We start from the raw sequence: 56,201 nt of genomic DNA, 5'->3' as shown, positions 1-56,201 counted from the left end.
CCACAACCATCGCGGCGACGGCAAATCCCCCAGCCCGCAAAACTCCGCCGAACACCGTCCGGGCCGCCATAAAGGGCGGCCCTGTCATTGATGCCTGTCACGGTTACCCAGCAGGCCCGGCTGTATTGAGACAATGGCGCCATAAACAAAGCGGCGATGTACCTTGCAGTATCTCGCCGCTTTTGTATTTGACTGGTGAGTTAGGCCGGTTGCTGAAAAGCTCTTGTTACTTGTCGTGGCCCTTGCCTGCGGCTTCAAGTTTATCGATGAGGCCCTCGAGATCATGCACAAGCTCGGCAAGGCGCGTAACAGCAGTGCCCGCCTGGGCCATGCCGTTAACAGTCTCGGTGGCGATGCGGCTTACATCGTCAACCGCGCGGTTGATTTCTTCGCTGGTGGCAGACTGCTGTTCGGCGGCGGTGGCAATAGAGCGAACCTGATCTGAATTGTCTTCAGTAAGAACCACAATCTGCTTGAGAGCCTCGCCGGACTGGTGCGCAAGCGATGTGGCCTGTTCAACAGCCTGGGCTGCCTTTTCCATACCCTGCAGGCTGGCTTGCGTACCCTGCTGAATGGACTGGATGGCCGAGCCTACTTCGTTAGTGGCCTGCATGGTTTTTTCTGCCAGTTTGCGCACTTCGTCGGCAACAACGGCAAAGCCCCGACCGGCATCGCCAGCTCGGGCCGCTTCAATGGCGGCATTGAGCGCAAGCAGGTTGGTCTGGTCTGCAATGTCGGAAATAACGTTCATGATGCGGCTGATTCCCTCGGCCTGGCTGCCAAGGTTTGAGATGGCACCCTGCAGTTCGCTGGTCTGGGTGTGTACAGCGCGAATGGCGTTTACGGCTTCAATAACCACCTGTTCACCCCGGGCGGCCATGGTGCGGGCCTGGTCAACGCTGGCAGCCGAACTGGCAGAGCTGCGCGCAACTTCAAGGACCGTTGCGTTCATTTCTTCCATGGCTGTGGCAGTTTCAGAAGACCGGGTTTGCTGCTGCCGCGCGCCAGAGGTGACCTGCCCAACCTGTGTGGCAAGGGCCTCTGCCGACTGCGAAACCTGTTGCGCGATCGTTATGGCCTGACGGGCCACAGTCTGCATATGGGTCAGAAGGGTTGAAACGCGTTCTCCCTGCTGGTTGGCCACTACAAGAGCATTTTCTGCGCGCACAGCCTGTTCCGCTGCTTCCTTGCCACGGGCGTCGGCCTCGTCCATCTTGACCTTGAGGTTGCCCACCATGGTCTCAATGGCATCTTTCACATCGGCAAGCTCTGCGTGGAATTCTCCGTCAGGACGGGCGTTGAGGTTGCCCTGGGCAACAGCGCCAGCAAATTTTCTGATACGATCAAGCGGATTGATTATGCCGCTGCGCAGCAACATCCATGCAATAGCTGCCAGCAGAGCAAGTGTGCCAGCCGTCCACGCTGTAACGCTGATTTTGGCCATGGCAGTTTGCTTGTTGGCCTTTTCCAGCGAGCTGATAACTTCAAATGCTCCGTGAATTTCGCCTTCTTTCCAGCCTTCCTTGGTGCCGCCAATGGCGTCTTTTTCTCCCGCGGGGTTGCCGTGGCAGAAAAGGCATTCCTTGGTGAGCCGGATGGGACGGAAAAAGCGGATCTTGTCTGGTTCGCGAATAACTAATTCCGACAGCCCCTTATCTTCAAGCTGCTTCAACACCTTGAGTTCAAGCTCTGTGGGAGTGTTTACAGGGTTGCGGGGCTGCACCTTGGGAACCCTGAATTCGTAGCCAGCTTCCTTTGAATTCTGGGCAGCCATGCGCATGGCCGTGACCACAGGAACAGCATCAAGAACCTTGTCGGCTGGCAGCTGGTCAAAAGGCTTCATTATGCCCAGCTCGAGCTTGCGGGCCATCTCGTTGCGAGTGGCCTCAGCCATCAGCACGATGGTACGGCTTTTTTCCAGAATGGCGTCTTCAGCGCCACTGTGGATGTCATCCAGCCTTTCCCAGGCCATGATAACAGCAATAACCAGCGGGCCGAGCAGGGCCACGCCAAGGACTTTCCACTTGATGCTGCACTCTTTGAACATATTTTGTTCTCCATGCCGGAATGGATGCGTTGTTATTATTCTCTTATCGGCAATCTGAGACAACGCTTTATTGCGTAAGTGAAATTACCTGAATAATTTTTATGTAATTGCAGACGAATCGTACATGGGTGCCTGGAACAGGGATAACGCTTTGCGAACATCATTGCCAGAGCCTCCGTGCGGGGGATTTATCACCGCTTTTTGTCAGGGCAAAAAGCCTTTTTTTCAAACAGTGGCGATGCCTTTGATAAAGATGTTTATAAAGATATTGCTGAAATAGCTGGAAAATCGGTGGGCAAGTGGTTGCTGTAAAAAATAACGGACTGGGTAAAAATAAATTATGTGAAGATAAAAATAGCCACACGGTGCAAGCGCACTGTGTGGCTATGAAAAAACCGAGGTTGTCTCAGGCCTGCTTTTAGTGGGGGAAGTACTCCATCATTCCAAAATTCTCGGCAAATTTTTTTGATGTAACTAAAGCGTTTTTTTGATGGATGTCACAGTCACTACAAGAACGCGGCTGGTAAAGGGGCACTTTGCTTTCATCTGGTCATATGCCGATCCAGACTGCAAAAATTCTGCAGTGCCTTCGATAAGAAAACCCCTGCCCATTTTTTTGCCATGGGCTTCCCTGCTGCCAACAGTCAGCTTTACCTTGTTATTCACCTCGGTGTTGGCCTGCGTTTTGCGCATGCCGGCAGCGGGAATAAGAATGGTCTTGTCATCGGGAATAATCAGGTAGGAGTTCCATGTGTTGACCACATGCGGCTCATCGGTGCCCCAGCTTACAATGGCTACAATACCTTCTTCTGAAATAACATCATGAAATTCTTTACTAAGCATTTTTGCTCTCCGTTTGGTTTTGTGTATATTGTGGATAATTATTATCTGTAATAGACCTAAATCAAACAGCCCTGCCCGTCAAGGGTTTTACATTTGTCAGGTAAAACAATTTTTAAAAAAATAACTGGCTAAATTAATTGATTAATCAGACTGGGACTTGACTTGCCGTGGTCTATGAACCATTATTTATATTAAATATCTTTAATAGCGAGGATAGGCGATTGCAGTTCAGCGTTGGCGTAGAGTACGCCCTTCATTCTCTTTTTTATTTGCATGGGCTCCCGCAGGGCAAGGTTATCGGCATAAGGGAGCTTTCTGCTCTTCATGGTATCTCAGAAACGTACCTGTCGAAAGTGTTCACCCGCCTGCGCAAGGGGGGTATTGTGCGTTCTGTGCCCGGAGTTAAGGGCGGCTATGAGCTGGCGCGCCCCGCGAGCGATATTTCGTTTTGGGATATTGTGGAGGCAGTGGAGGGAGCGGCCTATATTTTTCAGTGCGCGGAAATCCGGCAAAAAAACGCCCTGTTCAACAACGAATATTCCCTTACCCCGCCCAAATGCCCCTGCCTGATCAAGGTGGTCATGTCTGAAGCTGAAGATAAGATGCGCAACTATCTGCGCGGTAAATCTCTTCACTGGCTCATGGATCAGGTGACAAAAGATTTTTCTGGGCAAAAAATGCAGCGCATTTCAGACTGGCAGAACCAGTCGTCCAGCTAGCGTTCAACAGGGTTCATGCGCAGGAGGAGGACGTTGGGCTTCCCCCTTGCGAAACTCCCGCAGCGGCATGGACCCTGCTGGCTGTGACAACAATGGTAAAGCGCAATGACCTTCAGCGCCAGGCTTTCCGGCTTTATCCAGCCTGACGCAAACTTGCTGACATGATGTTTGTGGGGTATATGCCCCAACTGATGGGACGACCCATCAGCATAGCCATCTCACGAGGACGACCTCATAAACGGGGAGTACTCATGAGCTGGCTTATTTTATTTTTTGCAGGGCTGCTGGAAACCGTGTGGGCTGTTGGGTTAAAGTATACCGAGGGGTTTTCGCGCTTTTGGCCAAGTCTTATGACCCTTGCCGCCATGGCCGCAAGCTTGTGGCTTTTGTCCATAGCCATGAAAACACTTCCGTTGGGCACTGCCTATGCGATCTGGACAGGCATTGGTGCGGTGGGCACGGTTGTTGTGGGCATTGTGCTGTTTGGAGAGTCGGCGGCGGTCATGCGTTTGCTCAGTGTCGCCCTGATTGTGACAGGCATGGCCGGGCTAAAGCTGTTTTCATGATATTGGAGCTGGGATTCTCTTTTTCAATCACATCCATAGGGGTGTTTTGCATGTTCAGGGAAATGCGACGCAAAAAACAGATGTTGTCTCATGAGGAAAACATTGAAATTCTCAATAACGGAACATCCGGCGTTCTGGCCGTGTCTGGCGACGGGGGGTATCCCTATGCTGTGCCGCTCAGTTATGCATACAGTGATTCAAAAATATACTTTCACTGCGCACAATCTGGTCACAAAATGGACGCCATTGCACAAAACCAGAAGGCTTCATTTTGTGTTATCAGTCAGGATAATGTAATTCCGCAAGATTTCACCACGCACTTTCGAAGCGTCATCGCCTTTGGCAAAATACGTATTCTGGAAAACGAGGTGGAAAAAAGAACAGCCCTCGAAATTTTGGCGGCTAAGTATTCGCCCGACCATGAGCAGGGCAGACTGAAGGAAATAGACAAATTTTTCAGTAAGGTATGTGTCGTAGAGCTTGCCATCGAGCACATGACGGGCAAGGCGGCCATAGAACTGGTCAGAAAGGAACACGACTCCACTGGTACGCCCGATTGACTTGCATGGGGCTTGTTCTTTCATCGTTAAGATGCGTAACATGCTGTAATTATAGCGTATAGTGCGGTGTTTGATCAGGCCGCATCAAGCTTCTGGTAAAAAATGGGCCTCTGGCGACAGCTGGGGCCCATTTTTTTGCGTTCAGGGTAGACGTAATTTACGGCATGTGGAGCGTACTTTGGCTTGCTTGCAACTGGGGGCGATGCTGTCCCATTTATCAGCGAATTTTTATATAACAATATGCTATTATTATATTTTTATCTACTCGATACTGCTGTTTCTGCGCCAGCCTCACCAGTTTTAAAAAATTCAAAATATCCTAGCCGATTACATGCACAAAAGTCAGAGCGAGGCAACCCCCGTTCTGCCTCGTTTTGGTGACAATTAAAAATACCTAGTAAGTAGGTATTAAATAATATTTATCTAGTTTTATTGACATAAATAGTGCAGCTGGAAACATCCTGTGCTAAGAACAAAAACAATACTGTCTTACTATGTAATGTGTTCGCAACGGTATTGGTTGCACGTAGTAGGGAAACCTGGTCTTGTTTTTAGCATTGGGGCTAACTGAATGAAAAAATTGCTTATTCTTGGTGCTGGCGCTGGCGGAACCATGATCGCCACAAAAATGAGAAAGCTCTTGAGTGAAAGAGAATGGGAAATAACGCTTATTGATCGTGACCCGGTCCACCATTACCAGCCCGGCTGGCTTCTGGTTCCGTTTGGGGTTGACACCCCGCAGGGTTGCGTTCGTCCCAAAAAGGATTTTATCAGCCGCGGTGTCAATTTTGTGCTAGATACGATCACCGCTGTTGATCCCGTACAGCGTAAGGTTGAATGCAAAAACAGCACGCATACCTATGACTGGATTGTTGTTGCCTCTGGCGCGCGCATCGCTCCTGACGAAGTACCCGGTCTGATGGACGACTGGGGCGGCAAGATTCACAACTTCTACACCCATGACGGTGCAGCGGCACTTTACGAAAAGATGAAGCATTTCAAGAAGGGCAGACTTGTTCTGCACATTTGCGAAACGCCCATCAAGTGCCCGGTTGCGCCGCTGGAATTTGTGTATATGGCCGACTGGTATCTGCAAAAAATGGGTGTGCGCGACAATGTTGAGATCGAGCTTGTCACGCCCCTTACCGGCGCGTTTACCAAGCCTGTGGCAAACAACATTCTTGGCGCGCTTTGCGAAAAAAAGGGCATCAAGGTTACAACAAACTGGAGCGTGGACAGCGTTGAAGCCGACCGCGCAGTGATCAGCTCGGTAACGGGCGACGAAATTCCCTATGATCTGCTGGTGACGATTCCCCCGAACCTCGGGCAGCAGTTCCTCATCGATTCTGAAGTTTCCGACGTAACCGGCTTTATTGACACGGACAAGGAACTGCTGAAGTCGAAAAAATACGAAAACATGTACATCATCGGCGACGCAACAAACGTTCCGGCATCAAAAGCCGGTTCTGTCGCCCATTTTGAAGCGGATGTCATCGCCCAGAACCTGATGTCGGACATTGAAGGCACCGACAACTACTACAGGTTTGACGGCCATACCAACTGCTTCATTGTTACGGGCTTTGAAAAGGCCTCCCTGATTGACTTCAGCTATGCTGTGGAACCCCTGCCGGGCATGTTCCCCCTCCCCGGGGTGGGCCCCTTTGAACTGCTGGGCGAAAGCCACATCAATTACTGGGGAAAACTCATGTTCAAATGGGTGTACTACAACCTTATGCTGAAGGGTCATGAGCTTCCGTTTGAGCCCAATATGTATCTTGCCGGCAAAGATACCTCCTTGCTGAGAAGCAAATAGGCGGGGGGAGCATATGACACCTGAAGATAAAATTCTTGAGCGGCTGGAAGCTATTGAAGAGAGGCTCGGCGATCTTCAAGCCAGCAAGGAAAACAGCCGGATGCTGCTGGAGCAGCTGACGCCCATCGGGAACCATGCTTTCCGCCTCATGCTTGAAGAGATGGAAACCCTCAACGGCAGGGTTACGCTCGACGACATACTGGATCTGTGCAGAAAGGGTCTGCTGACTGTTCCCAGAATTACGTGGCTGCTGGATCAGCTGGAGAACGCCACAGACCTTTGGCAGATACTTCATCCCGCGCTTGCCCCCACGTTTCCGCACATCATTGAAAAGATGGGCGAGTGGGAAAGCAACGGCGTGTTTGCAAAAATGTCTGCGGCCAAAAGCGCGGGCGGTAATCTGCTGAATTCCATGAGCCCTGATGACATTGCCAAAATGGGCGAAGGTCTCGTTTTCCTGACCAGCCTGCTGCAGCGTCTTGCCGATCCCGGCCTGCAGGCCAAAATCACGACGCTGATTGGGGTATTGGGCGAAATCGATACGGCAAATGTAAAGCCTACCGGCATGTTGGGCATGGTTTCGGCCTTGCGCAGCGCTGAAGGCAGGCAGACTCTGGGCCTGCTTGTAGAAGTGATAAATAAAGCCGGTAAATGCGCGGAGCAGAAGGCTTCCCGATAACCGGTTTTACGTCTGAAAAGGGCTGAAAACGGCATTTGTGGTAATGCCCGTTTTCAGCCCTTTTTTTATAGGCGCGCGGCTCGCAAAACTGTCACCGGGAGTACCCGGCACTGGTTCCCGGCCTTGTTTCTACGCACTTCTTCAGGCGCAGATGTATTCAGGCTGGCAGGCCAGACCGTGCGCTTTGCCCACCCGCGATTCAGGCAAGATTTTTTTCAATCATTGCCACTATGCGTTCCGCAGCGTTGCCGTCTCCGTAGGGATTGGGGCCCAGCTGGGCAGAAGTAGCGGACAATGCAAAAAGTTCTTCGGCCGCAGCAACGATTTTCTCTTTTGAGGTGCCCACCAGACGGCAAAATCCAGCAGCTACACCCTCGGGGCGTTCTGTGCGGTCGCGCATTACCAGTACCCGTTTGCCGAAAGAGGGCGATTCTTCCTGAATACCGCCAGAATCGCTCAAGACGAACAGACAGTTATCCAGCAGGCGTAAAAACGAGCGGTATCCGCGAGGCGCTGTGAGCACCACATTGGGCAGGCTAGCCAGGCGTTGCTCCACAACGCTTTTTACCTGCGGATTGAGATGGACGGGGTATACGAAGAAGCACTTGGGGTGCAAGCGGGCCAGAGTTGCGATGGCAGAGCATATGTCTTCCATGCCCTGTCCAAAGTTTTCTCTGCGGTGACCGGTAACAAGCACGTATTGCCCGTTGTTGCGAATGATGTTTTCAATGGCCTCGGGCAAAGGCGGCGGTGTTTGCTTTATTGCATCGCGCATGCACATCAATGCATCTACAACGGTGTTGCCGGAGACCAGAATTTTATCGGCGGCAACGCCTTCCTGCAGCAAATTGTCTGCTGCTCCCTGCGTGGGGGCAAAATGCCATGTGGCTGCCAGACTTATACCCTTGCGATTGAATTCTTCCGGGTAGGGGGCATACATGTCGCCCGACCTAAGCCCCGCCTCCACATGACCGACGGGGATTCTTGCATAAAAACCACATACAGCGCCTGCATAGGCAGTTGTTGTATCGCCCTGTACAAGAATGCACGCAGGGTCAATCTCGCCAAGCGTTTTTTCCAGCCCCAGAAACAACCTGCCGGCAAGCCCCATGAGGGTTTGCCCTGGCTGCATCACAGCCAGTTCTATATCTGGGCTTATGTTGAAGTCGGCCAGTGTCTGGCTCAGCATCTCTTTATGCTGGCCGGTAGAGCAGATGACAGGTCGCAGCACGGTGGATTGCTGGAGACGCAATATGATGGGGGACATTTTTATGGCTTCGGGGCGAGTGCCCACAAGGATGAGAACTGGTTTTGAGCTCATGACTCCGTGCTCTTTGCTGTAGCCGTGCAAAATGCGCTATACGCAGCACGGCAATATGTTGTTGATGGTTACATGCTCCGGCATGCTGTGGCTATCGGCGAAAGGACGCCTTGTACTGTGCGTACAGGTCGGCTGCGCCCTTTATTCCATAGGGCGAGCAGTATTCGGGCAGGCTGAACGCCACAATGCCCGTGTGGGGCTGCGCCGCTGCAATGGCCATCTGCCGTTGCAGAGCCGAAAGACTTGCGGGCACAGCACGAAAGGGTTTGTCGTTGATCGGGGGGCCGTCAACCTGACGGAAGGTTTCGACCACCGGGGTCAGGATTCCGTCAGCTTTTTGCGCGGCGCGCGATACTGCTGCCATGAACAGGCCTGTTTCCTGTATGCGCAGCTTGTGCACGCCCACTCCATCCTGAAACAGAATTCGCTCAATGCCGGATTTTTTCAGAACAGTCAGCCAAAATTGCTCCAGAATGGCCGGTTCGGCAAAAGCGTTGGAAAAGCCCGATATGGCTACCGGCAAGCCGGGGGCCACTGTCTGCAGGCCTGCCCTCAGGCTGGCCAGACAGTCTACAAGAGCTTCCTGACGCTCTGGCTCAAGCCAGCTTTTATCGTCAATTTCCTGCGGAATATAAAAACCGCTGACCACATTCTTACTGCCGGGCAGTAAAAGGGCGGCGCGGGCGGTATTCAGGCTGGTATTGCGCAGCTGACGCAGGTAGTAGCGCACGATATCCGGTTCGGCCTTGATTTTATCCCAGTAAGCCGGGTCATGCACAAGGCCCAGCACTATCTGCATGTGCTGCGCTTCGGCTGCCTGCAGCAACAGGGGCAGGGCCGGATGCAGCTGTACCGGGGCGGACGCGGTGCGGCCGGTTTCCATGCCTTGTGTTTGCGCCGGGTTGGTCTGGGGCGCACTGGTTTGGGCGCCGCTGGCCTGGGTAGCTGTCCATTGGACAATAACTTCTGTAACACCAATGGCTCGCAGCGAGGCAAACAGACCGTTCCAGCGGGTGCTGTCCCATGTGGCGTGGGTATCCCACAGCTGTACAAAGGTGCCCGTAAAGCGTGGCGCGCTGTCCTTTGCGCTGGCCGAACTTGACGAAAAAAGTGCGAACGCCAGTATGAAAGTCAGCAGGAAGCGTATTTTGTTCATGCCGTTTTCCATTAAAAAGTAATAATTGTCGTAAGGAACACAGAGCTGATATTGTTATTCTTGTCGTTGCTCAGCGCGTGAAAGAGTGTTCCATACTTGTATTGCAGTAAAAATTCTACCGAAGACCGCGGTGCTTCATAGGCAAATGCGGGCAACATGTAGCGCAGCGAAACGCCTGCGCCAAATTCGGCCAGCGAATCCTGATCCCGGTCTGGTTCGACCAGCCTGAAATCGCCGACCACATGGGGAGAAACCAGCCATTTGTCGTGCAGGTTAAAGGTAATGCCTTGTCTTGCCTCGCCGTAAACGGTGCTGCGGGCATTGTAATCGGCAAAGTAGTCGTACTCGCCATATACGAACGAGTAGTTCCAGTAGGGCTTGCCGGGCTTCAGGTCGAGGCCGTCGGCCCAGGAATACATGGCCCTGAAAAGCCAGTTGTCTTCGGCATTTCTGCCAATGTGGAACAGCCGCTCAACCCCTACGCTGAGGTTCTGGCTTTGAAAAGGTTTGTAGCGCAGGCCCACTGCGCCCTGCCATGACTTTTCGTCGAATGAAAACGAATTGTTCTGATCAAGGCTTGCACTTACGCGACCTATGACCTGCAATATGCGGTCGTCGCGCAGACCGAAGAAGGGCGGAATCCAGGCCATTTCGACACCGCCGCCAGACCGCACCGTGCGTGATGAATCGCCGCCAGACCAGCTGGAGCTGCCCGTGGCACCAGGCACATAGGAGAGATAGGCAGTTGTGGTAAAATGCGTCTGCAGTTTGGTGACTTCCTTGCGCAGCCTGTATGTTTTTTCGGCGGCAGCCTCGCTGTCTTCGGCAGTGGCATCGGCCTGGGCCAGGGCATTGTCTATGGCGCGTTTGAAGGCCTCGGCCGCACGGCTGTTTTGTGAATCGTGCATGTAGGCGTAGCCGAGTTCTTCCCAAAGCGGGGTGAGCCCGTCGTTTTTCTGTATTGCTGCCTCAAAGGCTTCGGCCGCCGCGCCAAACTGTTTATTGTCGCTCAGCGCAAAGCCAAGAGCTGCCCAGGTAGAACCGGAATCATTCTGCTCCACTGATTTGCGGTAGAGGCGGATGGCGTCGGGCGGCTCATTTTTTTTACGTTTTACACTGGCCAGACGGAAATTGAGGTCGCCAGTATCCTTCAGAGTCAGAGCTTCCTGCAGCAGGGCATCTTCATCGTCATGGCGCTGCTGGGCACTGGCAATGGCCGCCAGTTCAGAAAGCTGCAGCAGGCGCATGTCCGTATCGAGTACGTGGGCGTTTACGGATTCCAGCGTTTGCCGGGCAGCATCGAGCTGGTTTGACAGACGTAGCGCACGGCCCAGATTGATGGCTGTTGCCTCGTCACGGCGCAGTGACAGTGCTTTGCTGTAGGCCTCGGCGGCGGCATCGTACCGTGATTCTGCCGAATACAGGTAGCCCATGCCCTTGTAATATTCATACTGCTGCGCCACAGGCAGGGTGTGTATATGGGCTGCGACACTCTGAAAGTTGATGATCGCCAGCCCCAGTTTACCCAGCCGTTCATAGGTGTGCCCCAGGGCTAGTCTGGTGCCTGGTGACGAGCGCAGTTGTTCCGCTTTTTCAAAATGCTCCAGAGCGTCGTTCAGGTGCCCTGTGGCAAAGTCTGCCTGGGCCAGCGCCAGCATAAGTTCCCAGTGGGGATTGCCAGCGGCCACAGCGCGGGCAAAGGCCTTGCGTGCGTTTGCATGGTCGCCGAGGGCAGTCAGAATGTAACCGAGGTTTTCATCGCACCGTGCTGCTTCCTGAGCTGTCGCGCCGGGGCTTGCCGCTGCGGCCCGCCAGGCTGCGGCAGCCTCCTGCAGGTTGCCCAGCGAAGTGTGGGCCTGTGCAAGTGATTGCAGCGCAAGTTTTATGTTTTGCGGGTTTTCCTGCAAAGGTAGAGCGGTCTGAAGCGGCTTTACGGCCAGCGAAGGCGAGGCTGTGGCCAGCGCCGTCAGACCCAGCGCCATATACAGCTGGGATTTTTCTGCTGGCGAAAATTCTTCTGACAGTGATTGGGCCGCATCGTAAGTTTCATAAGCTTTCTGGGCATCGCCAGCCGCGGCGTAAGCATTGCCCAGTGCCAGCAGGGCGGCAGCCTTTTGATGCGGCTTGGTGGCCATACCCAGATACTGGCTGTATGCGCGCGCCGCCTGAGCGCCTTCGCCCATAGAGGTGTATACGTTGCCCAATGCCAGCAGGCCCTCGCTACTTTGCCGGGGGGCGATATCCTGAATGTATTTTTCAAGATACTGCGCAGCGCGGGCATCCTCATGCGCGGCCGCAAAGCTCAGACCCGCGTTGAGCAGCATCTGGCTGTTGTTGTCGGTCAGCTGCGCATATTCCTCTGCTGCCAGGGCAAACTGCCCTGTGGCAAAGAGGCTGTTGGCAAGGATGGTGCGGTTTTGTGGCGAGGGATCAATGCTCGTCAGTTCTATGGCCAACCGTGCGGCCTCAGCCTTGTTGCCCATCATGCTGGCGATGGTGGCCTGTTTCTGCAGTAGCAGCGTATTGCGCGGAGCGATGGCCCGTGCCTGGACAATGTACTGGCTGGCCTGATCCAGCGAACCGTTTTCCTGGCTCAAGAAGGCCAGTGATTGAAGAACCGTGAGTTTTTCAGCGTCGTTGCCCGCCAGGTTCAGTGCCTTGCGGTACGCCTTGAAGGCATCTTCCGTGCGCCTCTGCTTGATATAGATGGATGCCTTGAGCTGCTGCAGGGCATAATTTGAATCCGCATCGGGCAGGCCCTCGATCTGGGCCAGTGCTTCTGCGTGCTTTTCCATGCGGAAAAGAAGATTCATGTAGTCGTATCGAGCCTTGGCATCGTCTGGACGCAGGTCAAGGTACTGCTGGAATTCCTTTGCCGCCTCTTCAAGCTTTCCCTGAGTCAGCCTGCGGTATGCCATGTCCAGATGCGGGTAGCTTTTGAGATGATTCAGCCGGTCTTGCAGAAAACCCTGTGATTTTTTCTCTGGTGCATTTTGCTGCGGTGCATCGGCTGCCACCGCAGGTGATACCGCAGCCACAGACCACAGTATCAGCAGGGCTGCAATGCTCCAACGCCAAAGCCGCCGATTGGGGTTTTGTCGCATTTCAGTGGGTTGCGCTCTGATGTCAGACATGGCCATTCTCGCTGGCGACAGGCTTATCTGCAAGGGCATCAAGGTCTTTTTGCGATACGTAGCCAAGCTGAAGCAGAATATCCTGCAAGCTCGCACACGAGGACTTCTGCAGCGAAAGGGCCTGCACAAGCTGATCCTGGGTGATGTACCCATTTATGACCAGAAACACGCCAAACCTTTCATTGGAGTTGCGAGTGGTAAAATAGCGCGCCTCGGCTTCCTTCAGGTCTTTGTATTGCAGCATGTTTTCCTGAATCAGCACGTCACCCAGCCGGGCGTATGTTTTGCGCTGTTGACGGTAGGCGTTATCTATCTGCTCGTTTGTCAGCAGGTTGGTATCCTTGATTTTTTGCACCAGCTGGAGCGTCTCGGACTCGCGGGCGGCGGTGATGCGGTCAAATCCGAATCGCAGGGCGTATGCCAGATCGCTCTTTGTAACCAGGTAAAGCACTATTGCACGGCCAGCAGCCTGCTCCATCTCTGTAATAGCCTGCTGCGATGGCGGATTTTCGACCGCCACGGCGAGCTCGCCAGTCGGCTTTATTTCAAGGGGAAAGGCGCTGTTGGCCAAAGCCATCTGGCGGGGAATGGCCGTCAGCGCATCCATGGGCGTCATGAAAGGATCAATGTCCCTTGTCTCAAGATGAAACTGCTGGCCCAGAATCTGAACCAGATTGTCCTCGGTGGTCATGCCCATGTCGAGCAAAACCTGCCCCAAAGGACGGCCAGATTCTTTTTGCCTTGCCAGTGCTGCGTCAAGTTGCGAGGTGGTGATAAAACGTCTGTCCAGCATGAGGTCGCCCAGCTTGCGCCGGTAAGCCATCAGGTCTGCCTCAGAGGGATAGATGTGATCTGTTTTGTCCCAGGCAATGACCTTGCCGGTCAGCAGATAGCGGGCATAGAGCTTGAAGGCCCTCATTGTGGCCGCAAAGTTGATGACATTGCCCCAGATGAGCCGGGGGAAGGATAAGACCGCCTCCCCGATGCCGTACACCACGTATACGTACATCATGCGGCAGAACGAACGCCAAAAGAAAAAGAACAGGTTTACCTGCATCAGGTGCCAGAGCCACGTGTCGCGTTCGACAATGGGCGGGTAATTGTAGACATCTGGCATGAGCTGAAAATACAGCCAGATAAGAAGAAACACGGGCACAAGGGCATTTGCCGTCATGCTGACGATATTTGTGATCAACCCCTTTCTGTCCCGAAACAGCATGTAGCGCGTCCAGAAATCTCCCTGCCAGCCAATGCTCGCCCAGCCCTGAAGCGCAATACCCATGATCCAGCGCGACTTTTGCCGTACTGCCATGGTGAATGTTCGGGGAAAAAATTCCCTGATAACAATATATTCCCGCTTGGTGACCGCATGGCGTTTTCCGGTAAGCCAGCTGGTGCGTACTGACTGACGCTGCAAGACCTGCCGCACAAAAATCTGTCGCAGGCCAAATTTGCGCATCCGCATGCCGAAATCATAATCTTCGGTAAGAGAATCAATGTTGAAAAGCTGGTTGTTGGAATCTGCAGCAAGCAGCTCAAGGGCGCGGCGGCTGTACCCGCTGCCGACACCAGCTGACGGCACGGATTTGCTCAAAATTTCGCGCACAAGCATGTCGCGCGCGTGGTTTTCGGCAAATTCGTCTGCATAATGCCCGGCGGTAAAGTTCCACCAGCGCAATACCATGGGAAAAACAGGAAGCTGCACCATGTCGCAGCGTGGAATGAGGTAGTTGAAAAGCTTGAGATATAATGGATGCGCAATGTCTTCTGAATCATTCATCACGTAGATGGCAAATTCTACGCCATGCTCTTTTTCATAGTGACGAATGCCCGCGTAAATCCAGTTCAGGCAGTCGGCCTTGTTGGTGGGGCCATCCTTGGGGCATACGATTCTGTTTACGTTGCCATAAACTTCGCTTGCCAGTGCCACCTCGCGTTGGGTCTGGGGATCATTGGGGTATGTGCCGACAAAAATCTGATAGTTGGAGTAGGTGACAGTTCTTATTGTATTATCAAGCATGCGCCGGATAACGTCAGATTCATCCCAGCAAGGAATCATTATGGCAATGGGCTTTTCTGGTATGGAGAGAAGCTGTGATTCCGTAAGCGGAGAATATTTGCGGCTGATAAAAATCTTTCTGTAGGCTTTATATATTAGATATACACAGTCAATAAACAGCTCATCAATACCGCTTATTAAAAAAACGATGCCCAGTCCAGACAGTATGATCTGGAGAAAAAGCAATACATAGGGCATGACGATGTCGATAAAATTCATCCGATTCAATATCCGGCTTATGGTTGAGTGGGCTGGGCAGTGCGCCACTGTAGTGCAGGTACATTTGTGCAGTTGTGTTTGCCTGGTCGGTTGCTAGGCTTGTTCCTGCATGGGACGGCAGTGATCTTTTGCCATTTGTATCGCCCGACACGTATAATTTTTCAGACTTCTGGTGTTTGTTGCAAAATGAAAGCTCTCAGATGTGACCAGCTACACAGAATGACCGCCTGGCCGGATATCCGGTTTCAAAAAATGATTTCATCATATTGCATCAATAAATGATAAGAACAATAGAGTCCAGTGACTTCAACTAAGCCTTTTTATGGATCCCCGTGCATGTATGAACAGTGGTGTTCCACCTGCGGGCAAGATGTCTTATTTCAATGCGATAATGGCTGGGCAGTATTTATTGAATTGAGCATGCAGGATTATAGGGCGTGATATTTATTTCCTTGAATAATTGGCGAGGGAGTGGAACAGGAAATGCCATTCCAAGGTACAAGGCAATGATAAAGGGATTACAGAAGATTTCTGTAATCCCTTTATCATTAGTAGCTCAAATGTCGTGGCGCTATACTATTTGATATGCCGAATTTCAGCAGGCTGAAATTGTTGCAATGTACTTTTTGCTCAACTGTTACAGCGCATCTTCACCGGCTGCTAGCCAAACAGTTTGGGGTCAGTGACCATGCGGTTGTCCAGCGACAAGGGGCGGAATTTGTGCCGACGGGCCAAGCGTTCTGTCCACCAGCCCTTGTAGTCGGCAATGGCCTGAACTTCCACTTCTTCGTGGTTCAGATCAATGCCTACTTCCAGATAGGTTTCAAGCTGGGCAAGGTCGGGACGGGGCGTTTTGCCCTGTTTGCTGGCAGTCCACATCTGCTCGTAGAGAGATTCAAGGCTTTTGACCAGCAGGGGCATGTCAAAAAGTGCGCAGGTTTTGCGGGCTTTGGCCAGTTTTTCCCGTACCTTCTTGAGCTTTTCCCTGGTGTTGCCCAGTTCCACCGCTTTTTGCACATAGTCATCAAGGTTTTCACAGACAAGCTCTGGAGTTCCGGCAGAGCGCACCAGGCTGCCGCAAACACGTGATGCAAACGAGCGCCCACTGCACGTCAGCACCGGAACACCCATCCACAGGGCATCCGAAGCGGTGGTGTGCGCCCCGTAGGGTGTGGTGTCCAAAAAGAGGTCTGCCAGCGGGTAGCGCACAAGGTGATTTGCATTGGCAACCTTGGGCGCAAAAATAATGCGGTCTTCGGTTATGCCAAGTTTTGCCGCATGCTCGCGCAGGCGTTTATTGGTCGTTTCAGACCCGTCAAGGAGCCACAGTACACTGTTTGGCACCTGCGCAAGAATGCGCATCCACCGTTCAAATGTGGCGCGGTGGATTTTGTGCGAACCGTTAAAGCAGCAGAAAACTGTGGCATTTTCGGGCAGGCCGGCTTCTGAACGGCTGGGTTGAACAGGTGAAAGTGCCCGATTGCGGTTATTGGGCTGGTAGCAGGGCAGGCGCAGCACTTTTTCCGAATAATACATTTCGTGCGATTCAGGAATAATCCATTCATCGGCCACGATGTAGTTGTGGTAAGGGCTGGCCATGGTACCGGGGTAGCCCAGCCAGTTGACGATGACCGGCGCAGGCCGTCGGGCCACCACCTTGAGGCGCGCCTCTCTGGTATAGCCGTTGACGTCCACAAGAATCTGGATGCCGTCATCTGCAATGCGCCGGGCAGCGGCATCGTCGTCCATTTCACTGAGAGAAACCCAGTGGTCGGATGTGGACTGAAAGTGCTGGTGCAGCTGGTCTTGCGATGCCGGGCCGCAGTAATATGCGAATACTTCAACCTTGCTGCGGTCGTGCAGGCCCAGAACTTCTGTCATCAGGTAGCCCACGGCGTGCTCGCGCAGGTCGGACGAGAGATAGCCGATACGCAACGGTCCGTTATGTTCCGTCGTCTTGGGCCAGGTATCAAAAAATTGTGCGGGCGTACCCACATCGTTGGTGTTGTAGTGGCTTGAAAGAGCCAGCTGCAGCATGGGATCGTCTGTGTAGGCGGCTGCCGAAAGGGGCGACATTCCTTCCATGAGGCAGCGGCGGCTTACGCGATCGGTGGGCAGCACCACGGGCCATTCATACTGCCGCTGGCGCAGGGCAATGAGGTGCTGGGCAACTTCGCTCTGATGCGGGTCAAGTTCGAGGCTTTCGCGCAGCATGATTTCGGCGGATTCGTCTTGAGAGATTGCTTCCAGGGCTCTGGCGCTCTGGTTAAGCGCTGTGGTCTTGTGCGTGATGCCCATGCCCGTGAGTGCAGACATTTTGGTCAGACCAGCAGACCACTGGATAATGGCAAGGCCTATTTTGCCCTGGCGTTCGTATATGCGCCCAAGGTTGATGTAGGGCGGCATGAAGTCGGGATTGATGGCGATTGCTTTTTCAAGAAGCTGCTGGGCTTCATCCAGTTTGCCTGCGTCAGCCAGACACACAGAATAGTTGAAAAGCACGGCATACAGCAGCGGATGCCCCTGATTCTGCGCTATCCACGCGGCATAGCCAGCCTCAATGGAGGCATCTTGCCCGCTTTGCTTGAAGGTTTCCATGGTGCGGATCAGGTCTGGAACGCTCAGGCTGCCCACCATGGAGGCAACGAGGGCTGGTGAAAGAATATCGTTCGGCATGCCTTTTCCTGTTAACTACTGTGTTGTGTCTGTGGGCAGTGTCATCAAAATTGCAGCCAGCGCCTATGAAAAACTGCGCAAGTGCAAGCCGCCGGTGCGTTACGCCAGAGCACTGGAAAGCGCGGCAAGCTGCTCCGGGGTCATGGTGGAGAGCTGGGTAGTGGTAAATGCCCGTATCTGTGTTGCGTTCAGCGCGTCAAACTCAAAGCTCTTTTCAGTAAGCGCATCCATGACGGATTGTGACCAGGTAGCAATGGTTGTCGGTGTAATGCCACTTATCTGGGTTGCCGTCAGCATTGCAATCTGAGCAGAAGTCATAGCACTGATCTGTTCGCCGTTCAAGCCGCCAAACTGTGCAGGAGTAATCTGTTGCAATTGTGTTGCAGACAGGCTGGTCAGTTCTGTTGCTGTAAGATTGCCCAGCTGGGATGGGGTGAGCGCAGCAAACTGCGATGTTGTCAGGGCTCCCAGCTGTTCTGTGCTCAGTGAGCGAATCTGGGCGCGGTTCAGGGCCTGTATCTGCTGCGTGCTCAGTGCCGCAATCTGCGATGTGGAGAGGCTGTCTATTTCAGTTGTGGTCAGGGAATTCATCTGGGTTGCCGTTATGCCGGCAAGCTGGGTCTGGGTCATGCCCTGTATCATGCTGGCGGTAAGCCCCATGATACCGGTTGTGGACAATGCGGCAATCTGGCTCGAGCTGAGCGCCTGGAACTGTGCCAGTGCCCCAACCTGTGCGGAGGTAAGGCCGTAAAGCTCGTCTGCGGTCAGCAGTGATACCTGCGCGGCCGTGAGGCCTGCTATTTGCGTTGCAGAAAAACCCTTGATGCCCGTAGCCGAAAGGCTGGTAAACTGGGTTGTTGTGAGGGCCGCGATCTGGGTGCTTGTAAGGCCCGACACCGCCGCAGAAGAAAGCCCCTGAACGCTGGTTGCGGTGAGCCCCTCCAGCTGGGAGGGAGTCAACGTGCTGATCTGCGTTGCCGTAAGGCCAGAAAGGCCCGTGGCAGACAGGGAGTTCAGCTGGGTGGTGGTCAGGCTTGCAATCTGGGTGCTTGTGAGCGCACCGGCCTGCGAAGACGTAAGACTGGCAATCTCCTGGGCCGAAAGGGCCTCAAGCTGGCTGCCGGTGAGTGACGAAACCACCGTGGTGGAAAGAGCGGCAATGGTGGTGGCTGTGAGGTTGCTCAGCTGGGTGGTGGTAAGCGCGCTAATGTTGGTGCTTGTGAGGTTCGCCACCGTTCTGGTGGAGAGGCTGGCAAGCTGGGTTACGCTGAGGCTCGCAAGACGTGTGCTGTCGATGCCGCCAATCTGCGCGGCGGTAAGGCCGGAAATGCCCGTGCCGGATATGCTTGCCACCTGTGAGGTGCTGAGAGCGTTAAGCTGCGCAGTGCTCATGGCGCCCACCTGGTCTGCCGTCAGCGCCCTGATCTGCGTGGTGGTCAGCGACGAGAGCAGGGTGGGGGTAAGTGACGTAATCTGGGTGGCCGTCATGGCCTGAATCTGCGTGCCTGCCAGCGCTGCCATCTGCTGCGCGGAAAGTGCCGCAAACTCGGTTGTTGTAAAGCTGCGCACTGCCGTGGTGGACAGGGCCGCTATCTGCGCGGTGCTCAGAGCATTGAGCTGGGCTGTAGACAGGGCCTGCGCCTGGGTATCGGTGAGGCCGCTTATCTGCGCGGTGTTCATGGCGGCCAGCTGGGTGGTGGACAGGGCCGCTATCTGGCTGCTGGTGAGCTTTGACACCTGTGTGGAGGTAAGTCCGGCGAATTGACTTGTGCTCAGCGCGCCAAGCTGGGTGGCGCTGAGAGCCCGAATCTGGCTTGTGTTCAGTGCGCCGAGTTCCGCCGGGGTGAGGGCGTTGAACTGTTCATTGCTCAGTGCGGCAATCTGCGATTCGGTCAGCCCTGTGATTGCACTGGTGGATATGGCTGCGATCTGGGTCGCAGAGAGCGCCGCAAGCTGTGTAGCGCTGAACGCGGCGATCTGCGAGCTGGAGAGGGCGTTGATCTCACTGGCGTTCAGAAGGCCGATTTCAGTGCCTGTAAGCGCTGCGATCTGGGTGGTGGTAAGAGCCGCCACCTGGGCCGTGGTGAGCGCGTCAAACTGCCGGGTTGTCAGAGACAGCAATCTTGTGGTGGAAAGTCCCGCCAGCGCGGAAGTGCTGAGCGCGGCAATCTGGTCGCTGGTCAATGCCGCCAGCTGCGTATCGCTGAGCGCCGCCAGTTGGGTGCTGGTGATGGCGGCCATTTTGGTGGCTGTGAGGGTTGCCATCTGGGTCTGTGTCAGTGCGCCCACCTGTGTTGCGTTCAGGGCTGCAATCTGCGCAGACGTAAGTCCGGATATCTGGGTGGTTGCCAGCTGCCCGATCTGGGTAGGCGTGATTGCGCCTATCTGGCTTGTTGTCAGCGCTGCCATCTGCGTGGCGCTGAACATGCCAAGCAGGGTCTGGTCCATGGCCTGCAACTGGGTGGCAGTGAGGCCGGTAATGGCCGTGGTGCTCAGGGACTGCAACTGGGTAGTGCTGAATGTCTGCAGCTGGGTGGTGCTCAGGTTTGCCAGCTGGTTGCCGGTAAGGGCGGATATCTCCGCGCCAGTGAGAGCATTGATCTGGGTCGCTGCAAGCGATCCAAGCTGTGTGGGCGTGAGCGCTGCCATCTGGCTTGCCGTAAGCGCAGAAATCTGCCTGGTGCTCAGGCTGGCAAGCTCTGTGATGGTAAGCGCCGCCATGGCTGTGGTGCTGATGGCCGCCATCTGCTGGGTAGAGAGCGCCGCAAGCTGGTTTGTGGAAAGGGCCGCCACCTGGGTGCTGGTGAGGGCCGCCATTTCTGTTGCGGTAAAGGCGGCCAGAAGCGTTTCGGGCAAAGCGGCCAGCATGGTTGTTGTGAGTGCGGGAATCTTGCTGCTGGCAAGGCCCTGGATCTGGGTTGTGGCAAGCGAGGCCAGCTGCGTGGCAGAGAGAGAATTGAGCTGGGTTGCCGTTAACGAACCCACCTGTGAAGCACTGAGCATTTCAAGCTGGTCTGCCGTAAGGCTGGCTATCTGCGTCTGCGTGAGCCCGGCCAGAGCGGTGGCCGTCAGTGCCTGCATCTGGAATGCGTTGAGGGCTCCAAACTGGGTGGAACTGAGGGCCGCAATCTGGGTATCGGAAAGCCCGCCCAGCTCTGTGGTTGTCAAAGAACCGATCTGCGCTGTGCTCAGGCCGGCAATCTGCGTTGTGGTAAGAGCCGCAAACTGCGTTGCCGCGAGCGATCCCAGCTGACGCGTCGTCAGGGCCGCGATGGCGGTGAGAGAGAGACTGGAAACGGCCGTTGTGGACAGCGAGGCAATCTGCGAATTGGAAAGCGCAGCCAGCTGGTCCCTGCTCAGGGCCTGCACCTGAGCGCCGGTGAGTGCCGCAGTCTGCGTTGTGGTGAGCGAGGCAATTTGTGTTGCCGTCAGCGAGGCAATCTGTGAAGGCGTGAGTGCTGCGAGGTCAGTGGTTTCAAGCCCGCCAATCTGGGTAGGTGCCAGCGCGTTTATCTGGTCGGTGGTAAGCGACGCGATCTGCCGCGTTTCAAGGCTGGCAAGCTGCGTGGGGCTGAGGGCCTGAAGCTGGGTTGACGAGAGCGATGCCAGCTGAGTGGCGGTGATGCCGTCGAGCCCGCTGGTGGTCAGGGCGCTGATCTGGCTGGCAGAAAAAGCCGCCAGTTGCGTTGTTGTCAGCGAGGCAACCTGCGTGGAAGAAAGGCCGGAAATAAGTGTTGCGTTGAAGGCCGCCAGTTGCGTGGCCGACAGCGAATGCACCTGGGTTTCGGTAAAGGCCGCAACCTGGGTGGAGCTCAACCCCGCATACTGTGTATCGGTCAATGCTGCCAGGGCCGAGGTGCTCAAGCCTGTGATGCCGGTGGCAGATATGGCCCCCATCTGCGTGACAGAAAGGGCCGCCAGTTGCGTGGTTGTCAGGGCTGCTACCTGCGTGGCCGCCAGCGCGCCAATGGCCGTGGCGCTGATTGCCGCAATCTGCGTGTCCCGCAATGAGGCAATGCTGGTCGTTGTCAGCGCTGTCAGTCCTGTGGTTGTGAACGCGCCAATCTGTTCCTGACTCAGTGATGAAAGCTGTGTTGCCGTAAGGCCGGAAATCTGCTTTGCGGTCATGCCGGCAATAAGCGTGGTGCCCAGCGAACCCCACTGCGTTGTGGTCAGTGCCGCGAGCTGGGTTCTGGAGAATGTGGCAAACTGCGAAGTGGAAAAAGCCGCAAGCTGGGTTGTCGAAAGCGCGGCCATTTCCGTTGGCGTCAGCCCGCTGATGGCTGACGCGGTAAGGGCCTGCAGCTGGGAAGGCGCAAGGCTTGCAAGCTGGGTCAGGGTAAGTGATGCCACCTGGGTGGCAGTAAGGCTTGCGGACCGCGTGGCGCTGAGAGCCGCAAGTTGCGTGCTGGAAAGAGCCGCAATCTGAGTGGCGCTGAGGTCGCCAATCTGGGTGGTGGTAAGGGTAGAAATCTGCGAGGGCAACAGCGCCGCAACCTGCGAGGCCGACATGGTTGCGATCTGACGATCGCTCAGGGAGGCCAGCTGCACGGAATTGAGCGAGGCGATCTGGGTGCTGTTGAGCGCGGCAATTTGCTGCGTGGTAAGGCCCGCGATGGCCGACGAGCTCAAGGCTGAAAACTGCGTCGCGTTCAGCCAGCCGATTTGCGTCGTGGTCAGTGCGCCTGCCTGCACGGCGGTAATGCCCGCAACTGCTGTAGCGCGCAAGGCTCCGAGCTGAGATTCTGTCAGGGAGGCCATCTGCTGGGTTGTCAGCGCACTGCACTGCTGGGGCGTAAGGGCTGCGAACTGGGTGGGCAACAGCTGGGTAAGCTGTGTTGTCGTCAGCCCCCTCATGGTGGTGGTTGACAGTGCCGCAACCTGTGAAGACGTCATGGCCTCAAGCTGGGTGGCGGTCAGGGCTCCAAAACCGGTCAGGGTAAGCCCGCTGACGCCAGCGGTGGTAAGGGCCTTGATCTGCGTCGAACTCAAGGCAGTAATCTGGTCGGTGGAAAGCGCGGACAGCTGCGTTGACGTCAGGCCGGAAATCTGCGTGGTCGTGAGCGCTGCAATCTGCGTTTGGGTCAACCCCTGAAGCGCAGAGGCGGGCAGGGCAGAAATTTCTGTCTTGGTCAGCGCTGCCAGATTGGCAGCGGAAAGCTCTGCCATGTCAGTGGCTGTGAGCCCCGAGATCTGGGTTGCGTTGAGTGAGGCTATCTGCGTAGCCGAAAGCTGCTGCACCTGTGTGGATGTGAGGGCGCTGATATTGGTGCTGGATATGGCCCGCAGCTGGGCAAGGGTCATTGAACTTATCTGGGTGGCCGCGATGGCTGAGAAGGCCGTGGAGCTCAGCGAGTTGATCTGGGTTGAAGTGAGCCCCTGAATCTGGGTGGAGCTCAGAAGGGCAACCTGCGATGCGCTGAGACCAGAAAGCGCCGTGGTGCTGATGCTGCCGAGCTGTCTTGAAGAAAGCGCCTGAATCTGGGTTTGTGTCAGCGCGGCTATGGCTGTGGACTTGAGCCCCGAGATCTGTATCGTGCTCAGCCCGGCCAGTTGGGTTACGGTCAGGCTTGCAATCTGCGTTGAGGTGAGCATGCTTGCGGCAATTGCCGATATGGCTGCCAGCTGCTGGGGCGAAAGCGCCTGCATCTGCGTTTCTGTGAGGGCTCCCACCGCTGTGGATGACAGGCCCTGAATTGTGGTCAGGTTAAGTGCTGCAACCTGCGTGGCGGTAAAGGCCGCCATCTGGGTTTCTGTAAGCGCGCCGCACTGGGTGCTGCTGATTCCCTTGATCTGCGTGACCGACAGAGAGGCTATGAGCGTTTGGCTCAGACCCTGCAGTGCGGTGGTAGAGAGTGCGGCAATCATGGTTGAGGTCATGGCGGCAAGCTCGGTAGTTGTGAGCTCGGCCACGTCCGTGGCTGAAAGCGCCGTGATCTGCGTGCGGGTCAGGGCTGCAAGCTGGGTAGAGCTGAGTGCTCCCATCTGCGTGGCAGAAAGCTGGCTCAGTGCCGTGCTTGAAATACCCCTGACCTGGGTGGTGCTAAGGGCGCTCAGCATGGTTGGCGTAAGAGCGCCGATCACGTCTGTACTCAGGTATCCGATCTGGGTTGAGGTCAGGGCCGCCCACTGGGTAAGGGGCAGCTCTGTAATTTGTGTTTCGCTGAGTGCGAGCATCTGGGTTGATGTAAGTGCTGTGAGCAGCGTTTTGCCCAGAGAGGCAAGCTGCGTAGAATCCAGGGCCGCCAGAGCGGTGGTGTTTATGGCGCGGAAGCTGGTGGTGGTCAGAGCCGTCAGCTGGTCGGCGGTAAACGCGGAAATCTGCTCGGGACTCAGCGAGGCCATCTGTGTGGATGTAAGCCCCTTGATCTGTGTGCTGCTCAATGCGCTCACAAGCGAATCGTTCAGCGCAGTAAGCGCTTCCACTGAAAGGTAGGCCAGCGCCGAAGGCTGTATGTTGGCTATTTCTGTGGCGGTCAGTTCCGCCAGATCGTCGCTGTTCAATCCCGCAAGCTGGGTACCCACAAGCGACTTGAGCTGGGTCGGGGTCAGTGCGGCCATCTGGGCGGCGCTCATGGAGCTGAGGCCGGTGCTGGTCAATGCGCTGATCTGGCTGGTGCTGAGGGCCGATATCTGCGTGTCTGTGAGTGAAGAAATGGCCGTGGTGTCCAGAGCCCTGATCTGGGAGGTTGTGAGGGCCGATATCTGCCCTGCGGTCAGATGGGAAATCTGCTCTTCCGTAAGTCCACGAATGCCCGATGTTCCCAGAGCCGAAATCTGGGTGGATGTAAGAGCCGCAAGCTGCGTGTTGGCAAGCGCGGCCAGAGATGTGGCGGGCAGACCGCTTATGGTCGTTGTGCTCAAAACGCCGATCTGCGTTGTGCTCAAGGCGCCAATTTGGGCCAGCGTCAGGCCAGCGGCCTGGGTTTGGGTCAAAGCCATGATCTGAGAAGTTGAGAGCGATCTGATCTGGTCTTCCGTAAGCCCCTGAAGCGCCGTGATTGAAAGATAGGAAATTTCAGCGGGTGTTAGGCTTGCAAGAGCGGTCACGCTCAGCTCGCCCATGTCTTCACCGGTAAGCCCCGAAATTTGGGTGGACAGGAGGGCCGCCAGCTGGGTAGAGGTCAACGCCCCCATCTGGTCTGCCGTAAGGGAACTCAGGGCTGTTTTGGTAAGCCCCCTGATCTGGGTCTGGGTGAGGGCCGCAATCTGCGTTGTGGTGAGTGCGTTGATGGCCGAAGCGCTGAGGCTGCCCAGCTGCGACGAAGCCAGCGCGGCCCACTGGGTAGCGCCAAGTTCCGATATCTGTGTGTCTGCCAGCGCGTTTATCTGGGTGGATGTGAACGTACGTATCTGTTCCGTGCGCAGGGAAGCCAGAAACGTACTGTTCAGCCCGGAGATCTGGGTTGTAGTCATGCCCGCCATCTGGGTTGTCGTCATGGCCGACACCTGCGCAGGTGACAATGCGGCCAGTTGCGTGTCGGACAGAGAGGCGATGGCAGTAGAGGAAAGGGCCGACAACGTGGTGGTGGGCAAGGCCGAAACCTGCTCTGTGGTCAGACCCTGAATGGCCGTACTTGTGATGGCGCAAAGCTGGGTTGTGTTGAGGGCACGAAGCTCTGTGGTTGTCATCTCGCTGATGTCGGTGGCATTGAGCTTGGCTATCTGGGTTGTGGTCAAAGCCCCCAGCTGCGTGCTGTTGAGTGCGGCCATCTGCGTGCTGCTCAGGGCGCTGAGCGCTGTGCCCGTAATGCTTCTCAGCTGCGTTGCCGTGAGCGCAGACAAGGCGGCGGTGTCCATGCCCATAAATGTTGTTGCGCTTATGGCGGCAATGTCTACTGCGCTGAATCCCTGTATCTGGGTGGAATTCATTACCTGAATCTGTTCAGCAGAAATGGCCGCTGCCTGGCTGGTTGTCAGCGCAGATATCTGCGACTGGCTGAGCGCCATGATCTGTGTGGTGCTCAGCGCGGCCACGCTTGAACTCGTCAAACCCTTGATGCCCGTAGTGCTCAGGGCTGCAATCTGGTCTGTGGTCAGCGAAGCAATCTGCAAGGTCGAGATTGCCGAAACCTGCTTGGAGCTCAGGGCCGCGATAAGGGTTGTAGACAGGCTTGCAAGCTGGGGGTCGCTCAATTCACCCACGGCTGTGTACGAAAGGGCTGCAATCTGCGTTTGATTGAGCAGGCTTATCTGGCTGGCAGATATTTCGGATATATCCGTGCTGGTCAGGCCGCTGAACTGGTTTGCGGTCAGCAAGGCCATCTGCGTTTGAGTAAGAGAGGCAAACTGTGTTCCAGACATCGCGCTTATAAGGGTACTGGTGAGCCCCGAAAACTGCGTAAGTGTCATCTGGCTGATTTGCGTGGCGGTAAGGTAGCCAATCTGCGAGGTGTAGAGGGCGGCGCTTTGGGTGGAGGTTAACGCATTGATCAATTCCTGGGGCAGACTGGCGAGCTGCGTTGGCTGAAGGCTTTTGATCTGCGCCGTGCTCAGCGAGGAAAACTGGGTGGAAGACAGAGCGGAAAGCTGGCTTTCGCTCAGGGCCGCCACCGCTTCAAGAGAAAGATTGGGAATCTGCGAGGTAGAAAGTGCCGCCAGCTGGGTTGAGGTGAGCGTGGCGCACTGCGTGGCAGTCATGCCTCTGAGCGCAGTGCATGAAATGGCCGCAATCTGGTTGGCAGAAAGGGATTCTACCTGTTCTGGCGTCATTGCCTGCAACTGCAGGGAATTCAGCGCGCTGAAAAGTGTTGCGGGCAGTGCGGCCATCTGCTCGGTCGAAAGGGCTGGCATGTCTGTAAAAGGCAGGGATGAAAACTGGGTTGGGGCAAGGCTTGCCAGCTGGGTGGTGTTGAAGGTGGCTAGCTGCGCGGCTGTAAGAACCGCCATCTGCCGCTGGCTCAGACCATCAATCTGGGTGGTGGTGAGCAGGGCGATCTGCGTTTCTGTAAGAACGCTGATCTGGGTTGTCGCCAGTTCGCTGATATCCGAGGGGGTTAAGCCCTGCAACTGGGTCTGGGTGAGGGCGGCAATTTCTGTGGAAGAAAACTGTGAAATCTGGGTCGCGCACAATGCCGAAAGCTGCGAGCTGGTGAGGTAACATATCTGGTTAACAGTCAATGCCTCTGCCTGCGCGGTGGTCAGGTAGGACATTTCCGTAACAGTGAGGGCGCTTACCTGAGATTCCAGAATGCTGGAAAATCCAGAAGCAACCATGCTGCGCAGCGTGGTGGTTGAAAATGCGGATATTTCTTCAGGGCTGTACGATGAGATGAGTAATGATGCCATATTACTTGCCCCGGATATATTCGTTTATAAGCATTTTCATGACTGCTTTGCCCGAATTGATATAAATATCAGCATGGTCATATGCCGCAGATAAAATACGGCAACTGCCATGCAAAAGAATGGTGTATGTTTGTCTGTCGGTCAAATCTGTCGTAATCATATCCGCCCGTCATGTTCAGAGGAGCAAACCTGTCGGCATACTGCCAATGCCGCAAGTAGGCAAAAGTTGCCTGATATGGTTTTACCTAAACAGTTAAGCAATAATTGAACCATGAGCAAAAAGTGCCATCTTGCTGGACAAACTGACCGGCTTGATTGGGGCACAGTTTTGTTGCGTGCGTTTTTTGAAAGTTATGCGTTAAGGGTGAAATAAGGCCACGGAACAGCAACGGGCATAATTGGGGCAGCCTTGCCCGTGGGTTCCCCCCCATCGGTCAGCAACTGACAGCGGTGGTTGCATGCGCACGTCATGTGGTGCGCGCTCTATTACCTCTATACATGTCCAGTGCATTGCCGGGCAGTTTTTTTGTTCTCCCCCAGTCTTAATACATGGCTGTCTTCTAAAGCCTGAATTGATGCCATCATTTGCCTTGGTGAAATATGGGAGCAAATAGCGCAATAAATTCAGGCTCGGGTGCTGGAGTGGATAAAATTGTGTAGCATCATTTGAAATTTTGTAATACTGAATCGTAGCACGAATTTTCAAAAAATAATTTCGCCCTGACATGGAACATCCATGCCCTCAAACTAGTCATGCCCAGCGATACTTTTTGCGCACCGTGTGCGCAGTTGCATGATTTTGTTGCCGCGCCGTTTGCACAGCGCCTGGCGTAGAATTTTTACGCGCAGGCTTCTGGCGGCAGCGGGTGAGTATCTGCCCTGTGTGGAGGAACGACAGATGTGCAGCACCGACAGCATGACAGGAATATCAAACGGTGAGTCGTCGCAGTACCGGCAGGAATCGGACGCACTGGGCTCAGTGGCTGTGCCTGCTTCTGCCTACTGGGGCGTGCATACTGCGCGTGCCTTGGCAAATTTTCCTCTCTCGGGCCGTGCCGTGAGGCCGCAGCTTGTGCGGGCACTGGGCCTGGTCAAGCTGGCTTGCTGCCGCGCCAATGAGGAACTTGGCTATCTGCCCCAAGCCGAGGCGCAGGCCATTGCCGTGGCCTGTCGCGAGGTCGCCCGGGGCGGCCTGAGCGAAGCCTTTGTAGTGGACTCCCTGCAAGGCGGGGCCGGAACCTCCACCAACATGAATGTGAATGAGGTTATCGCCAACCGCGCAGAGCAATTGTTGGGGGGCAGGCTTGGCGAATACGCGTGCGTTGATCCCCTGCGACACGTCAATCTGCACCAGTCCACCAACGATGTGTACCCCACGGCGCTGCGGATAGCGGCCATGTTCTTGCTCAAGGATCTGGAGCAGGCCATTGCCGCCCTGCAAACCGCTTTTCAGGAAAAGGAGCTGGCCTTTAGGCATGTTCTGAAAGTGGGGCGCACCCAGCTACAGGACGCCGTGCCCGTCACCCTTGGCATGGAGTGCTCTGCCTGGGCAGAAGCCCTCTCGCGTGACCGCTGGCGGGTGTTCAAGTGCGCCGAGCGGCTGCGCGCGGTCAACCTTGGCGGCACGGCGGTGGGCACGGGCATAACGGCACCGCGCAGCTATATTTTTCTGGTTGTGGAAAAGCTGCGCGAGGTCACGGGGCTGGGGCTTTCGCGGGCAGAGAACCTTATGGACGCCACCCAGAACTGCGACCCGCTGGTCGAGGTGTCGGGCATTCTCAAAGCGCACGCTGTCAATCTGTTCAAGATATCCTCAGACCTGCGGCTGCTGGCATCCGGACCAGGAGCCGGCATTGGCGAGCTGCGGCTGCCCGCCGTGCAGGCCGGTTCAAGTATCATGCCGGGCAAGGTCAATCCCGTCATCTGCGAGGCTGCCGCGCAGGTCGCACTTCGGGTAATGGCCAACGACAGCGCTGTGACCCAGGCCGCCTTTTTGGGGCAGCTTGAGCTTAACGCCTTTATGCCCCTGCTGGCGGATTCGCTGCTGGGCAGCCTGCTGGTGCTGACTCAGGCCTGCCGCATGCTGGCTGAAAAGTGCGTGCAGGGCCTTGAAGCGGATGAAGCCGCCTGCGCCCGCCACCTTGATAATTCACTGGCTACGGTCACGGCTCTTGTGCCAGCGCTTGGTTACACACTTGCGGGCGAAATAGCCGCGCAGGCTCACAGCACGGGGCAGAGTGCGCGCTCCGTGGTGCTTGAGCGGGGACTGCTGGAAGCGCATGAGCTGGACAGGCTGCTCAGTGCCGAGGCCGCAACGGCCCTTGGACACAGGTAGACGGCTGGCGGGTAATAACGCAACGGAGTTTTTGCCATGAATGAAACACCCAAAAGTCTGCGTCTGCACATCGGCATCTATGGCCGACGCAACGTCGGGAAGTCTTCACTGCTCAACGCACTGGCAGGGCAGCAGGTTTCCATTGTTTCCGACATGCCCGGCACAACCACAGACCCGGTAGAAAAAACGCTGGAACTCGCACCTCTTGGCCCTGTCGTCTTTATTGATACTGCGGGCATTGATGATGTGGGCGCACTGGGCGAGCTGCGCAAAGAGCGCACACTCAGAGTCCTTGAGCGCACAGATTTGGCCCTGCTGGCCGTGGATCCGGGGCAGTGGGGCGAGTACGAAGATTTTTTTGTGTGCCAATTGCGCGAGCGCAATATTCCTTTTGGCGTGGTTTTTGGTAAGAGCGACCGGGCCGTTCCCGCTGCGGAGCAAACATCAATACTGGAAAAGGGCGGCATACGCTGGATGAGCGTTTCTGCTCTTTCAGGCAAGGGCATGGGGCAGGTGCGCGAGGCACTGGCGGTCCTTGCACCAGAGCACTGGTTTGCAGAACCGCGCCTGATGGGCGATCTGCTGGCCGCAGGTGAGCTGGCCGTGTTTGTTGTTCCCCTTGACCTGGGTGCGCCCAAGGGGCGGCTGATTTTGCCCCAAGTGCAGGCCATACGCGATATTCTTGATAGCGATGCCTCGTGCATGGTGGTGAAAGAACGCGAGCTTGGCGCGGCCTTTGCGCGTCTGAACAGGGAACCAGCCCTTGTGGTCTGTGATTCGCAGATTGTGCTCAAGGCCGTGGCCGACACACCGCCGCATATCCCGCTCACCACATTTTCCATCCTCATGGCCCGGTTCAAGGGTGATCTGGCGGCTTTTGCCCACGGTGCGGCTGCCATCGACAGGTTGCAGCCCGGCGATGCCGTGCTGGTGGCCGAGGCCTGCGGACATCACCCCTCGGCTGACGATATCGGGCGGGTAAAGATTCCACGCTGGCTGCGCCAGTATGCCGGGGGCGACATTCGCGTGGATAATCTTGCGGGGCGGGATTTTCCCGATGATTTGAGCCCCTACAGGCTGGTTATCCACTGCGGTGCGTGTATGTTTAACCGACAGAGCATGCTTGCCCGGCTGGCACAGGCTCAGGTCCAGAACGTGCCCATGACCAATTACGGTCTGGCAATTTCATACGTGCAAGGAGTATTGCGGCGGGTGCTGGAACCTTTTCCTGCGGCCTTGGCAGCTTTTGATGTGGCGCGATGATCCTTCTGCCAACCGTATTTTTCTATGATTCCAGTATATTGATTTGAAATGCGAGCTGCGGATTGAATAAAGTTTTGCTACGTTATTGACAAAAGTGTTACTGTGGCGCAATCTGCTCAAAACAATGCACACCAGCCCTGTGTGTAATGTGTGGGGCGATGGGAATTATAACGTTCGGGAACTGCGTATTTTTAGTGTTTTTGTTGGCAATAAGTGTTACTTTTTTTAAATTAGTAACACTGGTAACTCCGGCAGGGTACGCAGCCATCGGCTTTGTGGGTAACTGTGTAAACGGCTGGATCATAGCTTCAACTGGCACAGAATTGGGATGGAAGATCATGCGCCGCGAAGAAATACTTGAACTGCTTTTTGCAACGCCCTTTGAGGCGCTTTGCGAGCGTGCCGCCCGAGTGCTGGCAGAAGAAAAAGGCTCGCATGTGCATGTGCGCGGCCTCATTGAATTTTCAAACGTCTGTCATCGCAATTGCCATTATTGCGGCCTGCGGGCCGAGAATGCGAATCTGCGCCGCTATACACTTGATAAGGCCGAGATCATAACCACCGCAAAAAGTGCCGTTGCCATGGGGGCAGACACCATTGTGCTGCAATCGGGCGAATCGGTCATTGAACCCATGTGGCTGGCGGATGTGGTGGATTGTTTGCGCGGCGATCTCAAGGTGCCCGTTACCCTGAGCGTGGGCGAACATTCGCGTGCCGCATACGCCCTATGGAAAGAGGCGGGCGCAGTGCGCTTTTTGCTCAAGCACGAAACAGCCGACCCCAAGCTCTACGCAGCCCTGCACCCGGGGCATGAACTGGCTGAGCGTATCAGCTGTCTACGGGTATTGCAGCGGCTTGGCTACGAAATAGGCTCCGGCTTTATGGTGGGCCTGCCCGGCCAGAGGCCGGAAACGCTGGCCGACGACATTATTTTATCGCGCAGACTGGGGCTTTGCATGTGCGGGGCTGGGCCATTCATTGCGCAGCACGATACACCCCTTGGCGGCCACCCATCGGGCAGTGCGCGGCTTGCCCTGCGGGTAATGGCAGTCATGCGCATAATTATGCCCTGGGCCAACATACCAGCAACCACGGCCCTTGCTACGGTGGACGCTCTGGGTGGTCAGCGCAATGGGCTGCTGGCGGGGGGCAACGTGCTTATGCCCTCGTTTACGCCGCCAGCCTACGGCAAGCAGTATCGTATTTACGACAATAAGAATCGGGTGGACATGCAGGGCGCGCGCAAGGCCATTGAAGGCGCGGGACGCAGCCACAATCTTGCCGGATGGCAGCCGCCATCCACCCATGATTTCATTGCCAGAGCCGTCCCCGCTGTTTCCAGTGTGGCGTGCATGCTGGCCGGATAAAAATTTGCTGCATTTCTGCATCAACGGGCGGGCGCGCTTGCACCGCCGTGGAGAAATCAACCTGTTACCCGCCAGGAGGCTGTAATGCCGCGCATTGAAATGGAACACATCGCATACGAGCTCAATGTGCCCCCCAAGGGCGCGGACGGCGACAAAATGTTTTTTGTGCAGATTGATCCTGAAAAATGCATCGGCTGCGATTCCTGTCAGGAATACTGTCCCAGCGGGGCCATCTATGGCGAAACAGGCCTGACGCACAAGATTGCCCACCCCGAACCATGTATCAACTGCGCCCAGTGCCTTACCCACTGCCCGGAGATGGCCATTTACGAAGTGCAGACCTGGGTTCCCGAACTGCAAAAAAAATTGCAGGACAAAAGCGTAAAGTGCATTGCCATGCCCGCGCCCTCGGTGCGTTACGCCCTTGGCGAAGCCTTTGGCCTTGCCCCCGGCAGTGTCACCACCGGCAAAATGCTGGCTGCCCTCAAGCAGCTTGGATTCTCAAACTGCTGGGATACAGAATTTGCCGCCGACGTCACCATCTGGGAAGAAGCCTCTGAATTTGTGGAGCGCCTTGGGACCAAGCGTGATCTGCCGCAATTTACCTCGTGCTGTCCCGGCTGGCAGAAGTATGCCGAAACGTTTTATCCCGACCTGCTGCCGCATTTTTCTTCGTGCAAATCGCCTGTGGCCATGAATGGCCGCCTTGCCAAAACCTATGGCGCAGAAAAGGCCAGGTACGACCCCAAGAGCCTCTACACGGTTTCCATCATGCCCTGCGTGGCCAAAAAGTATGAAGGCTTGCGTCAGGAATATGCAGAAAATGACCTGCGCGACATTGACGCAACCCTCACCACGCGTGAGCTGGCCTACATGATCCGTCAGGCGGGCATAGATTTCAATAAACTGCCCGACGGCCAGCGCGACAGCCTCATGGGCGAATCCACCGGCGGCGCAACCATCTTTGGTGTGTCTGGCGGCGTTATGGAAGCGGCCCTGCGTTACGCCTATCAGGCAGTAACCGGAAAGCGCCCTGAATCGTGGGATTTCAAGCAGGTGCGCGGCCTCAAGGGCATGAAGGAATACACCGTTACCGTCAACGGTATTGAACTGCATCTGGCAGTTGTGCACGGGGCCAAACGCTTTGCGCAGGTGTGCGACGAGGTGCGGGCGGGCAAGTCGCCGTACCACTTTATCGAATTTATGGCCTGCCCCGGCGGGTGCGTGTGCGGTGGTGGCCAGCCCATTATGCCCAATATGCTGCAAAGCGCAGAACGCAAGGCTACCAGCCTGTTTGCCAGCCTGAAGCAGCGCCTTGCCAACACCCAGCCCAAAGCCTAGAGGAGCACGCTATGTCTATTGTTGCCACCACTCGACGCGGATTTTTGAAGGGAGCGTGCATTCTTTCCGGCGGGCTGCTGCTGGGCGTGCGCATGGCCAACAAAGCCTACGCTGCCGCCAAGGATTTCAAGGATTACATGGGCGACCGTTCTGCCGCTGTGTACAGCGCCGATTCGGCTTTTTCCAAGCGTGCAAGTCAGGACAACGCCCAGGTCAAGGCCCTTTATGATTCGTGGCTGGGCAAACCCCTGAGCCACAAGTCTGAGGAGCACCTGCACACCAAATGGTTTGACAAATCAAAAGGCCTCAAGGCTCTTACGGCTTCAGGTGAATACCCCAATCCTCGCCACAAGGAGTTTGAGGGTACCACCTATCCGTACGAATAACGCCCGGCCTTTGCCTCCTGAGGGACCCCAAGACCCTTCAGGCCAGACCCACGGCCGACACGGTTTGCCCCTCCGTGTCGGCCAATTTGAATGCTGGGCTGTCGCAGGCAGTGTACATGTTCCGCCTGTGTCCGGTTCATGCCTGGTGTTGCGGGTTTTGCGCGAATTTTTTGATTTGTGCTTTCAGTATGATATTCGGTGGTGGAGCCTACCGCCATTGGAAACGTTAAGTTTGCAGCCTGTATTTTCTCTGTTTGCGAAAAAAGCAGCCCTTCAGGTGTGTTTTTTATCGTCTGCCTGCCGAGTTCCCTATGCCAACATGGCTGGTCACCCGCCCGCACCGCCTGAGAATATGGGTCCTGCCGGAGGTTTATAATGTACAATCCCCAGTCGTTGCGCGCAGACGAATTTATTGATCACAGCGAAGTGTTGGACACCCTGAACTATGCAGCAGAGCACGCGCGCGATGCAGAGCTTGTTGACGCCATCATTGCCAAGGCAGCACAAAAAAAAGGCCTGACCCACCGCGAGGCTTCGGTGCTGCTTGCCTGCGACCTGCCAGAAAGGGTGGAGCAGGTGTACCAGCTTGCCAACCAGATCAAGCACGATTTTTACGGCAACCGCATTGTCATGTTTGCGCCGCTGTACCTCTCAAACCACTGCATTAACAGCTGTGTGTATTGCCCGTACCATTCGCAGAACAAAAACATAGCCCGCAAAAAACTTACTCAGGAAGAAGTGGCCCGCGAGGTCATTGCCTTGCAGGACATGGGGCACAAACGCCTTGCGCTGGAAGCTGGTGAACACCCCACCATGAATCCCATCGAGTACATACTTGAGTGCATCAAGACCATCTACAGCATCAAGCACAAGAACGGGGCCATCCGCCGGGTAAACGTGAACATCGCCGCAACCACGGTGGAAGAATATGCAATGCTCAAGGATGCGGGCATCGGCACATATATTCTGTTTCAGGAAACCTACCATAAACAGAGCTACGAAAAATTGCACCCCGCAGGGCCTAAGCACGACTACGCCTGGCACACCGAGGCCATGGACCGCGCCATGCGGGGGGGCATTGACGATGTGGGCCTGGGGGTTCTTTTTGGGCTGGAGGGCTACCGCTATGAATTTGCGGCCCTGCTTATGCACGCCGAGCACCTTGAAGCCGTATACGGCTTTGGCCCGCACACCATCAGTGTGCCGCGTATTCGCCGTGCAGACGACATCAACCCCGATGTGTTCGACAACGGCATCAGTGATGAAATTTTTGCCCGTATCTGCGCCTGTATTCGCGTGTCCGTGCCGTACACGGGCATGATTGTTTCTACCCGCGAGAGCAAGGCCGTGCGTGAAAAGGTGTTGCCGCTGGGAATTTCGCAGATCAGCGGCGGTTCACGCACGAGTGTGGGCGGGTATTATGAGCCGGAGCCGGAGGAAGACAACTCAGCGCAGTTTGACGTGAGCGACCGGCGCACGCTGGATGAGGTGGTACACTGGCTCATGGAGCAGGGGCATGTGCCGAGTTTTTGTACGGCCTGTTACCGCGAGGGCCGCACCGGCGACCGATTTATGAGCCTGTGCAAGAGCCAGCAGATTTTGAACTGCTGCCACCCCAACGCTCTGCTTACCCTCAAGGAATATTTGCAGGACTACGCCTCGCCGCAAACCGGGCAGATGGGGCTTGCCATGATAGAGCAGGAACTGAACAAAATTCCCAGCGACAAGGTGCGCAACAGGGCGGCGGAGTACCTAGGCGCCATTGAGAACGGTCAGCGGGACTTTAGATTCTGAAATGGAATATTCTTAAGAGCTTGCATAAAGATGAACAGAACTGCGGCGCATTGGAATTATTCCAATACGCCGTATTTTATTGATAATATGCCCATTATCCGTGGGCTTCCCCGGACGAGTGAACTCTATCTGCACGCCGTGTTCAAAAGCCCATGAATCCAAGGCGTCACCGCTAAATTCTGGGCCGTTATCAACCTTGATACGCTGCGGCAACCGTCCTTGAAGGCGTAGTTTTTCAAGGACGCGTACAACTCGAACTCCAGGCAACGACATATCTACTATCAAGTGCCTGTTCGCCTACAAGTCTTTTCAGCCGGGCGTTCTCTTCCTCCAACTGACGCAACCGTTTGGCATCAGGGATGTTCATTTCACAGAACTTGCAGCCATTTGTAAAAGGTCGCATCCGAGATGCCGTGCTTGCGGCAAAGATCGACAACGCGAATGCAGCCTCGGCTTGCCGCAATATCCCGATAATCTGCTCTTCGTGAATCTGCTCCGTTTCATCCTTGTGCTCCTATGTCAGGAACACTACTTTTTTAATGGCATACTTTTTTGGGGGAGGGTCAGTCCGGCATGCCGTCAGTGATAACCAGAATCCTCTTACGCTGTTTTTTGAGGGGCAGCTGGTTAAGGTAAGTCGGCGTGGCAGCATGGGCACACAGATACCTTTGTGTGCTTAGCCTGAAGCTAGTCTGTAATTAGCCAAGTATGCGGGCCGCCTGCTGCGCCATCAGTTCGTGGCCCGCTTCGCTTGGGTGCAGACCGTCCGTGTAGAGTGCGGACATCCTATCAGAGGCATTGCCATCCGTTGGGCCTGCCTGACTGGGCAAACCCGCAAAAGCCTGCGAAAAATCCACGTACTGCAGGGAAAAATCCTGGGCGAGTACACGTATCCACGCGTGCAGCTTGCCATATTCTGCACAGGCGCGCGGGAGGTCAACGCTGTTCAGCAGGGGAAAGGTTATGGGCGCATGCACGGGAATGGGCACTCCCAACACCGGGCGCACCCGTGTGCTGAAGCTGTGCTGCACCAGCGCAAAAATATTGGCCTTGACGGTTCCAAGCCCTGCTCCCAACGCCAGATCGTTGAACCCGCCCATGATCAGAACCGCGTCAGCACCCGCCTGCACCACGTCAATATTAAAGCGGGCCAGCATGCCGCCGGTAGTGTCGCCATTGATGCCGCAGTTGCGCACGTCAATGTCCGTGCGTTGCGCCAGCAGGGTAGTCCATACCCTGGGCCGTGGAATGCCGTAGCCGTAAGTGAGGCTGTCGCCCAGACAAGCAATAATCATGTTTGCAGCGTATTCCCTTGAGTATGATAGGGCAATGTTTGCGACAGGTGGCCCACGCCAGCAGGGGCGTTCTGGAGCGGACCACCAGCGCCTGCATCAGGCAGGCAAGCCCATCTGTAGGCGGATGTGGCGTACATCTGCCTCTTCTGGCTTGAAGGGGTAGTTGCGTATTCCCGGCCCGGGACGGGAGTTGGCGTAGGGGCGGTTGCAGGCCACCTCTCCATCTCGCCCGGTGCAGCCGCAGGTGCGGAACGGCTCGCCCGTGTCAATGACTGCATCCAGATCGCCCTTGGAGAGGCCGTATCCCGTGAGGGCGCGACGGTCGCTATAGGTGAATAACCGTTCGTGGGCGTGGTCGTTGTCGATGAGCCAGCGCGCCAGCTGAATGCGGCGGTACTGGTCAATGGGCGGCGGCAGGCGGTGCACCAGAGGCGACCCCCCTTCGGGAAAAAACGAAAACAGATGCGTGTTGCCGCCCATGTCGTGCACTCGCTGCATGGCGCGGCACATGTCCTGCTCGGTTTCGCCCATGCCCACCATAAAGTGCGCCCCGGCCATTCCTTTGCCAAATATGTCCAGACTTTCGCCAAGGCACTGCCAGTAGCGCTTCCACGAGTGCGGGCCGCCGACACCTGAACCGCGATAGTGGTCAAACAGCTCGGGTGTGGCAAGGTCAATGGCTACGCCGATCTTGTCCGCTCCGGCTTCGTGCAGTTCTTCAAGGTTTCTGTGGGTAAGGATGGTGGGTGAAACCAGCATTGAAACGGGGATGTCGATGGTTTGCCGCAATCGGCGGCATATCTCGGCTGCGTCACGCGGGGCGCGGCTGTTGGTGAGCATGGAAATGCAGATGCGCTTTACGCGCTCCTGACGCCGCACAATGCCCGCCACAATTTCATCAACTGCGAACGCGGGCCATGTCACGCGAATAAAGCTTTTGCTCGAGCTTTCCTTCTTTTCTTTGGCACCCGAAAGGCCGCAGTAGGCGCACTTGGCCGCACAGCCCGAGCGGTAGGTCAGCAGCAGATTAATGCACGAAAGGCAGGCGTTGCGGTAGAAGGATCCCGGGGCGAAGTCGAGCGTCATGGCTGCGGCAAGGCTCATGCGCGCAACCTTGGGGCTTTGGGGCTGGGTTTGCTGCCAGCAGGGCGGGCATTGGTTCTCAAGTTGGGTGGCTTGGCTCATATGTTGTCTCCAGCAAAAGTTATTGCGGCAAGTGTTGTTGCAAGTAACACTCATGCAGGCCTGGCGGCGGTGGCTACCAGCCCTTTGTTCCTTCGCCCAGCAGCACCGAGCAGCATGTTTTGCGAAATTCTGCCTGTAATCCCATGCGGGCCGCCAGTGCGGCGGCCTCGTGCGAGGGCAGGGCCATCCGGTTGATGCCTGCCCGTAGCGAAAGAACTTCCAGCGCACTTGCGTCCTGCCTCGGGCGGGCGCAGCCAAGGCTTATCTGGCTTTGCGGCATAAGCTCGCGCGCGCGGATCACAAGCCCGCACACGCCGCGCGGGTCTGGCTGGCGCACGTTTTCCATGACTGTTCCGGCAAGATTCATATAGGCCACGATCACCAGCAGCTCGGGCGGGTGGCGCGCCAGAATTTCCAGCGCGTGGTTTTCGCCCGCAAACCGCCCAAAATGCAGCCCTGCCACAATATGTGGAACCACGGGCAGCTCTGCCGCAGCCAGAGCTTCAAGGCTTTGTTCCAGCAGTTGGGGGCCGTCCGGCAGATGATAAACGCTGGCATAGGTCTTTTCGCTGCCAATAACGTCAAGCAGGGCTTGATCCACGCCAGCCCGACGCAGGGCCAGAGCCGCGCGATCGTCCACCATGCCGCAGTGTACGGAAATGTAGAGCCCGGTTTCCTGCTTTATGGCCGCAATGGTGTCGGTAAAATCCTGCCACGGCACTTGCCCGCGACCGTTGCAGCCGCCGGAAAGTAACACCCCCTGCGCACCCTGCGCCACAAGATCGCGGCATTTTTGCAGCAGCCGCTGGGGGGAGCTGACGTCAGGCATATTGAGCAGCAGCTTGCCGCCGCAGTGGGCGCATTGCTGGCGGCAGTCGGCCCCGGTGATGGAAAGTGCCGGGTACTGGCCCTGAACGCCGTCACGCACGTACATGCCGGGCAGAAAGAACAGTATTTTTTTGCCGTGGATTTTCCACGAAAGTTCACGCGCTTCATTAAGCCGCGCACTATCCCACCGCAGTTCAGGGGGGATATCTGCCGACCACGATGAATAGTAGCCGCCGTATGTTCCAGTGGCGGAATTTCCGCAGGATTCTTCAGCTTGCAGCATAGTATTCCCTGAATCCTATCCAGAATCTGTTGATGGCTTTGTCGAGCGAGCCTGTGTGCGCCTCCCATAAAAGGCGACGCTGGTGCGCATGCGACAAGGCGTCACCGTAAAAATCGGCCCATTCTTCCTCGTAGCCTAGCAGAAGGGCCAGATCCCCTTCCAGAACTGCCTTGGCGGCCCAGCGGCCAGCCATTTCGCCGCCCACCACAGCCTGAAAAATGCCGGCCCCTGTGATGGGATGGGTGTGCCCTGCGGCATCGCCTGCAAGCACAGTATCGCCGTACACGCAAGGGCGGGGCGATCCTGCGGGTATCCAGCCGCCTGTGAGGCCCAGCGGTCTGTCGGCCACAAGGCCAAGCCCGGCCATGCCGCGCACAAAGCGCCGCAACGCCCAGCGCAGGCCCGGAGTGCCTGGGGGGGACAGCATGCCAAGGCCGACGTTTGCCACATTGCCCTTGGGGAAAACCCAGGCATAGCCAGCGTGGATACTTTCATCAAAATAGATATGGGTGTGTTCCAGTGGTTCCAGCAGGGGCAGGCGCACTTGAATGGACGGCAGGCAGTGCGGGCGGGGCAGCCCCAGCCAGCGCGCTACGCGCGAAACAGGGCCATCGGCCCCGATAACCACCTTGGCCGACACGCCCACAGTGGCGCTGTTCGGCGCGGACAGCAGCACTTTGCCGCCCGCGCCGCCTTCGCGGCCAACAGCGCCGTGGCCGGGAAGAATCCTTGCGCCGCTGCTCACGGCGGCGCGGGCCAGAGCCTGATCAAACATTTCCCTGTCAATCACGCAGCCGGGGGCGCTCATATCCTGTATGCAGCGGCCATGCAGAAAACTGCGCATGCCTGTTGTGCGCTGCACGATATATTCGTCCCCCACATTGGCCTGACCAACCAGCATGGCCGGGATGTATTCCGCGCAGCGCACGGGCCTGCCCACTATGCGCCGCCGCTCGGCAACAATTACGGAAGCCCCGGCCAGAGCAGCCGCCCGCGCGGCGCTTGACCCGGCGGGGCCGCCGCCAACCACAAGAACATCGCAGTTGAGTACGCGCATGGGTCTACCTCCCGTCATAACCTTGCGCCTGCTGCGCCACGCGCAAAATGGAGTGCAGCAGGGGCATGTTCAGTCTTGTCTGGCTGCGGAACTGCCCCTGATGGGCGGCTTCACTTTGGTCCAACTCGTAGCAGGTGGTATCTTCTATATCGATGAGAATTCCGGGCAGGCCCATGCGGTCGAAATCTTCCGCATGCTTGATGTAGAAGGGCTGGCAGCAGCAGCCGATAAAGGCGGGAACGCCTTGCCCCTTGAGCTTGCCCAGTTCTTCCATAAGATGCTCAAAGTTGGTTATGCAGACCGTGCGCAGTTTGCGCTCATGCCCTAGAGTCCAGGCTTCACCCACGGAACATTCGCCGCAGGCGCGGCAGGCCCTGGTAAAGCGGAGGTCACAGTCCTTGAGTTTGGCGCAGTAGGGCAGCAGCAGGGCTTGCGGCCCGGCGGCCAGCACCTGATCAAAATTGCCGTTGGTGGTGAAGATGCGGTTGCAGTGCTCAATGGGTATGCCGTGGCGGGCAATGGCGGCTTTTTCCATGGCCATGCGCAAGGGAATGCAGATGTCTTCCGCATTCATGTCGGGTATGGCTATGTGTCCCTCGTTGAAAAAGTCATGGACGATGCCGCAGAGATGTTCTTCATTCAGGGGCTGGCCGCGCAGGGCAGCCTCAAGGTCAAAGAGGGCGCGCGCGGGAAAAGACAGGAAATCTCCGGTAATAAACACGTTTTTAAGCATTCGGCGCGTCATGTTGAGCTGCATGGTCACGCGCACGAGACCATAGGGTGATTTGCGCGCGCCTTGCACCACCTCTGTTTTTTCATAGGTGGGGCGCACCATGTCTATCCATTCCTGCGACTGAAAATAGGGCAGCCGTTCGGCCAGCAGGTCTTCTTCCTCGGCGGTCAGGCCGCCGGGCACAAGGTTTATGCCCATGTGCCGCTCAAAGGCATCAGCAAGGGCAGCCTTGATATCGGCGCTGGCGGGTACGCGCCCGAGCTCCCACGCCAGGCAGGTCACACGCTTTTTGACGGAATCAATTTCCTTGGCTTTCAGCTTTTCCACTGGCACGCGCAGGCATTTGAGCATGGTTTCCACGTCAAAATCCACCAGCAGCGTACCCTGGAACAGAAAGGCCGCATCGCAGTCCGTGCCGCCAGTGCCTGATATTTTGCGGCCTGCCACTTCTATGTCGTTGCGGGGGCGAAACGCCGCGTCAATGTCCATGCCGCGCAGGGCCGTGACGGTAGGCTCGCACAGGCGGCGGAACAGGTTGGCATTGGGAATACCCACGCCAAAAAAGGCTTTGTCGCAGATGAGTTCCCAGCCAATCTGGTTTTCATCAAACAGCAGGCCGCCCCCGCCCGTGATACGGCGGTTGATGTCGATTCCCTGCTCGCGGCAGTAGGAAAGGCGTATTTCTTCCTGAATGGATTGATGAAAACCCACCAGTACTGTTGCGGGCTTGAACTGCAAAAAACGCAATGTGTCCTGTGAGCGGCCACTACCGCGAATTTCAAGCAGCACCTCGTCAAGAGCCATGTTTTCCGCCGCCGTAAGCGGCGGCAAATCGAGCAATCGCCACTGCATGTGCGCCTCCTGATGGGGTGTCTGCGCCTCTTGCGGTCCGGGTTGCCCTTTCCGCGTCTACACCCAGTTTGTGCTGCGTTTTGTTATTCCTGCACTGCCCGGCGAGTATGTCGCTGTGTCGTCAGCGCACTATGCCTGCGCTGACGTTCCCGCATGAACTGCTTGTGCCGCGCTGTCGGCTTTGGCTTTTGCTTCACTGGCGTGCGCCTGGAGCGAGCGTGCCACAAGCTGGCTCATGTCCAGCACTTCTATGTTTACCTTGTTGCGTTTGGCATAGGTGGTCATGGTGCGCACGCACTGCTGGCAGTTGGTAACAATGGCCTGCGCTCCGGTGCGCACGGCTTCTTCAACCTTGCGCCTGGACATGGCCGCCGAAAGATCGGGGTCGATCATTTCCAGGTTTCCGCCGCCACCGCAGCACAGGCAGTGCCTCCGGTTATGCTCCATTTCCACAACCTTGAGGCCGGGAATACGCGCCATGACCTCGCGCGGCTCGTCAAACACGCGCCCGCCGCGCCCCAGATCGCAGGGGTCGTGGTAGGTCACTGTCATGAGCAGCTCGCCAAGGGGCAGCCTGTTTTCAAGCACAAGCTGCATGACCATTTCAGAGGCATGCGCCAGCTCAAATTCCGGCGGGTAGGATTCACGCCAGATCTGGTAGCAGGAGGGGCAGGTAAACACGACCTTGCGTGCGCCCCGCGCCTTTACCGCCTCTACGTTATGCCTGATGATGGCGGGCAGGTCGGCACTCTGGCCCGAGCCCACAAGGGGAAAGCCACAGCACCATTCATCGCCAGCCATGATGGTAAAATCCACGCCTGCGGCTTCCAGAATTTCCACAAAGGCCATGGGGATTTTTTGTGCCAGCGGAAAATACGCGCCCACGCAGCCCGTAAAATAGACCACTTCGGCCTTGGCTTTCTGGCCGCCTCCCTTGGGGGGCTTGCGCATGTCGTCTACCCAGTCGCCACGTTCGTCATTGTCTTCGGCAAAGACGTTGTGGCTGTCTTCAAGGTTGGTGCGGATCATGCGGATTTTTTCCGGGGCATCGCCCGTGCGCGAAAGTTCTTCGCGCAGAGCGAGCCACAGATCCTTGAGGGGCAGGCCAGCTGGGCATACCTCTTCGCAATCACCGCAGAGCGAACAGCGGAACACCGAAGTGCCGTATTCCTTGAGGCGCTCCGGCGTGGCCACAGGTTCGCGCCCCAGCACCTCGCCAAGAGCCCGCCAGAAGAAATTACGGTCACGCAAGAGCTTTTTCAGGTTGTCCATGCGCACCTGAGCCGAAAGATCCGCATCGCCCGATGCCGCCACCGCCGGGCACACGGTCAGGCACTGCCCGCATTCGGTGCAGGCGTCGAGCGCCATGCGCTGTCGTATGCTGAATGCTGTGTGACGCATGATTTAATCCTTTTTGAACTTCTTGATGTCCTCTTGCAGCCAGGCTTCAAGAACATCCTTGCCGCCGTGAATGAGGGTATTGATCTGGCTCATGTCGGCGGGTTTGATCCTGTACATCCAGCCCTTGCCGTAGCAGTCGGTGTTGATGAGGGTGGGGTTGGCCTCCAGCTCTTCGTTTACTGCTGTGATTTCGCCATCGGCCGGGCTGTAGACGGTGCCAAGCCACTTGCCCGATTCCACCTTGGCGAACTTTTTACCTGCGGTGACGGCCTTGCCCACAAAGGGCAGCTGCACAAACACAATCTGGCCCGCCAGCTTTTCGGCAAAGTCGTCCATGCCGATGACCAGTTCATCGCCGTCAACGCGGGTCCAGAAGTGGTATTGGTCGTAGTACAGTTCCTCGGGCATGTTGTATCCGGCAATTTCCATGACTATCTCCTTAATGTAATGGGTTAGGCCTTAGTGGCGGCCTCGAATGGTCTGAACAAGAAGGAACAGGGGAACCGTGAACATGTGCCGCAACTGGCTGAAGGGCATGTAAGCCACTGTCAGCGCGGTCAGCACCGCATGGGCGTACCAGCCCCAGCCGTAGACGCGCGCCAGCGTCGCCTGCCCAAGCGGAGCAAATCCAAGCGCCAGAATATAACCGGCAAAGGCATAGCCGCTGCCCTCGGGCATGCCCGTGAGGGTGATGCGCATGCCTTCAAGCACAAAGCCTGTCAGCGTGATGCCCAGCAGCAGATACAGCGCAAGCCAGTCGTGGCGCGGCGCGTTCGCGGCAGCATTTTTTTCACGCCGCCACAGCACGGCGGCCAGCAGCAGGCCCAGCAGCAGGGCAAGCCCGCTCAGATCAAAGAGGAACGCACCAGCACCCCAGTTTTTGTCCAGCAGCAGCCAGGGCCATTCTTGCGCCGGCGACAGGAGCGAACCTGTCAGACCCAGCAGACCCCAGACAAAGCGGAACAGGAAGGGGAAGAATATGAGCGCATGCACGGCCCAGCGCAGAGGGGATTCCCTGTAGAGCCGCCGTTGCAAGAATACGTCGCAGCACAGCGCAGTCCAGCGGTTTTCCGCGTCTGCGTGCTGGTGCGGCGCGGGGCAGCCGTGGCTTTGGCCCGTTGCGGCATCAGCAGTCTGAGGTTTTTGCGGCGAACCATGACCCAGATTGGCGCTGGAGAGCCAGAACAGCCCAAGGCCAGCAAAGACCAGCACAAATACGCCAAGACCGATCTGGCCGGGGGTGTCCTGCACACTGAACGTGGCAGCGTGGCACCCCATGCAGAGCACGCTCTTGGGCGGCAGTACGGCGTTGGCAGCGCCAACCTTGCCGTTGCCCGCAAAGCCGCTTGTGGAGCCGCCAGAATCTGCGCTCCCCGTCACGGTTGAGACAGGGGCGGCGCTGTGGCAGCGCACGCAGGAGGCTGTGCCGCTGGCAAGCTTCATGGAGTGCACGTTAAGCGGCCCAGGATTGACGGTAAAATCAACCTTGCCTTCCTTGAGCACCGGGGTGACGTCGGAAAGATGGCACGCTCCGCAGCTCACATTACTGTGGGCATCATAAATGATTTTTTCGTCATGCCTTGTATGGCAAGTGAGGCAATTGACGCGCTCCTGCCTGTTATGGGGGTAGCGTGCCGCATCCTCGTGGCAGGTGAGGCAGTTCATGTCGCCGTGGGTCATGGATTTCATTCCCTCGGCGGAGATTCTGGGCATGGCCGCAGCAGGCGCGGCAGAGCTTGATTCAGGCCCGTGACATGAGAGGCACATTGTTGGCCCCTGCGGTTCCTTGCCTTTGTTGAAGGACACAGACGTTGTTGTGGAGCCGCCCTGAGGCCTGTCAGCGGAGACGGTCACGCCAGCGGCCAGGCCATCAGAGGCTCCACCAACCGGAAGCATGCCCTTGCCGGTTTTGAGCCCGTGGCAGGAAAGACAGGCGGCCACATCGGGCGCTGGCTTGGGCAAATCAGTCTGAGCCTTGTGGCACACGCCGCAGGATTGACTCATGTCTCCCACAGGGCGCAGGCCCTTGGCTCTGGCTTCTGGCGCAAGAACATAGTGCGGGTTGTGACAGGTAACGCACTTGTTATAGTCCTGCGTTTTCATTGCCGGTTTGCCGCCGTGCGTGCCTTTTGCCAGATTGTCTTCAACTTCGCCGTGGCATTGCAGGCAGGTTTCCCGATCAAATGCCGTGCTGGCGGGCTTGTTGAGCTTGTCTGCCTGTGGGTGCTGGTGGTCGGCCTGCTCGGCGTGGCAGTCGGCGCACGACATGTTGGCATGGGCCGAGGCGTGGAAGCCGGTTTCATCAATAAACCACGTTCTGTCTGGTCTGGGGGCGGAATTCTGCTGGCTGGCGGCAGCATGGGCGGGCAGTACAGCCGCCAACAGCACGAAACAGGCCGCTATCATGCAGGCCGCAACAGCATGGGCCGTCAGCGTACGGGCCGCCGGAAACATCGGGGTGGCACTGGTCGTGCCACATTTGCGCATCCTCAGCTTCATACGTTTCTCCTCAGCACGCTTCGCAAGTATGGGCAGCCAGCGGGGCCGCGTCTGTCAGATCGGTCAGCATTGCCTCTGCGCGGTACGAACTGCGCACCAGCGGGGCGGAAGCCACGCCCATAAAGCCCATGGCAAGAGCTGTTGCCTTCCAGTGGTCAAATTCGTCAGGGGCCAGATGCCGCGCCACAGGCACGTGCGCGCCAGAGGGCGCAAGATATTGCCCCAGGGTCAGAAAACGGCAGCCGTGGGCCAACAGGTCGGTCAGGGCGAGGCGAATCTCACTCCATGTTTCGCCAAGGCCCAGCATGATGCCCGATTTTACCCGCAGGCCCTGACTGGCCGCGTAGCGCAGAACCTCCAGCGAGGTTTGATAGCTGGCCCCCGGGCGCACCTGGGCAAAGAGCCTCCGCACGGTTTCAAGATTATGGTTGAACATGTCGGGGCGGGCGGCGCACACAGACCCAAGAGCTTTGTGGTTGCCCTGAAAATCCGGCACCAGCACTTCAATGCTGGTTTGCGGGCTTGTGTGGCGTATGGCCTTGATAGTGCGCACAAAATGATCCGCGCCACCATCCGGCAGGTCGTCCCGCGTGACGGAAGTTATGACCGCATGTTGCAGGCCCAGCCTGTGCACGGCCTGCGCGACGTTGTCCGGCTCGGATGGATCGAGAGGCGCGGGATTTCCCTTGGCAACGGCGCAGTAGCGGCAACCTCGGGTGCATCTGTCGCCCATGATGATGAAAGTTGAGGTGCCGCGTGAATAGCATTCGCCCTTGTTGGGGCACTGGGCCTCCTGACACACGCTGTGCAGGTTGAGGTTGGCCAGCATGTTTTCCACCGGGCGTATCCCTGCATCGGGGCGCAGGGTAACGGTCAGCCAGCCCGGTCGGCTTGCAGCCAGGCCTGAGCGGGGCGCAAAGCCGAATTCGCTGGCAAAGGCCTGGACAAACCGGCGCGAAACCTCGGTAAAATCAACCTGACTTCCAAGCTCGGCTGCCATAGAGGTAATGCGTTCCGTAGGATTGCCGCAGGGGGTGATGAGACGGAACCAGTCCACATCGGTATTCACGTTCAGGGCCATGCCGTGAAAGGTCACCCACTTGCGCACGGCCACGCCCACGCTGGCAATTTTGCCGCCGTTAACCCACACGCCGGGGCCGTGAACACCCAGTTGTGGCTCAAGCCCGAAGGAGCGCACCACCGAGGCGATGGCGGCCAGCAGTTTTTTCATATACAGGTGCAGGTCTTTTTGCCGCAGGCGGATAACGGGATAGGCCACAAGCTGGCCGGGGCCGTGAAAGGTCGCCATGCCGCCGCGTTCCACCCAGTAGAGGCCCACACCCTGACGCTGCAACTGTTCTTCGGCCACATGCAGATGGGCCGTTGTGCCGCCGCGTCCCATGGTAATGACGGGGTCATGCTCAAGCAGCAGGAGGGTGTCTTCCACGGCGTCACTGACGCGCGACTCCACGCGGCGTTTCTGAAAGTTCAGGGCTTCGCCGTATTCGATGCGCCCAAGATTCAGCACCTCCAGCGGAACAAGCTGGCCGGGCGCGGAACTGGTATCGGTATCTTGCTGGCAAACGGGTAAGGCGGACATGGCTGCTTCCTTGTAATGCGGGACAGATTCGTCGTGTTTGCGACGGGGGGCCGGGGAGGTCTGTGACCAACGGCACCCCCGTCGTATCCATCAGTGCTTTAACCCCGCTTGGGCAGGTACAGGGCCCACCCGGCGGCATCACGTGCGGCGTCGACGACGGTTTCGCAAAAGGCCGGATGAACGCGGAAGCCCTTGGCGAACTCGCGTACAGTGCATTCAAGCTGCATGGCCAGCACAGCCTCGCCGATCAGCTCGGAAGCATTGCTGCCCACAATGTGCACGCCCAGTATTTCGCCAGTTTCAGCATCGGCAACCATTTTTACTGCTCCGTCCACTTCGCCGCGCAGCATGGCATAGCCGTTGATGGAATACGGAAAACCGCCAACTTCAACCTCGTAGCCCTTGCGCTCGGCCTGTTCTTCGGAAAGACCAACGGAACCCATTTCCGGGCTGCCCCAGATGGCGCGTGAAACCAGGTGGCAGGGGAACTTTGCGGATACGCCCATGCTGTTTTCCGCCGCGCAAATGCCCATGGCAGAGGCCGCATGGCTGAGCATCCAGCCGCCCGTGCAGTCGCCAATGGCAAAAATGCTCGGACAGGCGGTGCGGCACTGCTGGTCAACGGCTATGCCGCCGTCTTCATTGAATTTAACCCCCAGAGCTTCCAGGCCCAGCTTGGAGGCAACAGGTTTGCGGCCAGATACCAGCACCCTGTCGGCCTCAATGGTCTGTTCCTTGTCGCCGCTTTTGAGGGTGCAGGTTTTGCCAGCAAGCTTGACAAGCGTGTGGCGCGCAATGATCTGCACGCCGCGCTCGCGCAAGGACTGGGACATGCGCTGGCTGGAATCCTGATCTTCATCGGGCAGAATGCGCGGGCCGGGCACGGCATAGATAACCTTGCTGCCAAGGATGCTCAGCAGGGTAGCCATCTCAACGCCGATATAGCTGGGGTCGGTAATAAGCACCGAGGCCGGGGCTTCCGTCATGTCCAGCAATTGGTCTGTGGTAAAGGCGGCCTGATCCAGACCGGGAACTTCAGACTTTGCAAGGGTGCTGCCCGTGGCGATGATGATGCTTTTGGCCTCAACCTTTTTGCCCGCCACATCCACAGAGGTGGGCGAGGTCACAACAGCCATGCCGGGGATAACATCCACCCCGTTGTTGGCGAGCAGGGCTTCCATACCCATGCGGATATCGTTGGAAACACCCTGCTTGCGGGCAAGAACAGCGGTAAAATCCAGCTTGCCCACGGTGAGTTCCAGACCGAATTCGCCAGCCTTGCGCGACTGCTCCAGCAGGGTGGCTGCGCGCAGCCATATTTTGCTGGGAATGCAGCCGCGCATAACGCAGGTGCCACCCATGTTGCCGCCTTCCACCAAGGCCACCTTGCCCTTAAGCTGCGAAGCGCGAATGGCCGCAGCATAACCGCCGGGGCCGCCACCTATGACAACTACATCGTACATTGTGTTCTCCTGATCTGTGCTGGTTGCAGTATGGGCGCGGCATTGCCGCAGCCTTGCCGGGAATGCCCTAAAAAAGCAGCAGGGCCGGTTCCGCCAGATATTCCACAAGCGTTTTCAAAAATTCTGCGGCGGGCGCGCCGTCTTCAACGCGGTGGTCAAAGGTGAGGCTTAAACCCATCATGGAGCGGGCCACCACAGCCCCGTCGCGGATAACGGGCTTTTCCACCACACGCCCCACGCCCAGAATTCCTGTTTCGCCGGGTTTGAGAATGGGCGTGAAGAAATCCACCACAGAGTGCGCCATGTTGGTGATAGTAAAGGTGCCGCCGCTCATGTCATCGGGCGTCAGTTCTCCCTTGCGGGCGTGTCCGGCCAGCAGGCGTGCTTCTTTGGCTATTTCAAGCAGGGGCAACCTGTCCGCATGGTGCAGCACGGGCACCATGAGGCCTTCGGGCAGAGCCACCGCCACGCCCATATGCACCTCGGCATGGCGGGTGATGGTTTGGCCGTCAAAGGTGGCGTTCATGCGGGGGTGCTTTTTCAGAGCCCTGGCGACTGCCAGAATGAGCACATCGTTCATGGAAAGGCGAAAGTCTTTGTTCTTTTTATTGCGTGCTTTGAAATCGTTGATGATGTTCACGCAGGAGGTTACGTCCGCCTCGCTCACAAGTGTGAGCTGGGCAGAGTTTTGCAGGCTGCCCAGCATGTTGTCGGCAATGATCTTGCGCATGCCTTCCATGGGCACAGAACTGGGTTCGCTGGCGCAGGAAGACTGAGCCGCACCTTGGTCAGCAGCTTGAGTCACAGCAGCGAATTTTTCGGGATGCAGGGCGCGGTCCACGTCTTCGCGCACGATCTTGCCGCCCTCGCCAGTGCCAGTGAGCGTGGAAATGTCCAGCCCGGCCTTGGCAACCACAACGGCGGCAAGGGGCGTGATCTTGATTTTGCCGATAATTTCGTGTCGGGCCTGCACATCGCGCTCTATGATGCGGCCATCGGGGCCGGAGCCAGCGACGCCGCCAAGGTCAACGCCAAGTTCACGCGCCAGCCGCCGTGCGGCGGGAGACGTTATCCCACCAGTGCTAGAGGGTTGCACGGCGGCTGGCACGTTGGTTTTTTGGGGTTTGGACGCGCCCGCTTCCGCAACGGCAGAAGCAGGGGAGTCTGACGCGCCTTCAACCCGGGTGATTGTTTCCCCTGGTTCGGCCAGAATGCCCAGCACCGCACCCACAGGCACTTCCTGCTTGGGCTGCACCATAATCTGGAAGAGCACGCCGTTGGCGGGGCTTTCCACTTTATTGGTGATCTTGTCGGTTTCCACTTCAAACAGATCGTCGCCCTGCTTGACTGCGGCGCCTTCGGCCACAAACCATTTGGAAACCTTGCCGGTCTTCATGGTCAGACCAAGTTTCGGCATGGCAAGTTCTATGCTCACTGCTGTTCTCCTGAAATGTTGTGTGTTGGGGCGGAAGGCTGCCTTTTTGCCGTCAGCCGGGCCGATGCCGTCAGCGGTAAACCATGCCGCCGTCGATAAGTACGGCCTGTCCGGTCATGTAGTCAGAGTCCGGTCCGGCCAGATAGGAAACAAAGGCGGCAACGTCTTCCGGTGTTTCCGGGCGGCCAAGGGCGATGCCTTCGCAATACTTTTTGTAGGTTTCGCCCTTGGGGGCGCCTGTGATTTTTGAAAATCCCTCATCTATGGCTACCCACATGTCGGTGCCAACCACGCCGGGGCAGTATGCGTTTACGGTGATGCCGTTTGAGGCAAGCTCCCGCGCCGCCGCCTGGGTGAGGCCGCGCACGGCAAACTTGGTGGCACTGTATGCGCCTATAAGGGCAAAGCCGTCGTGCCCGGCAATGGAAGAAGCACTGATGATCTTGCCCTTCTGTTTGCGGGCCATGAATTTGGTGGCTGCTGCCTGAATGCCCCAGAGCACGCCGTTGACGTTGATTCTGAAGATACGTTCAAGTTCTTCTGGCGTGACGTCCAGCAGAGCCCTGACCTGAGCAATGCCCGCGTTGTTGATCATGACGTCGAACCCGCCCAATTCCTTTTCCGCGTGGTCCACGGCGGCAAAAACCTGTGCGCGGTCGCTTACGTCGGCAATAAAGGTGGTGGCCTTACGGCCAAGGGCGCGCACTTCTTTCGCTGTGGCGGCCAGTTTGTCCGCATTCGTGTCCACAAGGCAGATATCTGCGCCGTCCTTGGCCAGGCGCAGGGCTATGCCGCGTCCTATACCCTGAGCGGAGCCGGTAACCAGAACAACTTTTCCGTTAATAGTCATGATCGTATCCTCCGTGTTGCCGCCTGCCTGGGGCTAGTCAGACAGGCCGTTGACAGAAGCACCTTGCGGGCCACAAACAGGTTATTGCGTCAGGCAAAAATGCCGTCGCCGCTGGAATTGCCGAGGCCGGGGTGAATGTCGAAGCGCACAACGCCCACGGGGACCTTGACGGCCTTGGCAACCATGGCCGCACCTTCGTGGCCAAAGCCGCCGCACAGTTCGATGGCAACGCAACCGTCTTCATCCACGGCCTTCTGCGTTGCTTCAACGGCCTCCCTGTAGGATGTCACGCCCACGGTCAGCAGTTCCACTCCGGGGGTGCGCGTCCAACTGCGGTGCTCGGCCTTGACGCCGTTGCCTTCGCCACGGGGACTCAGAAAAATAAATGCAGCCTTGAGTTTCATGTACAAACTCCTGGTTTTGGGGTGAGGCTTGCTGCCGGTCTGGGGCTAATTGGCGTAACAGACCTGTGCGCCACGCAAAAACAGCCCTCTCTGTCGGGCGTATTCCATGACGCGGGCCACATCCACCACGCGCATGGTGTCTTCTGACAACCGTATGCTGGCGCACTGCCCGCGCCGAACCTCCACCTCGCGCTCGCCGTCCAGTGCCAGCACGCAGGGCGTAAGCCCCACCGGCACATCGTCGCCCGGCAAAAGCTGACGCACGCGGGAAACACCCACGTCAGCAAACAGGCCGGGACCGATGGCGGCGCGCACACGGCAGGCAAAGTCGGGATCAAGATCAAGGGCCAGACCACGCGGTTCTTCGGGGGAGATGCTCAAGAGCTGTCCGGCCACGGTTGAAAGACCGATACTGTCGGGCCGACAGCGGGAAACAACTATCTGGCTGACTCTGGTGATCTCCCAGATGGCGCGCGAGCCGAGAAAAAGGTCGTCGTATACCGCCACATCCACCAGGGCGATGTCCCTGAACTGGCCGTCCATATGCACTTCCAGCAGGCTGACCTCGCGGCAGCCCTCGTCTTGCGTTACGCCGCCGCAGGCCAGCACGCCTGCGGCAAGGCCGGCCACTGTCGCCTCGGCCATGACAGGAAAGACATTGTTGGTGCCTGTGGAGAGCGGAAGGATGGGCGTTTTGCGCGCGCCCTTGCAGGCGGCGCGGCTTGTGCCGTCGCCGCCCATGACGATGATGACCGCAACCCCCTGCTGCTGCATGAGGGAGGCGGCATTGATGGTGTCCTCCTGCGTGTTGTGCAGGTAAATATCCACCGGAGCCACGTTCACAGGCGTTTCCAAAGCTTCCAGATCGCTCAGGGCGCGCGGCACGATGCCGTAGCCCTCGGGCATATACAGAACATCACGTACCCCGGCAGCGGCCAGACCAACCAGAATACGGCGCACCATGCGCACCTTCTCCTGATTGTCAAAAACACTGCCGTGCGCGACGATGCGGCGTATGTCCTTGCCTGATGCCGGATTGGCGATAATGGCTGCTTTCACGTTGACTCCGGTGGATGTAGTGCGCAGGCATGGCCTGCTGCATTGCGTGCAATGGCTGCTGCAATCGTGTGCCTCCGCTATGGGGCAGGCATTGTGCCTGTGCCTGCCCCTTGAACGCGGCTGCGCTTATCGCAACGACTTGACCGCGGCGACGATCTGATCAGCACCGGGAATGTACGCCTTTTCCAGCGGCGGGCTGAAAGGAACGGGACAGTAGGGAGCGCCCACGCGCACGATGGGCGCGTCCAGATAGTCCAGGGCTTCCTCGGCCACCATGGCGGCGATTTCCGCGCCGGCTCCGGCGGTTTTGACGGCTTCGTGCGCAACCACAAGAGCGTGGGTTTTCTTGACGGAATTGAGGATGATGTCCTTGTCGAGCGGCACCAGACAGCGGGGGTCTACCACTTCGGCGCTGATGCCCTGCGCGGCCAGGGTTTCTGCAGCCTGAAGGGCGGAGTGAACCATGAGGGAGGTGGCTACAATGGTCACGTCCGTGCCTTCGCACTTTATTTCGCCCTTGCCGAGCTCAATGGGGGTGGCCTCGTCACCCACTTCGCCTTCTACACCGTACAGAATCTTGTGCTCGAGAAAGACCACGGGATTGTCGTCGCGAATGGCGCTGATGAGCAGGCCCTTGGCATCTGCCGGGGTGGAGGGAATGCACACCTTGATGCCGGGAATGTGCATGAACCATGCTTCGAGGCTCTGGGAGTGCTGGGCTGCGGCACCCACACCAGCGCCCTGGGGCATGCGTAGTACCATGGGTACCTTGGCCTTGCCGCCAAACATGTAGTGCATCTTGGCGGCCTGGTTGAAGAGCTGGTCAAAGGCAACGCCGATAAAGTCCACAAACATGAGTTCGGCCACGGGGCGCAGGCCAGCTGCGGCGGCACCGGCGGCAGCGCCCACAATGGCACTTTCCGTAATGGGGGTGTCGCGCACTCGGCGTTCGCCAAACTGGTCAAAGAGGCCTTGGGTAACGCCAAAGCAGCCGCCGAACTTGCCCACGTCTTCACCGATGATGAACACGTTTTCGTCCCGCTCCATCTCCTGGCGCATGGCATCGTTAAGCGCCTGCAGGTAGGTTTTGATCGCCATATTTTTCTCCATTCTGAAAAATCTGAAGGTGGTTTCCGCAGTTTCAGGCAAACGCTTTAGGCGTACACGTCTTCAAGCAGGTCTTCCGGCTTGGGGAAGGGGCTGTCTTCCGCAAACTTTACAGCAGCTTCAATTTCAGCGGCTACTGATGCAGTGATGCCGTCCAGCTCTGTCTGCGTGGCGGTGCCGGTTTCCACCAGTTTTTTGGCAAAACGCGGAATGGGGTCCTTGGCCTTCCATTCTTCCAGTTCCTTTTCGCTGCGGTACACGCAGGCATCGCCCTCGAAGTGGCCGCGCCAGCGGTAGGTTTTGCATTCGATGAGCGAAGGGCCCTGGCCCTTGCGCGCGCGTTCCACGGCCATGGTCACGGCTTCGTACACGGCGAGCACATCGTTGCCGTCAATGACCACGCCGGGCATGTCGTATCCGGCTGCGCGGTCGGCAATGTCGGTGATGGCCATAGATTTGCTCTGCGGGCAGGAGATGCCGTAGCCATTGTTTTCATTGATAAAGATTACGGGGAGCTTCCATGCGCTGGCCATGTTCAGCGATTCCTGCGTGGTGCCCTGATTTGACGCGCCATCGCCAAAAAAGCAGGCGCATACGCCCCTGGTGTCCTTGTACTGGCAGCTGAAGGCCGCGCCCACGGCCAGGGGCCCGCCACCGCCAACAATACCGTTGGCCCCAAGAATGCCGATATTGAAGTCGGCAATGTGCATGGAGCCGCCTTTACCCTTGCAGTAGCCGGTGGAGCGGCCATAGATTTCGGCCATCATGAGCTTGAGGTCGCCGCCCTTGGCCAGGCAGTGCCCGTGGCCGCGGTGGGTACTGGTGATCATGTCCGTCTGCTTCAGCGCGGCGCACGCGCCTGTGGCAACGGCTTCTTCACCAAGGTAGAGGTGAACGAATCCGGGTATTTTGCCAGCTGCAAAGAACTTTTGCAGCTCGCTTTCAAAAAGGCGGATCTTGGTCATGGTGCTGAACATTTCCAGCAAAACCTTTTTGTCGGGATGTTTCATGGTACTCTCCTCAGTTTGCTGATTGTGATGCCGACTCAGTCATATCTACCAACACAGTCAGGGCCGCGCAGGCCAGCACAATGTCGCTGCAACCGGGGCTGAAGCAGGCAACCTCGAGGCCCGGAGTGCGTAAACCGCCTTCAACGACCTCAATGCTCTTTTCGCCGATAGGTATGGCCGCGAGCACGGCTTCCTTGTCCACCAGATCGGGTTCCGGTACGGCAATGCGCGCGTGCACATGCACACCCTGGAAAGAACCGCGCCCAAGTATCTCCACCAACCCGCACAGGCAACTGCGCGAAATGGCGTCTTTTACCGCGCGGCATGCGGCCTTGGTCATGTTTGCACCGTGCAGATCGGCCCCGGTGCCCAGTTCAACCACATAACGTTGCAGCATGGCGTTCCTCCGCTGGCTAGCCCAGCATTCGCACTGGCTGTTCGAGCATGTCCGCAAGGGTGCGCAGGAAGCTCATGGCCGGGCCGCCATCGGTGACCATGTGGTTGAAGGTGAGGGAAAGAGCCATCATCTTGCGCACGCATACTTGCCCCTCAAAAACGCCTGGCTTTTCCACCACGCGGCCAATGCCAAGAATACCGGTTTCCGGCGGGTTGAGGATGGGGGTAAAGCCATCCACGCCAAGCATGCTCACGTTGGAAATGGTAAAGGTTCCGCCAGAAATCTCGTCCATGGAAAGACCGCCCTTGCGGGCGCGGCTTGCAGCGTCGCGTACCTTGCCCTTGAGTTCTTCGAGGCTGTATGTGTCCGCATTTTTGACGTTGGGAACAATGAGCCCCGTATCGAGCGAAACGGCTACGCCAAGGTTCACATGCCTGTGCATGTGAATGCCATCGGCCTGCAGGGTGGTGTTCATGACCGGGTGCTGCCTGAGTGCGCGGCACACGGCAAAGGCAATGATGTCGTTGAATGAAAGGCGGTATTCTGGGTCTTTTTTGTTGCGGGCCAGCATGGTTTCGCGCAGGGCCACCGTTTCAGTAACGTCAGCTTCCACAAAAACAGTCAGCTGCGCCGCATTTTGCAGGCTGGCCTGCATGTTGTCGGCTATAAGCTTGCGCAGGCCGTCCATGGGGACGACTTCGTCCGCGTCTTCAGCGGGCGCTGCGCACTGTTGGCCAGGGGCGGCGGTGGCAGGAGCAGGGGTTTTGGCCACCGCTTCGTGGGCTGCGCGAACGTCCTTCTCCGTAATAATGCCGTCGCGGCCTGTGCCAGTTACCGTTGCCAGATCAACGCCAAGCTCTTTGGCGGCCTTGCGGGCTGCGGGCATGGCGCGAACTTCTCCTTGCGCCGTATTGCGCTGCGCCGCCCCCTGCCCGTTGGCATCGGAAGCGGCAGGAGTGGCCGGCCTGTTTGCCATGTCAGCGCCTTGCGCGACCGGGGCCACCACAGCCTCGCCCGATTCACCGATGATGCCGATTACCTGCATGACCGGAACAACCTCGCCCTGCGGGCTGACAATCTGCAAAAGCACGCCGCCCGCCGGAGACTCGACCACGTTGGTGATCTTGTCGGTTTCCACTTCCAGCAGGGGTTGCCCCACTGCAACCGCACCGCCTTC

At 57.2% G+C, this 56,201-nt stretch carries 40 protein-coding genes and 2 pseudogenes (1 of these 42 running past the window's edge); 12 read left to right on the top strand and 30 right to left on the bottom strand.

From position 1 onward, the window contains the following. Nucleotides 1–226: 226 nt before the first annotated feature. On the bottom strand, nucleotides 227–2,047 hold the full coding sequence (locus F8N36_RS08895; RefSeq protein WP_291332440.1) for a methyl-accepting chemotaxis protein: 1,821 nt from the start codon (nucleotides 2,045–2,047) through the stop codon (nucleotides 227–229). 177 nt (nucleotides 2,048–2,224) lie between these two features. On the opposite strand from F8N36_RS08895, the gene F8N36_RS08890 reads away from it, so the two are divergent. Beyond that, complete coding sequence (locus F8N36_RS08890) at nucleotides 2,225–2,359, top strand: hypothetical protein (protein ID WP_291332439.1); 135 nt, start codon at nucleotides 2,225–2,227, stop codon at nucleotides 2,357–2,359. 162 nt (nucleotides 2,360–2,521) lie between these two features. Here the strand turns inward: F8N36_RS08890 and F8N36_RS08885 are convergent, their stop codons facing one another. Beyond that, a complete protein-coding gene (locus tag F8N36_RS08885) occupies nucleotides 2,522–2,890 on the bottom strand; it encodes a pyridoxamine 5'-phosphate oxidase family protein (RefSeq protein ID WP_291332438.1) in 369 nt (122 codons plus the stop codon). A 167-nt stretch (nucleotides 2,891–3,057) separates the two neighbouring features. Between F8N36_RS08885 and F8N36_RS08880 the strand changes: the two genes are divergently transcribed. From F8N36_RS08880 to F8N36_RS08860, 5 genes are all read left to right on the top strand, one after another. Further along, nucleotides 3,058–3,609 (top strand): Rrf2 family transcriptional regulator, encoded by a 552-nt coding sequence (locus F8N36_RS08880; RefSeq protein ID WP_291332437.1) that lies wholly within the window; start codon nucleotides 3,058–3,060, stop codon nucleotides 3,607–3,609. 251 nt (nucleotides 3,610–3,860) lie between these two features. Further along, the gene (gene sugE, locus F8N36_RS08875; protein ID WP_291332436.1) at nucleotides 3,861–4,175 is read left to right on the top strand and encodes a quaternary ammonium compound efflux SMR transporter SugE; all 315 of its coding nucleotides are present in this window, start codon (nucleotides 3,861–3,863) and stop codon (nucleotides 4,173–4,175) included. Nucleotides 4,176–4,255: 80 nt separating this feature from the next. Then, on the top strand, nucleotides 4,256–4,735 hold the full coding sequence (locus tag F8N36_RS08870) for a pyridoxamine 5'-phosphate oxidase family protein (RefSeq protein WP_291332435.1): 480 nt from the start codon (nucleotides 4,256–4,258) through the stop codon (nucleotides 4,733–4,735). Between the two features lie 571 nt (nucleotides 4,736–5,306). Next, on the top strand, nucleotides 5,307–6,548 hold the full coding sequence (locus F8N36_RS08865) for an FAD/NAD(P)-binding oxidoreductase (RefSeq protein ID WP_291332434.1): 1,242 nt from the start codon (nucleotides 5,307–5,309) through the stop codon (nucleotides 6,546–6,548). A 13-nt stretch (nucleotides 6,549–6,561) separates the two neighbouring features. Next, entirely contained in the window at nucleotides 6,562–7,227 is a 666-nt protein-coding gene (locus F8N36_RS08860; protein ID WP_291332433.1) for a DUF1641 domain-containing protein, read from the top strand. Between the two features lie 199 nt (nucleotides 7,228–7,426). Here the strand turns inward: F8N36_RS08860 and wecB are convergent, their stop codons facing one another. The 7 genes from wecB to F8N36_RS08825 form a co-directional block, all read right to left on the bottom strand. Next, nucleotides 7,427–8,548, bottom strand: coding sequence for a UDP-N-acetylglucosamine 2-epimerase (non-hydrolyzing) (gene wecB, locus F8N36_RS08855; RefSeq protein ID WP_291332432.1), 1,122 nt, complete (start codon nucleotides 8,546–8,548; stop codon nucleotides 7,427–7,429). A gap of 91 nt (nucleotides 8,549–8,639) precedes the next feature. Beyond that, nucleotides 8,640–9,704 carry a DUF4434 domain-containing protein gene (locus tag F8N36_RS08850; RefSeq protein ID WP_291332431.1) on the bottom strand — a complete coding sequence of 355 codons (1,065 nt, stop codon included), beginning with the start codon at nucleotides 9,702–9,704 and terminating at the stop codon, nucleotides 8,640–8,642. An 11-nt stretch (nucleotides 9,705–9,715) separates the two neighbouring features. Then, on the bottom strand, nucleotides 9,716–12,838 hold the full coding sequence (locus F8N36_RS08845) for a tetratricopeptide repeat protein (RefSeq protein WP_291332430.1): 3,123 nt from the start codon (nucleotides 12,836–12,838) through the stop codon (nucleotides 9,716–9,718). Continuing rightward, on the bottom strand, nucleotides 12,831–15,095 hold the full coding sequence (locus F8N36_RS08840; RefSeq protein WP_291332603.1) for a glycosyl transferase family protein: 2,265 nt from the start codon (nucleotides 15,093–15,095) through the stop codon (nucleotides 12,831–12,833). The genes F8N36_RS08845 and F8N36_RS08840 overlap by 8 nt, the downstream gene beginning before the upstream one ends. Next, the gene (locus tag F8N36_RS08835; protein ID WP_291332611.1) at nucleotides 15,022–15,267 is read right to left on the bottom strand and encodes a hypothetical protein; all 246 of its coding nucleotides are present in this window, start codon (nucleotides 15,265–15,267) and stop codon (nucleotides 15,022–15,024) included. Before F8N36_RS08835 ends, F8N36_RS08840 begins: the two co-directional genes overlap by 74 nt. Nucleotides 15,268–15,776: 509 nt before the next feature. Next, nucleotides 15,777–17,792: a tetratricopeptide repeat protein gene (locus tag F8N36_RS08830; RefSeq protein WP_291332429.1), complete on the bottom strand. Its 2,016-nt coding sequence runs from the start codon at nucleotides 17,790–17,792 to the stop codon at nucleotides 15,777–15,779. 99 nt (nucleotides 17,793–17,891) lie between these two features. After that, on the bottom strand, nucleotides 17,892–27,080 hold the full coding sequence (locus F8N36_RS08825) for a hypothetical protein (protein ID WP_291332428.1): 9,189 nt from the start codon (nucleotides 27,078–27,080) through the stop codon (nucleotides 17,892–17,894). A 793-nt stretch (nucleotides 27,081–27,873) separates the two neighbouring features. Here F8N36_RS08825 and F8N36_RS08820 point away from each other — a divergent pair. Continuing rightward, complete coding sequence (locus tag F8N36_RS08820) at nucleotides 27,874–29,415, top strand: aspartate ammonia-lyase (RefSeq protein WP_366247042.1); 1,542 nt, start codon at nucleotides 27,874–27,876, stop codon at nucleotides 29,413–29,415. A gap of 36 nt (nucleotides 29,416–29,451) precedes the next feature. After that, nucleotides 29,452–30,678 (top strand): [FeFe] hydrogenase H-cluster maturation GTPase HydF, encoded by a 1,227-nt coding sequence (gene hydF / locus F8N36_RS08815; protein ID WP_291332427.1) that lies wholly within the window; start codon nucleotides 29,452–29,454, stop codon nucleotides 30,676–30,678. Between the two features lie 97 nt (nucleotides 30,679–30,775). On the opposite strand, the gene F8N36_RS08810 is transcribed toward hydF, so the two are convergent. Next, a complete protein-coding gene (locus F8N36_RS08810; RefSeq protein WP_291332426.1) occupies nucleotides 30,776–31,018 on the bottom strand; it encodes a hypothetical protein in 243 nt (80 codons plus the stop codon). On the opposite strand from F8N36_RS08810, the gene hydE reads away from it, so the two are divergent. The 4 genes from hydE to hydG all read left to right on the top strand — a co-directional run bounded on the left by hydE (nucleotide 31,017) and on the right by hydG (nucleotide 35,566). Further along, nucleotides 31,017–32,045 carry a [FeFe] hydrogenase H-cluster radical SAM maturase HydE gene (gene hydE / locus F8N36_RS08805; RefSeq protein ID WP_291332425.1) on the top strand — a complete coding sequence of 343 codons (1,029 nt, stop codon included), beginning with the start codon at nucleotides 31,017–31,019 and terminating at the stop codon, nucleotides 32,043–32,045. The two genes, F8N36_RS08810 and hydE, sit on opposite strands and share 2 nt — an antisense overlap. Before the next feature lie 84 nt (nucleotides 32,046–32,129). Further along, entirely contained in the window at nucleotides 32,130–33,386 is a 1,257-nt protein-coding gene (locus tag F8N36_RS08800) for a [FeFe] hydrogenase, group A (protein WP_291332424.1), read from the top strand. A gap of 11 nt (nucleotides 33,387–33,397) precedes the next feature. Beyond that, nucleotides 33,398–33,772: an iron hydrogenase small subunit gene (locus F8N36_RS08795; protein WP_291332423.1), complete on the top strand. Its 375-nt coding sequence runs from the start codon at nucleotides 33,398–33,400 to the stop codon at nucleotides 33,770–33,772. 375 nt (nucleotides 33,773–34,147) lie between these two features. Beyond that, on the top strand, nucleotides 34,148–35,566 hold the full coding sequence (gene hydG, locus F8N36_RS08790) for a [FeFe] hydrogenase H-cluster radical SAM maturase HydG (protein WP_291332422.1): 1,419 nt from the start codon (nucleotides 34,148–34,150) through the stop codon (nucleotides 35,564–35,566). An 84-nt stretch (nucleotides 35,567–35,650) separates the two neighbouring features. Here hydG and F8N36_RS08785 read toward each other — a convergent pair. The 20 genes and pseudogenes from F8N36_RS08785 to F8N36_RS08690 form a co-directional block, all read right to left on the bottom strand. Next, nucleotides 35,651–35,851: pseudogene (locus F8N36_RS08785) on the bottom strand (DDE-type integrase/transposase/recombinase); the annotation flags it as partial. Continuing rightward, nucleotides 35,844–36,070, bottom strand: a pseudogene (locus F8N36_RS08780) (transposase); the annotation flags it as partial. The pseudogenes F8N36_RS08785 and F8N36_RS08780, both read right to left, overlap by 8 nt. Nucleotides 36,071–36,264: 194 nt before the next feature. Further along, nucleotides 36,265–36,861, bottom strand: coding sequence for a GDSL-type esterase/lipase family protein (locus F8N36_RS08775; RefSeq protein WP_291332421.1), 597 nt, complete (start codon nucleotides 36,859–36,861; stop codon nucleotides 36,265–36,267). Nucleotides 36,862–36,957: 96 nt separating this feature from the next. Beyond that, on the bottom strand, nucleotides 36,958–38,046 hold the full coding sequence (locus tag F8N36_RS08770; protein ID WP_291332420.1) for a radical SAM protein: 1,089 nt from the start codon (nucleotides 38,044–38,046) through the stop codon (nucleotides 36,958–36,960). A gap of 73 nt (nucleotides 38,047–38,119) precedes the next feature. Next, on the bottom strand, nucleotides 38,120–39,157 hold the full coding sequence (locus F8N36_RS08765) for a hypothetical protein (protein ID WP_291332419.1): 1,038 nt from the start codon (nucleotides 39,155–39,157) through the stop codon (nucleotides 38,120–38,122). After that, nucleotides 39,144–40,214 carry an NAD(P)/FAD-dependent oxidoreductase gene (locus F8N36_RS08760; RefSeq protein WP_291332418.1) on the bottom strand — a complete coding sequence of 357 codons (1,071 nt, stop codon included), beginning with the start codon at nucleotides 40,212–40,214 and terminating at the stop codon, nucleotides 39,144–39,146. Before F8N36_RS08760 ends, F8N36_RS08765 begins: the two co-directional genes overlap by 14 nt. A 4-nt stretch (nucleotides 40,215–40,218) precedes the next feature. After that, a complete protein-coding gene (locus F8N36_RS08755; RefSeq protein ID WP_291332417.1) occupies nucleotides 40,219–41,799 on the bottom strand; it encodes a DUF116 domain-containing protein in 1,581 nt (526 codons plus the stop codon). A 129-nt stretch (nucleotides 41,800–41,928) separates the two neighbouring features. Continuing rightward, nucleotides 41,929–43,200, bottom strand: a complete 1,272-nt coding sequence (locus tag F8N36_RS08750; RefSeq protein WP_291332416.1) for a (Fe-S)-binding protein — start codon at nucleotides 43,198–43,200, stop codon at nucleotides 41,929–41,931. Nucleotides 43,201–43,203: 3 nt separating this feature from the next. Then, nucleotides 43,204–43,629 (bottom strand): glycine cleavage system H protein, encoded by a 426-nt coding sequence (locus F8N36_RS08745; RefSeq protein WP_291332415.1) that lies wholly within the window; start codon nucleotides 43,627–43,629, stop codon nucleotides 43,204–43,206. 30 nt (nucleotides 43,630–43,659) lie between these two features. Further along, nucleotides 43,660–45,699, bottom strand: coding sequence for a respiratory nitrate reductase subunit gamma (locus tag F8N36_RS08740; RefSeq protein ID WP_291332414.1), 2,040 nt, complete (start codon nucleotides 45,697–45,699; stop codon nucleotides 43,660–43,662). Nucleotides 45,700–45,709: 10 nt separating this feature from the next. Continuing rightward, entirely contained in the window at nucleotides 45,710–47,299 is a 1,590-nt protein-coding gene (gene lipA, locus F8N36_RS08735) for a lipoyl synthase (RefSeq protein ID WP_291332413.1), read from the bottom strand. Nucleotides 47,300–47,397: 98 nt separating this feature from the next. Further along, nucleotides 47,398–48,762 carry a dihydrolipoyl dehydrogenase gene (lpdA, locus tag F8N36_RS08730; protein ID WP_291332412.1) on the bottom strand — a complete coding sequence of 455 codons (1,365 nt, stop codon included), beginning with the start codon at nucleotides 48,760–48,762 and terminating at the stop codon, nucleotides 47,398–47,400. Between the two features lie 67 nt (nucleotides 48,763–48,829). Continuing rightward, nucleotides 48,830–50,197 (bottom strand): dihydrolipoamide acetyltransferase family protein, encoded by a 1,368-nt coding sequence (locus F8N36_RS08725; protein ID WP_291332411.1) that lies wholly within the window; start codon nucleotides 50,195–50,197, stop codon nucleotides 48,830–48,832. A gap of 70 nt (nucleotides 50,198–50,267) precedes the next feature. Further along, complete coding sequence (locus tag F8N36_RS08720; RefSeq protein ID WP_291332410.1) at nucleotides 50,268–51,047, bottom strand: acetoin reductase; 780 nt, start codon at nucleotides 51,045–51,047, stop codon at nucleotides 50,268–50,270. An 89-nt stretch (nucleotides 51,048–51,136) separates the two neighbouring features. Further along, complete coding sequence (locus tag F8N36_RS08715; RefSeq protein WP_291332409.1) at nucleotides 51,137–51,451, bottom strand: DUF6506 family protein; 315 nt, start codon at nucleotides 51,449–51,451, stop codon at nucleotides 51,137–51,139. Nucleotides 51,452–51,496: 45 nt separating this feature from the next. Next, nucleotides 51,497–52,510 carry an NAD(+)/NADH kinase gene (locus F8N36_RS08710; RefSeq protein WP_291332408.1) on the bottom strand — a complete coding sequence of 338 codons (1,014 nt, stop codon included), beginning with the start codon at nucleotides 52,508–52,510 and terminating at the stop codon, nucleotides 51,497–51,499. Nucleotides 52,511–52,636: 126 nt separating this feature from the next. Further along, on the bottom strand, nucleotides 52,637–53,608 hold the full coding sequence (locus F8N36_RS08705) for an alpha-ketoacid dehydrogenase subunit beta (protein ID WP_291332407.1): 972 nt from the start codon (nucleotides 53,606–53,608) through the stop codon (nucleotides 52,637–52,639). 56 nt (nucleotides 53,609–53,664) lie between these two features. Continuing rightward, nucleotides 53,665–54,627, bottom strand: coding sequence for a thiamine pyrophosphate-dependent dehydrogenase E1 component subunit alpha (locus F8N36_RS08700; RefSeq protein ID WP_291332406.1), 963 nt, complete (start codon nucleotides 54,625–54,627; stop codon nucleotides 53,665–53,667). A gap of 10 nt (nucleotides 54,628–54,637) precedes the next feature. Continuing rightward, complete coding sequence (locus F8N36_RS08695) at nucleotides 54,638–55,024, bottom strand: Lin0512 family protein (protein WP_291332405.1); 387 nt, start codon at nucleotides 55,022–55,024, stop codon at nucleotides 54,638–54,640. Between the two features lie 16 nt (nucleotides 55,025–55,040). Further along, a protein-coding gene (locus F8N36_RS08690; RefSeq protein WP_291332404.1) for a dihydrolipoamide acetyltransferase family protein crosses the window boundary here: on the bottom strand, nucleotides 55,041–56,201 show its 3' portion. 75 nt of this gene lie beyond the right edge of the window; 1,161 of the gene's 1,236 nt are visible here — the last part of the coding sequence; the start codon falls outside the window, past its right edge; its stop codon occupies nucleotides 55,041–55,043.

The sequence above is a fragment of the Desulfovibrio sp. genome (genome assembly GCF_009712225.1).
Lineage (GTDB): Bacteria > Desulfobacterota > Desulfovibrionia > Desulfovibrionales > Desulfovibrionaceae > Desulfovibrio.
The sequence above is the reverse complement of the archived record's forward strand: the minus strand, read 5'-3'. Positions and strand labels throughout refer to the sequence as shown.

What these genes read in the sequence shown, in the direction of transcription:
- F8N36_RS08895 (WP_291332440.1), bottom strand. Translation starts at nt 2,047, where the DNA reads ATGTTCAAAGAGTGCAGCATCAAGTGGAAAGTCCTTGGCGTGGCCCTG.
- F8N36_RS08885 (WP_291332438.1), bottom strand. Translation starts at nt 2,890, where the DNA reads ATGCTTAGTAAAGAATTTCATGATGTTATTTCAGAAGAAGGTATTGTA.
- sugE (WP_291332436.1), top strand. Translation starts at nt 3,861, where the DNA reads ATGAGCTGGCTTATTTTATTTTTTGCAGGGCTGCTGGAAACCGTGTGG.
- F8N36_RS08870 (WP_291332435.1), top strand. Translation starts at nt 4,256, where the DNA reads ATGTTGTCTCATGAGGAAAACATTGAAATTCTCAATAACGGAACATCC.
- F8N36_RS08865 (WP_291332434.1), top strand. Translation starts at nt 5,307, where the DNA reads ATGAAAAAATTGCTTATTCTTGGTGCTGGCGCTGGCGGAACCATGATC.
- F8N36_RS08860 (WP_291332433.1), top strand. Translation starts at nt 6,562, where the DNA reads ATGACACCTGAAGATAAAATTCTTGAGCGGCTGGAAGCTATTGAAGAG.
- wecB (WP_291332432.1), bottom strand. Translation starts at nt 8,548, where the DNA reads ATGAGCTCAAAACCAGTTCTCATCCTTGTGGGCACTCGCCCCGAAGCC.
- F8N36_RS08850 (WP_291332431.1), bottom strand. Translation starts at nt 9,704, where the DNA reads ATGAACAAAATACGCTTCCTGCTGACTTTCATACTGGCGTTCGCACTT.
- F8N36_RS08845 (WP_291332430.1), bottom strand. Translation starts at nt 12,838, where the DNA reads ATGTCTGACATCAGAGCGCAACCCACTGAAATGCGACAAAACCCCAAT.
- F8N36_RS08840 (WP_291332603.1), bottom strand. Translation starts at nt 15,095, where the DNA reads ATGCCCTATGTATTGCTTTTTCTCCAGATCATACTGTCTGGACTGGGC.
- F8N36_RS08830 (WP_291332429.1), bottom strand. Translation starts at nt 17,792, where the DNA reads ATGCCGAACGATATTCTTTCACCAGCCCTCGTTGCCTCCATGGTGGGC.
- F8N36_RS08825 (WP_291332428.1), bottom strand. Translation starts at nt 27,080, where the DNA reads ATGGCATCATTACTCATCTCATCGTACAGCCCTGAAGAAATATCCGCA.
- F8N36_RS08820 (WP_366247042.1), top strand. Translation starts at nt 27,874, where the DNA reads ATGATTTTGTTGCCGCGCCGTTTGCACAGCGCCTGGCGTAGAATTTTT.
- hydF (WP_291332427.1), top strand. Translation starts at nt 29,452, where the DNA reads ATGAATGAAACACCCAAAAGTCTGCGTCTGCACATCGGCATCTATGGC.
- hydE (WP_291332425.1), top strand. Translation starts at nt 31,017, where the DNA reads ATGCGCCGCGAAGAAATACTTGAACTGCTTTTTGCAACGCCCTTTGAG.
- F8N36_RS08810 (WP_291332426.1), bottom strand. Translation starts at nt 31,018, where the DNA reads ATGATCTTCCATCCCAATTCTGTGCCAGTTGAAGCTATGATCCAGCCG.
- F8N36_RS08800 (WP_291332424.1), top strand. Translation starts at nt 32,130, where the DNA reads ATGCCGCGCATTGAAATGGAACACATCGCATACGAGCTCAATGTGCCC.
- F8N36_RS08795 (WP_291332423.1), top strand. Translation starts at nt 33,398, where the DNA reads ATGTCTATTGTTGCCACCACTCGACGCGGATTTTTGAAGGGAGCGTGC.
- hydG (WP_291332422.1), top strand. Translation starts at nt 34,148, where the DNA reads ATGTACAATCCCCAGTCGTTGCGCGCAGACGAATTTATTGATCACAGC.
- F8N36_RS08775 (WP_291332421.1), bottom strand. Translation starts at nt 36,861, where the DNA reads ATGATTATTGCTTGTCTGGGCGACAGCCTCACTTACGGCTACGGCATT.
- F8N36_RS08770 (WP_291332420.1), bottom strand. Translation starts at nt 38,046, where the DNA reads ATGAGCCAAGCCACCCAACTTGAGAACCAATGCCCGCCCTGCTGGCAG.
- F8N36_RS08765 (WP_291332419.1), bottom strand. Translation starts at nt 39,157, where the DNA reads ATGCTGCAAGCTGAAGAATCCTGCGGAAATTCCGCCACTGGAACATAC.
- F8N36_RS08760 (WP_291332418.1), bottom strand. Translation starts at nt 40,214, where the DNA reads ATGCGCGTACTCAACTGCGATGTTCTTGTGGTTGGCGGCGGCCCCGCC.
- F8N36_RS08755 (WP_291332417.1), bottom strand. Translation starts at nt 41,799, where the DNA reads ATGCAGTGGCGATTGCTCGATTTGCCGCCGCTTACGGCGGCGGAAAAC.
- F8N36_RS08750 (WP_291332416.1), bottom strand. Translation starts at nt 43,200, where the DNA reads ATGCGTCACACAGCATTCAGCATACGACAGCGCATGGCGCTCGACGCC.
- F8N36_RS08745 (WP_291332415.1), bottom strand. Translation starts at nt 43,629, where the DNA reads ATGGAAATTGCCGGATACAACATGCCCGAGGAACTGTACTACGACCAA.
- F8N36_RS08740 (WP_291332414.1), bottom strand. Translation starts at nt 45,699, where the DNA reads ATGAAGCTGAGGATGCGCAAATGTGGCACGACCAGTGCCACCCCGATG.
- lipA (WP_291332413.1), bottom strand. Translation starts at nt 47,299, where the DNA reads ATGTCCGCCTTACCCGTTTGCCAGCAAGATACCGATACCAGTTCCGCG.
- lpdA (WP_291332412.1), bottom strand. Translation starts at nt 48,762, where the DNA reads ATGTACGATGTAGTTGTCATAGGTGGCGGCCCCGGCGGTTATGCTGCG.
- F8N36_RS08720 (WP_291332410.1), bottom strand. Translation starts at nt 51,047, where the DNA reads ATGACTATTAACGGAAAAGTTGTTCTGGTTACCGGCTCCGCTCAGGGT.
- F8N36_RS08715 (WP_291332409.1), bottom strand. Translation starts at nt 51,451, where the DNA reads ATGAAACTCAAGGCTGCATTTATTTTTCTGAGTCCCCGTGGCGAAGGC.
- F8N36_RS08705 (WP_291332407.1), bottom strand. Translation starts at nt 53,608, where the DNA reads ATGGCGATCAAAACCTACCTGCAGGCGCTTAACGATGCCATGCGCCAG.
- F8N36_RS08700 (WP_291332406.1), bottom strand. Translation starts at nt 54,627, where the DNA reads ATGAAACATCCCGACAAAAAGGTTTTGCTGGAAATGTTCAGCACCATG.
- F8N36_RS08695 (WP_291332405.1), bottom strand. Translation starts at nt 55,024, where the DNA reads ATGCTGCAACGTTATGTGGTTGAACTGGGCACCGGGGCCGATCTGCAC.